55 protein-coding genes and 1 pseudogene (1 of these 56 running past the window's edge) are annotated in these 54,806 nt (G+C 69.7%); 27 read left to right on the forward strand and 29 right to left on the reverse strand.

Annotated features, from left to right (window positions below; genetic code table 11):
* Positions 1 to 115: pseudogene (locus tag ACX12L_RS06910) on the forward strand (IS5/IS1182 family transposase); the annotation flags it as partial.
* An 8-nt stretch (positions 116 to 123) separates the two neighbouring features.
* On the opposite strand, the gene ACX12L_RS06915 reads toward ACX12L_RS06910, so the two are convergent.
* The 4 genes from ACX12L_RS06915 to orn form a co-directional block, all read right to left on the reverse strand.
* Entirely contained in the window at positions 124 to 1,587 is a 1,464-nt protein-coding gene (locus ACX12L_RS06915; RefSeq protein WP_459261941.1) for a sensor domain-containing diguanylate cyclase, read from the reverse strand.
* 119 nt (positions 1,588 to 1,706) lie between these two features.
* Complete coding sequence (locus ACX12L_RS06920; RefSeq protein WP_459261942.1) at positions 1,707 to 3,539, reverse strand: DEAD/DEAH box helicase; 1,833 nt, start codon at positions 3,537 to 3,539, stop codon at positions 1,707 to 1,709.
* 266 nt (positions 3,540 to 3,805) lie between these two features.
* On the reverse strand, positions 3,806 to 4,939 hold the full coding sequence (locus ACX12L_RS06925) for a branched-chain amino acid ABC transporter substrate-binding protein (RefSeq protein ID WP_459261943.1): 1,134 nt from the start codon (positions 4,937 to 4,939) through the stop codon (positions 3,806 to 3,808).
* Positions 4,940 to 5,062: 123 nt separating this feature from the next.
* On the reverse strand, positions 5,063 to 5,641 hold the full coding sequence (gene orn, locus ACX12L_RS06930; protein ID WP_459262125.1) for an oligoribonuclease: 579 nt from the start codon (positions 5,639 to 5,641) through the stop codon (positions 5,063 to 5,065).
* 31 nt (positions 5,642 to 5,672) lie between these two features.
* Between orn and ACX12L_RS06935 the strand changes: the two genes are divergently transcribed.
* Genes ACX12L_RS06935 through ACX12L_RS06950 form a run of 4 tightly spaced genes read left to right on the forward strand, consistent with a single transcriptional unit; the run spans position 5,673 to position 9,940 of the window.
* Positions 5,673 to 6,986, forward strand: a complete 1,314-nt coding sequence (locus ACX12L_RS06935; RefSeq protein ID WP_459261944.1) for a M48 family metallopeptidase — start codon at positions 5,673 to 5,675, stop codon at positions 6,984 to 6,986.
* The gene (locus ACX12L_RS06940; protein WP_459261945.1) at positions 6,983 to 7,321 is read left to right on the forward strand and encodes a 4a-hydroxytetrahydrobiopterin dehydratase; all 339 of its coding nucleotides are present in this window, start codon (positions 6,983 to 6,985) and stop codon (positions 7,319 to 7,321) included. The genes ACX12L_RS06935 and ACX12L_RS06940 overlap by 4 nt, the downstream gene beginning before the upstream one ends.
* Positions 7,318 to 8,259, forward strand: coding sequence for a ribosome small subunit-dependent GTPase A (gene rsgA / locus ACX12L_RS06945; RefSeq protein WP_459261946.1), 942 nt, complete (start codon positions 7,318 to 7,320; stop codon positions 8,257 to 8,259). Before ACX12L_RS06940 ends, rsgA begins: the two co-directional genes overlap by 4 nt.
* 16 nt (positions 8,260 to 8,275) lie before the next feature.
* Positions 8,276 to 9,940 (forward strand): SulP family inorganic anion transporter, encoded by a 1,665-nt coding sequence (locus tag ACX12L_RS06950; protein ID WP_459261947.1) that lies wholly within the window; start codon positions 8,276 to 8,278, stop codon positions 9,938 to 9,940.
* A gap of 48 nt (positions 9,941 to 9,988) precedes the next feature.
* On the opposite strand, the gene ACX12L_RS06955 is transcribed toward ACX12L_RS06950, so the two are convergent.
* From ACX12L_RS06955 to rpsP, 6 genes are all read right to left on the reverse strand, one after another.
* Positions 9,989 to 10,978 carry a CobD/CbiB family protein gene (locus ACX12L_RS06955; RefSeq protein ID WP_459261948.1) on the reverse strand — a complete coding sequence of 330 codons (990 nt, stop codon included), beginning with the start codon at positions 10,976 to 10,978 and terminating at the stop codon, positions 9,989 to 9,991.
* A 46-nt stretch (positions 10,979 to 11,024) separates the two neighbouring features.
* On the reverse strand, positions 11,025 to 11,708 hold the full coding sequence (locus ACX12L_RS06960) for a CoA pyrophosphatase (protein WP_459262126.1): 684 nt from the start codon (positions 11,706 to 11,708) through the stop codon (positions 11,025 to 11,027).
* 106 nt (positions 11,709 to 11,814) lie between these two features.
* On the reverse strand, positions 11,815 to 12,204 hold the full coding sequence (gene rplS, locus ACX12L_RS06965; protein WP_459261949.1) for a 50S ribosomal protein L19: 390 nt from the start codon (positions 12,202 to 12,204) through the stop codon (positions 11,815 to 11,817).
* Positions 12,205 to 12,323: 119 nt separating this feature from the next.
* A complete protein-coding gene (trmD, locus tag ACX12L_RS06970; protein WP_459261950.1) occupies positions 12,324 to 13,085 on the reverse strand; it encodes a tRNA (guanosine(37)-N1)-methyltransferase TrmD in 762 nt (253 codons plus the stop codon).
* Between the two features lie 7 nt (positions 13,086 to 13,092).
* Positions 13,093 to 13,665: a ribosome maturation factor RimM gene (rimM, locus tag ACX12L_RS06975; RefSeq protein ID WP_459261951.1), complete on the reverse strand. Its 573-nt coding sequence runs from the start codon at positions 13,663 to 13,665 to the stop codon at positions 13,093 to 13,095.
* A gap of 93 nt (positions 13,666 to 13,758) precedes the next feature.
* Positions 13,759 to 14,013, reverse strand: a complete 255-nt coding sequence (gene rpsP / locus ACX12L_RS06980) for a 30S ribosomal protein S16 (RefSeq protein ID WP_459261952.1) — start codon at positions 14,011 to 14,013, stop codon at positions 13,759 to 13,761.
* 123 nt (positions 14,014 to 14,136) lie between these two features.
* Here rpsP and ACX12L_RS06985 point away from each other — a divergent pair, with 123 nt between their 5' ends.
* Together ACX12L_RS06985 and ACX12L_RS06990 are read left to right on the forward strand one after the other, a co-directional pair.
* Positions 14,137 to 14,658: a GNAT family N-acetyltransferase gene (locus tag ACX12L_RS06985; protein ID WP_459262127.1), complete on the forward strand. Its 522-nt coding sequence runs from the start codon at positions 14,137 to 14,139 to the stop codon at positions 14,656 to 14,658.
* Between the two features lie 11 nt (positions 14,659 to 14,669).
* On the forward strand, positions 14,670 to 15,116 hold the full coding sequence (locus ACX12L_RS06990) for a hypothetical protein (protein WP_459261953.1): 447 nt from the start codon (positions 14,670 to 14,672) through the stop codon (positions 15,114 to 15,116).
* A gap of 55 nt (positions 15,117 to 15,171) precedes the next feature.
* On the opposite strand, the gene ACX12L_RS06995 is transcribed toward ACX12L_RS06990, so the two are convergent.
* Together ACX12L_RS06995 and ACX12L_RS07000 are read right to left on the reverse strand one after the other, a co-directional pair.
* A complete protein-coding gene (locus ACX12L_RS06995) occupies positions 15,172 to 16,182 on the reverse strand; it encodes an inorganic phosphate transporter (RefSeq protein ID WP_459261954.1) in 1,011 nt (336 codons plus the stop codon).
* 20 nt (positions 16,183 to 16,202) lie between these two features.
* Entirely contained in the window at positions 16,203 to 16,850 is a 648-nt protein-coding gene (locus ACX12L_RS07000) for a DUF47 domain-containing protein (RefSeq protein ID WP_459261955.1), read from the reverse strand.
* Positions 16,851 to 17,100: 250 nt separating this feature from the next.
* Here ACX12L_RS07000 and ACX12L_RS07005 point away from each other — a divergent pair, with 250 nt between their 5' ends.
* Complete coding sequence (locus ACX12L_RS07005; RefSeq protein ID WP_459261956.1) at positions 17,101 to 17,697, forward strand: outer membrane beta-barrel protein; 597 nt, start codon at positions 17,101 to 17,103, stop codon at positions 17,695 to 17,697.
* Between the two features lie 30 nt (positions 17,698 to 17,727).
* On the opposite strand, the gene ACX12L_RS07010 is transcribed toward ACX12L_RS07005, so the two are convergent.
* The 6 genes from ACX12L_RS07010 to ACX12L_RS07035 form a co-directional block, all read right to left on the reverse strand.
* Complete coding sequence (locus ACX12L_RS07010; protein WP_459261957.1) at positions 17,728 to 18,093, reverse strand: DMT family protein; 366 nt, start codon at positions 18,091 to 18,093, stop codon at positions 17,728 to 17,730.
* Between the two features lie 92 nt (positions 18,094 to 18,185).
* Positions 18,186 to 18,914, reverse strand: a complete 729-nt coding sequence (locus ACX12L_RS07015) for an ABC transporter ATP-binding protein (RefSeq protein ID WP_459261958.1) — start codon at positions 18,912 to 18,914, stop codon at positions 18,186 to 18,188.
* Between the two features lie 3 nt (positions 18,915 to 18,917).
* Positions 18,918 to 19,700 (reverse strand): ABC transporter ATP-binding protein, encoded by a 783-nt coding sequence (locus ACX12L_RS07020; RefSeq protein WP_459261959.1) that lies wholly within the window; start codon positions 19,698 to 19,700, stop codon positions 18,918 to 18,920.
* Between the two features lie 21 nt (positions 19,701 to 19,721).
* Positions 19,722 to 20,798, reverse strand: a complete 1,077-nt coding sequence (locus tag ACX12L_RS07025) for an ABC transporter permease subunit (RefSeq protein ID WP_459261960.1) — start codon at positions 20,796 to 20,798, stop codon at positions 19,722 to 19,724.
* Between the two features lie 16 nt (positions 20,799 to 20,814).
* Complete coding sequence (locus ACX12L_RS07030; RefSeq protein WP_459261961.1) at positions 20,815 to 21,744, reverse strand: branched-chain amino acid ABC transporter permease; 930 nt, start codon at positions 21,742 to 21,744, stop codon at positions 20,815 to 20,817.
* Positions 21,745 to 21,940: 196 nt separating this feature from the next.
* Positions 21,941 to 23,254: a replication-associated recombination protein A gene (locus tag ACX12L_RS07035; protein ID WP_459261962.1), complete on the reverse strand. Its 1,314-nt coding sequence runs from the start codon at positions 23,252 to 23,254 to the stop codon at positions 21,941 to 21,943.
* Positions 23,255 to 23,294: 40 nt separating this feature from the next.
* Between ACX12L_RS07035 and ACX12L_RS07040 the strand changes: the two genes are divergently transcribed.
* Together ACX12L_RS07040 and ACX12L_RS07045 are read left to right on the forward strand one after the other, a co-directional pair.
* Entirely contained in the window at positions 23,295 to 23,891 is a 597-nt protein-coding gene (locus ACX12L_RS07040) for a uracil-DNA glycosylase family protein (RefSeq protein ID WP_459261963.1), read from the forward strand.
* A gap of 32 nt (positions 23,892 to 23,923) precedes the next feature.
* A complete protein-coding gene (locus ACX12L_RS07045; RefSeq protein WP_459261964.1) occupies positions 23,924 to 24,859 on the forward strand; it encodes a prenyltransferase in 936 nt (311 codons plus the stop codon).
* A 7-nt stretch (positions 24,860 to 24,866) separates the two neighbouring features.
* On the opposite strand, the gene lolA is transcribed toward ACX12L_RS07045, so the two are convergent.
* Together lolA and ACX12L_RS07055 are read right to left on the reverse strand one after the other, a co-directional pair.
* Complete coding sequence (lolA, locus tag ACX12L_RS07050; RefSeq protein WP_459261965.1) at positions 24,867 to 25,499, reverse strand: outer membrane lipoprotein chaperone LolA; 633 nt, start codon at positions 25,497 to 25,499, stop codon at positions 24,867 to 24,869.
* 11 nt (positions 25,500 to 25,510) lie between these two features.
* Positions 25,511 to 27,847: a DNA translocase FtsK gene (locus ACX12L_RS07055; RefSeq protein WP_459261966.1), complete on the reverse strand. Its 2,337-nt coding sequence runs from the start codon at positions 27,845 to 27,847 to the stop codon at positions 25,511 to 25,513.
* 412 nt (positions 27,848 to 28,259) lie between these two features.
* Between ACX12L_RS07055 and trxB the strand changes: the two genes are divergently transcribed.
* From trxB to rpmG, 3 genes are all read left to right on the forward strand, one after another.
* Positions 28,260 to 29,210: a thioredoxin-disulfide reductase gene (gene trxB / locus ACX12L_RS07060; RefSeq protein ID WP_459261967.1), complete on the forward strand. Its 951-nt coding sequence runs from the start codon at positions 28,260 to 28,262 to the stop codon at positions 29,208 to 29,210.
* A gap of 151 nt (positions 29,211 to 29,361) precedes the next feature.
* Positions 29,362 to 29,595, forward strand: a complete 234-nt coding sequence (gene rpmB / locus ACX12L_RS07065) for a 50S ribosomal protein L28 (RefSeq protein ID WP_003058229.1) — start codon at positions 29,362 to 29,364, stop codon at positions 29,593 to 29,595.
* A 20-nt stretch (positions 29,596 to 29,615) separates the two neighbouring features.
* A complete protein-coding gene (gene rpmG / locus ACX12L_RS07070) occupies positions 29,616 to 29,786 on the forward strand; it encodes a 50S ribosomal protein L33 (RefSeq protein WP_013518066.1) in 171 nt (56 codons plus the stop codon).
* A gap of 111 nt (positions 29,787 to 29,897) precedes the next feature.
* Here rpmG and ACX12L_RS07075 read toward each other — a convergent pair whose 3' ends face one another.
* The 4 genes from ACX12L_RS07075 to ACX12L_RS07090 form a co-directional block, all read right to left on the reverse strand.
* Positions 29,898 to 31,217: an RsmB/NOP family class I SAM-dependent RNA methyltransferase gene (locus tag ACX12L_RS07075; protein WP_459261968.1), complete on the reverse strand. Its 1,320-nt coding sequence runs from the start codon at positions 31,215 to 31,217 to the stop codon at positions 29,898 to 29,900.
* 39 nt (positions 31,218 to 31,256) lie between these two features.
* Positions 31,257 to 33,107 carry a M48 family metalloprotease gene (locus ACX12L_RS07080; RefSeq protein ID WP_459261969.1) on the reverse strand — a complete coding sequence of 617 codons (1,851 nt, stop codon included), beginning with the start codon at positions 33,105 to 33,107 and terminating at the stop codon, positions 31,257 to 31,259.
* A gap of 234 nt (positions 33,108 to 33,341) precedes the next feature.
* A complete protein-coding gene (locus tag ACX12L_RS07085) occupies positions 33,342 to 34,412 on the reverse strand; it encodes an ATP-binding protein (protein ID WP_459261970.1) in 1,071 nt (356 codons plus the stop codon).
* Entirely contained in the window at positions 34,409 to 35,125 is a 717-nt protein-coding gene (locus tag ACX12L_RS07090) for a response regulator (protein WP_459261971.1), read from the reverse strand. The genes ACX12L_RS07085 and ACX12L_RS07090 overlap by 4 nt, the downstream gene beginning before the upstream one ends.
* Positions 35,126 to 35,343: 218 nt before the next feature.
* Between ACX12L_RS07090 and xopAW the strand changes: the two genes are divergently transcribed.
* On the forward strand, positions 35,344 to 36,273 hold the full coding sequence (xopAW, locus tag ACX12L_RS07095; RefSeq protein ID WP_459261972.1) for a XopAW family type III secretion system calcium-binding effector: 930 nt from the start codon (positions 35,344 to 35,346) through the stop codon (positions 36,271 to 36,273).
* A 46-nt stretch (positions 36,274 to 36,319) separates the two neighbouring features.
* On the opposite strand, the gene purN is transcribed toward xopAW, so the two are convergent.
* Complete coding sequence (gene purN, locus ACX12L_RS07100) at positions 36,320 to 36,901, reverse strand: phosphoribosylglycinamide formyltransferase (protein WP_459261973.1); 582 nt, start codon at positions 36,899 to 36,901, stop codon at positions 36,320 to 36,322.
* 21 nt (positions 36,902 to 36,922) lie between these two features.
* Here purN and ACX12L_RS07105 point away from each other — a divergent pair, with 21 nt between their 5' ends.
* Genes ACX12L_RS07105 through ACX12L_RS07115 form a run of 3 tightly spaced genes read left to right on the forward strand, consistent with a single transcriptional unit; the run spans position 36,923 to position 39,969 of the window.
* Positions 36,923 to 37,612 (forward strand): YceH family protein, encoded by a 690-nt coding sequence (locus ACX12L_RS07105; protein ID WP_459261974.1) that lies wholly within the window; start codon positions 36,923 to 36,925, stop codon positions 37,610 to 37,612.
* A 45-nt stretch (positions 37,613 to 37,657) separates the two neighbouring features.
* Positions 37,658 to 38,839, forward strand: a complete 1,182-nt coding sequence (locus tag ACX12L_RS07110) for an acyl-CoA dehydrogenase family protein (RefSeq protein WP_459261975.1) — start codon at positions 37,658 to 37,660, stop codon at positions 38,837 to 38,839.
* 14 nt (positions 38,840 to 38,853) lie between these two features.
* Entirely contained in the window at positions 38,854 to 39,969 is a 1,116-nt protein-coding gene (locus tag ACX12L_RS07115) for an acyl-CoA dehydrogenase family protein (protein ID WP_459261976.1), read from the forward strand.
* Positions 39,970 to 40,024: 55 nt separating this feature from the next.
* Here ACX12L_RS07115 and ACX12L_RS07120 read toward each other — a convergent pair whose 3' ends face one another.
* Positions 40,025 to 40,582 (reverse strand): HNH endonuclease, encoded by a 558-nt coding sequence (locus ACX12L_RS07120; protein WP_459261977.1) that lies wholly within the window; start codon positions 40,580 to 40,582, stop codon positions 40,025 to 40,027.
* Positions 40,583 to 40,744: 162 nt separating this feature from the next.
* On the opposite strand from ACX12L_RS07120, the gene ACX12L_RS07125 reads away from it, so the two are divergent.
* From ACX12L_RS07125 to ACX12L_RS07170, 10 genes are all read left to right on the forward strand, one after another.
* The gene (locus tag ACX12L_RS07125; RefSeq protein ID WP_459261978.1) at positions 40,745 to 41,791 is read left to right on the forward strand and encodes a bifunctional riboflavin kinase/FAD synthetase; all 1,047 of its coding nucleotides are present in this window, start codon (positions 40,745 to 40,747) and stop codon (positions 41,789 to 41,791) included.
* Positions 41,792 to 41,881: 90 nt separating this feature from the next.
* Positions 41,882 to 44,737, forward strand: a complete 2,856-nt coding sequence (gene ileS / locus ACX12L_RS07130; protein WP_459261979.1) for an isoleucine--tRNA ligase — start codon at positions 41,882 to 41,884, stop codon at positions 44,735 to 44,737.
* Positions 44,737 to 45,234, forward strand: coding sequence for a signal peptidase II (gene lspA, locus ACX12L_RS07135; protein ID WP_013518057.1), 498 nt, complete (start codon positions 44,737 to 44,739; stop codon positions 45,232 to 45,234). Before ileS ends, lspA begins: the two co-directional genes overlap by 1 nt.
* Positions 45,235 to 45,341: 107 nt before the next feature.
* The gene (locus ACX12L_RS07140; protein WP_459262128.1) at positions 45,342 to 46,349 is read left to right on the forward strand and encodes a LacI family DNA-binding transcriptional regulator; all 1,008 of its coding nucleotides are present in this window, start codon (positions 45,342 to 45,344) and stop codon (positions 46,347 to 46,349) included.
* 39 nt (positions 46,350 to 46,388) lie between these two features.
* The gene (locus ACX12L_RS07145) at positions 46,389 to 47,402 is read left to right on the forward strand and encodes an ABC transporter substrate-binding protein (RefSeq protein WP_201397650.1); all 1,014 of its coding nucleotides are present in this window, start codon (positions 46,389 to 46,391) and stop codon (positions 47,400 to 47,402) included.
* Positions 47,399 to 48,208: an ABC transporter permease gene (locus ACX12L_RS07150; protein ID WP_459261980.1), complete on the forward strand. Its 810-nt coding sequence runs from the start codon at positions 47,399 to 47,401 to the stop codon at positions 48,206 to 48,208. The genes ACX12L_RS07145 and ACX12L_RS07150 overlap by 4 nt, the downstream gene beginning before the upstream one ends.
* Positions 48,209 to 48,233: 25 nt before the next feature.
* Positions 48,234 to 49,034, forward strand: a complete 801-nt coding sequence (locus ACX12L_RS07155; RefSeq protein ID WP_013518053.1) for an ABC transporter permease — start codon at positions 48,234 to 48,236, stop codon at positions 49,032 to 49,034.
* Positions 49,024 to 50,085 (forward strand): ABC transporter ATP-binding protein, encoded by a 1,062-nt coding sequence (locus ACX12L_RS07160; RefSeq protein ID WP_459261981.1) that lies wholly within the window; start codon positions 49,024 to 49,026, stop codon positions 50,083 to 50,085. Before ACX12L_RS07155 ends, ACX12L_RS07160 begins: the two co-directional genes overlap by 11 nt.
* On the forward strand, positions 50,082 to 50,921 hold the full coding sequence (locus ACX12L_RS07165) for a phosphodiesterase (RefSeq protein ID WP_459261982.1): 840 nt from the start codon (positions 50,082 to 50,084) through the stop codon (positions 50,919 to 50,921). The genes ACX12L_RS07160 and ACX12L_RS07165 overlap by 4 nt, the downstream gene beginning before the upstream one ends.
* Positions 50,922 to 50,949: 28 nt before the next feature.
* Positions 50,950 to 52,620, forward strand: coding sequence for a Na/Pi cotransporter family protein (locus ACX12L_RS07170; protein ID WP_459261983.1), 1,671 nt, complete (start codon positions 50,950 to 50,952; stop codon positions 52,618 to 52,620).
* 10 nt (positions 52,621 to 52,630) lie between these two features.
* On the opposite strand, the gene ACX12L_RS07175 is transcribed toward ACX12L_RS07170, so the two are convergent.
* The 3 genes from ACX12L_RS07175 to ACX12L_RS07185 form a co-directional block, all read right to left on the reverse strand.
* Positions 52,631 to 53,596 carry a bile acid:sodium symporter family protein gene (locus tag ACX12L_RS07175; protein ID WP_459261984.1) on the reverse strand — a complete coding sequence of 322 codons (966 nt, stop codon included), beginning with the start codon at positions 53,594 to 53,596 and terminating at the stop codon, positions 52,631 to 52,633.
* 71 nt (positions 53,597 to 53,667) lie between these two features.
* Positions 53,668 to 54,480 (reverse strand): NUDIX hydrolase, encoded by an 813-nt coding sequence (locus ACX12L_RS07180; protein WP_459261985.1) that lies wholly within the window; start codon positions 54,478 to 54,480, stop codon positions 53,668 to 53,670.
* Positions 54,477 to 54,806, reverse strand: the end of a protein-coding gene (locus ACX12L_RS07185; RefSeq protein WP_459261986.1) for a quinone oxidoreductase family protein. Its footprint extends 657 nt past the window's final position; the window shows 330 of its 987 coding nt (coding positions 658–987); its start codon lies off the right edge, out of view — the gene reads right to left on this strand; it ends in the stop codon at positions 54,477 to 54,479. Before ACX12L_RS07185 ends, ACX12L_RS07180 begins: the two co-directional genes overlap by 4 nt.

Here is a 54,806-nt window from a genome sequence, read left to right on the forward strand (position 1 = left end):
TTTCGCGTGGCTGGAGAAGAACAGGCGGTTGTGGAAGAACTGCGAGAGACGGCTCAACACCAGCCTGCAGTTCATCCACTTGGCGTTCTTGGCTCTACTGCTCAAAAGACTTTGAACAGGCTCTTAGTCCCTGCGGCGGTCGACCCCCATGGCCGCGTAGTAGCGCGCCTTCTCGGCATACATGGCCTGGTCCGCGCGGTGCACGGCGGCCTCGATCTGCTCGCCCGACTGCGCGATCGCCACGCCCATGGACAGGCTCAGGGCCTGGCCCGGGTAGAACTGGTTGTTGAGCTCCAGCAGGCTGCCGATGCGGTCCACCATGGCCTGGGCGCCGCGCGCGTCGGTCATGGGCATGAGCACGCAGAACTCGTCGCCGCCGATGCGCGCGGCGCAGATCGGGGCATCCACGGCCTTGGCCAGCACCTCGCCCACGCGGCGCAGCATGGCGTCGCCCGCGGTGTGGCCCTGCTCGTCGTTGATGGCCTTCAGGCCGTTGAGGTCGATGGCGACCACGGCCACCGGCCAGGGCCCCTTGCGCGCGAGGCGGCTCATCTCCTCCACGTAGTAGGCGCGGTTGCGCAGGCCGGTGAGCACGTCGTGCTTGCCCAGGTACTCCAGATAGGCCTCGGCCTTCTTGCGCGCCGTGATGTCCACCAGCGACAGCAGCACCATGCCCCAGTCGTGGCGGCGCTCCTCGAGCACCGCGAACTGCATGTGGATGTAGACCGGCTCGCCGGCGAGGCTGTAGTTGACCACCTCGCGCTGCTGGAACAGCTTGCCGTCCCACAGGTCGATCAGCTGCTCGGCGAACGAGTCGTGCATCTCGCCGCGGAACACGCGGTCGATGCCGGCCAGCAGGGCCTGCTTGCTGTCGGCGCCGAACATGGCCAGGGTGAGATGGTTGACGTCGAGCACGCGGATCTCGCGCATGCAGCGCTGCACGAAATCGGGGTGCACCTTCAGGAAGGTCCTGAAGTCGCGTATGCCCTGTGCACGCACCTCGTCGAGCAGGCGCTTGACGGCACTGAAGTCCTCGACCCACAGCGACACGGGCGAATGCTCGAACAGCCCGCGCGCATATTCCTCGCTGCGCTGCAGGCGGAGGCGCGACTGCACCTGCTCGGTCACATCCTCCAGCGACACCAGCACCCGGCTCCAGCACTGCTCGTAGCCGGGCAGTATGCGGCCACGGATGCGCACGTCCAGGCGCCGCCCGTCGAGCGCGTAGTTGACGGTCTGGTTGGAAAACTCGGGCGCGCCGCTCCACAGCTGCTGCACCTCGGCGATGGCGCTTTCGTACATGTCGTCGCGGAACACCCGGTCCAGCGACGCCTCCAGCGTGGCCTGGTCGGGCGCGGCGAACAGCTCCAGCGTGCGCCGGTTCACGCGCAGCAGCCGGATGCTGGCGCCGTAGGCCTGCATGCACTCCCGGTTGTCGCGCAGATGGGCCGCCACGTCGACGACACCCTGGTCGCGCCATTGCATGAGCAGCCGGCGCACGCCGCTGTAGTCCTCCAGCCAGAGCGAGACGGGGGCAATCTCGAACATGTGTTCGAAGTCGGCATTCGAAGAAACGGGTGACGGCATGCACTTCTCCAGGTGCGGGGAATTATCGACACATGCAGGGCCGCCTCGACACAAAAAAAAGCCAGCCTCGGCGACGGGGCTGGCTCTGGGCGCTCGCGTGCGGTACGGCGCGGGTGCAATCAGCGGTCGCCGCGCGGCGCCGGGCGCTTGCGCGCATCGTGCGGCGTGAAGGGCTTGCCGGCCCCCTGGGGCTTGGCGAAGCCGCCCCGGGCGAACTCCGCCTTGCGGCCAAAGTCGCCGCGCGGGGCCGCGCCCTCGCCGCGGCCAAAGCGGGACGCTTCACCAAAACGGGACGTTTCGCCAAAACGGGGCGTTTCGCCGAAGCCGCTCTTGCGGCCATAGCCGTCGCCATCGCGGCGGCCGCCGTAGCCGGCGCGCTCGCCACGCCCGCCACGGTCGGCAAAGCCTGCGCGGTCGCCGAAACCACCCCGGTCGCCGAAACCACCCCGGTCGCCGAAGCCTGCGCGATCACCGAAGCCACCGCGATCGCCATGGCCACGGCCGCCACCGCCAAAGCGCTGGTCCCGCCCACGACCGCCCTCGCGGCCCCTGCCGCCAAAGTCGGGGCGGCCCTGCGGGAAGCGCTGGGTGGGCTCCAGGCCCGCCACCACCTCGGCCTTGAACGCCTGGTGGCTGTAGCCCTCGATGTCGAAGATCTTGCGGCGGTCGCGGAACTCGGCGAAGGTCACGGCCAGGCCGTCGCGGCCGGCGCGGCCCGTGCGGCCGATGCGGTGGGTGTAGTCCTCGGCCTTCATGGGCAGGCCGAAGTTGAACACATGGGTGATGCTGGGCACGTCGATGCCGCGCGCGGCCACGTCGGTGGCCACCAGGATCTGTACCTGGCCGTTGCGCAGCGCCATCAGGCGGCGGTTGCGCAGGCCCTGGCTCAGGGCGCCGTGCAGGGCAACGGCGCTGAAGCCGTCCTGCTGCAGGTCCTGCGCCAGGCCGTCGCATTCCACCTGGGTGCTGGCGAACACGATGGCCTGGCCGATCGAGGCGTCGCGCAGCCAGTGGTCCAGCAGCTTGCGCTTGTGCTGGGCGTTGTCGGCCCAGTACAGCATCTGCTTGATGTTGGCGTGCTTTTCCTGCGGCGTGTCGATCTGGATCTTCTTCACGCTGGCACCGCCCTCGTGCATCACGCGCATGGCCAGCTGCTGGATGCGGGGCGCGAAGGTGGCGCTGAACATCATGGTCTGCTTGCGCTGGGCCGTCAGTTCGTTGATCTCGGCCAGGTCGTCGGAGAAACCCAGGTCCAGCATGCGGTCGGCCTCGTCGACCACCAGGAACTGCACCTGGTCGAGCTTGATCTGCATGGAGCGCTGCAGGTCCAGCAGGCGCCCCGGCGTGGCGACGACCAGGTTGGCGTTCTGCAGCTTGGCGATCTGCAGCTGGTAGGGCATGCCGCCCACCACGTTGGCAATGCGCAGGCCCTTGCAATGCTTGACCAGCTCGATGGCGTCGTGCGCCACCTGCTGCGCCAGCTCGCGCGTGGGGCACAGCACCAGGGCGCCGGGTGTGGCGGCCTTGAAGTTGCGCGCCTGCATGGGGTTCTTGCGCTTGGGACGCTTCGGGGGAGCCTCGCCACGCGCGGCGGCTTCAAGAGCAGCACGTTCGAATTCGGCGCGCGCGGCGGCCTCGGCCTCGGCCTGCTGCCGGATCAGCGTGTGCAGCACGGGCAGCAGGAAGGCCGCGGTCTTGCCGCTGCCGGTCTGGCTGGAGACCATCAGGTCGATGAAGCGGCCCGCCTCGTCGGCCGCGCCCATGGCCAGGGGAATGGCCTTTTCCTGCACGGCCGTGGGCTGGGTGTAGCCCAGGTCGGCCACGGCCTGCACCAGTTCGGGCGCCAGGCCCAGGCGCACGAAGCCTTCGGGCAGCGCGGCCGCCGGGTTGGAAGAAGACAAGGAGGAATCGGCAGGCGCGCAATCGCCCTGCACCAGCATATGTTCAGTCATGGTTTGCTCACACGAAGACGGCCGCAGGCGCTACCTGGGCAGGCTTCGCTCGATGGTTACAAAACATCAACCATCAAACGAAACCGGAGGCCGCAGCGGACGGCCTGGGTGGGCAATGGATGCAAGGCGCCGCGTATTTCAGACTACGCTGGCGTGCTGTGCCCGGTGTGTGAAGGGAGATGCACAAAAAAATTGCACCGCCTCGTGACGGTGCAAGCTGCGCATTATGGCACGGCTGGGGTTTTCCCGCAAGCCGTGCACATCGCTCAGTAGCTCGCCAAGGGCTTGGCCTTGCCGCCCTCGAAGGTCATGACGACCACGGGCGCCTTCACGCGGTTGCCCTTGTCGTCGTACGCGTACTCGCCCATCACGCCCTTGTAGGCGTGCTGGTGCATGTAGGCGCCGACCTTGTTGACGTCGGTCGAGCCGCTTTTCTGCATGGCTTCGCCGATGTTCATGACCTGGTCGTAATAGAACGGGCCATACACGTCGGGCGCCTGGTTGAAGCGCTTCTTGAACTTGTCCTGGAAGGCGCGGGCAGCGGTGTCGCTGTCCATCAGCATGCCGGCATAGGCGCAGTAGACCACGCCGTTGACCGCGTCGGCACCCAGCTTGGGCATCTCGGGGCTGCACAGCGTGTCGCCGCCCAGCAGCTTGGCGTTGATGCCCAGCTGCTTGATCTGGCGCGCCATGGGCGCGGCCTGCGGGGCGTAGCCGCCGTAGAAGATAGCCTCGGGCTGCTTGGCCTTGATGTTGGTGAGGATGGCCATGAAGTCGGTGGCCTTGTCGGTGGTGAACTCGCGGCCCGCCACGGTCATGCCGAGCTTCTGCGCCTCCTTGGCGAACTCGTCGGCCAGGCCCTGGCCGAAGGCCGTGCGGTCGTCGATCACGGCGACCTTCTTGGCCTTGAGCACGTTGGCGGCGTAGGTGGCCATGCTGGCGCCGGCCTGCACGTCGCTGGCGACGATGCGGAACAGGTTCTTGTAGCCCGCCTGCGTGATCTTGGGGTTGGTGCCCACGGTGGACACCAGCACGCCGCCCTTGTCGTACTCGCGCGAGGCGGGGATCGTCACGCCCGAGCAGTACGGCCCCATCACGTAGCGCACGCCGGAATCGACGAACTTCTGCGCCACGGCCACGCCGGTCTTGGCGTCGCACTGGTCGTCCTCGGACACCAGCTCGAACTTCAGCGTCTTGCCGCCCACGCTGATCTTGCGCGCGTTCAGCTCCTCGATGGCCAGGCGCACGCCGTTGTCGTTGTCGCGGCCCGCGAAGGTGTTGGGGCCCGACAGGGGGCCGCTGTGGCCGATCTTGACGACCTGCTCCTGGGCCAGGGCGCCGGCGGCGCACGCCAGGGCCGCGGCGGCCACGAGGGTGGATTTCAGGGTGGGGTATTGCATGGCGGATGTTCCGGTTGAGACTGCGCAAGGAATGCCCCGGGATGCCGGGTCGGTCGCCCTGGCCCCGAGGGCGGGAAGTCTGGGTACAGACAGCGGCGGATTATCTCCCCGCGGAACAGGCTCTTACAACGCCAGCAGGTGCTGGCGGTAATGCACCAGTTCGTCGATGGATTCGTGCACGTCGGCCAGGGCCGTGTGGCGCTGCGCCTTCTTGAAGGAGTCGTAGGCCTCGGGCTTCCAGCGCTTGGCCAGTTCCTTGAGCGTGCTCACGTCCACGTTGCGGTAGTGGAAGAACGCCTCCAGCCTGGGCATGTACTTGACGAGGAAGCGCCGGTCCTGGCCGATGCTGTTGCCGCACATGGGCACCTTGCCCTTGGGCACGTAGCGCGACAGGAAGTCGATGATCTGCCGCTCGGCATCGGCCTCGGTGAGTGTGGAGGCGCGCACCTTGTCGATGAGGCCGCTCCTGCCGTGCGTGCCCTTGTTCCAGGCATCCATGGCGTCGAGCACGGCGTCGCTCTGGTGGATGACGAGCACCGGGCCTTCGACGCGCGGCTCCAGGCCCGGGCCGGTGACGACCACGGCGATCTCCAGCAGGCGTTCGGTTTCGGGGTTGAGTCCGCTCATTTCGCAGTCGAGCCAGACGAGGTTCTGGTCGGATTTGGCAAGTACGGGAGCATTGGGGTTGGCAGTTTCGGACATGCCGGAATTGTCGCCGTAAACTTCCGCGTTCATGCCGTCCTCCCCCGCTCCCCTGCTCACGCCATCGACCCTGACGACGCTGGTCTTCGCCACCCTGCTGCTGGCGGGCCTGGCACTGCGCCTGTGGCTGGCCTCGCGCCAGATCCGCCATGTGGCGCGCCGCCGCGGCGCCGTGCCGGCGGCCTTCGCCGGCCGCATCACCCTGGCCGCGCACCAGAAGGCCGCCGACTACACCATCGCCAAGGCGCGCTTCGGCCTGCTGGAGATGGCCCTGGCCACCGCCGTGGTGCTGGGCTGGACGTTGCTGGGCGGGCTGGACGCGCTGAACCAGGCCCTGCTGGCCTGGCTGGGCGGCGGCATGGTGCAGCAGCTGGCGCTGCTGGCCGCCTTCGCGCTCGTCAGCGGCGCCATCGACCTGCCGGCCCAGCTATACCAGACCTTCCGCCTGGAGCAGCGCTTCGGCTTCAACCAGATGACGCCGCGCCTGTGGCTGGCCGACCTGCTCAAGTCCACGCTGCTGGGCGCCGTGATCGGCCTGCCGATCGCCGCGCTCATGCTCTGGCTCATGGGCGCGGCGGGCCGGCTGTGGTGGCTCTGGGCCTGGGGCGCGTGGATGGGCTTCAATCTGCTGCTGATGGTGGTCTTCCCGGTCTTCATCGCGCCGCTGTTCAACAAGTTCCAGCCGCTGGAGGACGAATCCCTCAAGGCGCGCGTGACGGCCCTCATGCAGCGCTGCGGCTTCGCGGCCAAGGGCCTGTTCGTGATGGACGGCAGCCGCAGGAGCGCGCACGCCAACGCCTATTTCACGGGTTTCGGCGCGGCCAAGCGCGTGGTGTTCTACGACACGCTGCTCAAGCAGCTGGCCCCGGGCGAGGTCGAGGCCGTGCTCGCGCACGAGCTGGGCCATTTCAGGCACAAGCACATCGCGCGCCGCCTGGCCGGCATGTTCGCCATCAGCCTGGCGGGCTTCGCGCTGCTGGGCTGGCTGTCGGCGCGCGGCTGGTTCTACACGGGGCTGGGCGTGCAGCCCAACCTGATGCTGCCGGGCGTGCCGGGCTCGGCGCCCAACGACGGCCTGGCGCTGCTGCTGTTCCTGCTGGCCGCGCCCGTGTTCACGCTGTTCCTCACGCCGCTGCTGGCGCGGCTCTCGCGCCGCTACGAATTCCAGGCCGATGCCTACGCCGTGGCCCAGGCCAGCGGGGCGGACCTGGCCTCGGCGCTGCTCAAGCTCTACCAGGACAACGCCTCCACGCTCACGCCCGACCCGGTGTACGCGCGCTTCTACTACTCCCACCCACCTGCCGCGGAGCGCCTGGCGCGCCTGCCCGCGGCCATGCAGCCATGACCTCGATGTTTCCTAGAAAAGACTGGTCCAAGCAGGCCAGGCGCGCGCTGACGGCTACCGAAGTGGTGGCGAAACTGGCCGAACTGCAGGGCTGGACGCTCTGCGGCGATGGCGCCGACGTGGCGATCGAGAAGACCTACCGCTTCGCCGACTACCACGAGACCATGGCCTTCGTGAACGCCGTGGCCTTCATCGCCCACGCCCAGGACCACCACCCCGACCTGTCGGTGCACTACGGCCGCTGCGTGGTGCGCCTGAACACGCACGACGTGGGCGGCATCTCGGCCACCGATATCGACTGCGCCCGGCGCATCGACGCACTGCTCGCGCCATGACCCGGCAGGAAGGCTTGGTCGTCGCCAGCCACGGCCGCCACTGCGTGGTGGAAACGCCCGACGGCGCGCGCCGCATCTGCCACCCGCGCGGCAAGAAAAGCCAGGCCGTGGTGGGTGACCGCGTGCTGTGGCAAGCCACGCAGGGCGACGAGGGCACCATCGAGAAGGTGCAAGAGCGCCGCAACCTGTTCTACCGCCAGGACGAGATCCGCACCAAGTCCTTCGCCGCCAACATCGACCAGGTGCTGGTGCTGATCGCGGCCGAGCCCGTGTTCTCCGAAAGCCAGCTCGCGCGCGCACTGATCGCCGCCGAGGCCGCCGGCATCGCGCCGCTGATCGCGCTCAACAAGAGCGACCTGGTCGCCCCCTTCGCGCGCGCATGGCAGCGCCTGCTGCCCTACCGCCACATGGCGGGCAGTGCGGGGCCGGACAGCCGCCACTACGGCGTGCTGCCGCTGTCGCTCGCCCAGTCGGGCGAGGTGGACCGCGCCGCGCTGCTGCGGCACCTGCAGGGCAAGGCCACGCTGGTGCTGGGCCCCTCGGGCGCGGGCAAGAGCACGCTGATCAACCTGCTGGTGCCCGGCGCCGCGGCGCAGACGGGCGAGATCTCGCAGGCGCTCAACTCAGGCAAGCACACCACCACAAGCACCGCGTGGTACTGGGTGGACGCGGCGCGCACCACCGCGCTCATCGATTCGCCGGGCTTCCAGGAATTCGGCCTGCGCCACCTCGCGCCCACAGACCTTGCGCGCTGCATGCCCGACATCGGCGCGCACGCGGACAAATGCAGGTTCTACAACTGCACCCACCTGCACGAGCCTGGGTGCATGGTGCGGGAACAGGTCGAGACAGCGGAAAACCCAGGCACGATAAGTGCCAGCCGCTACAAGATATATAGTGAACTATTCGCGGAGTTGAGCCAAGCGCCGCGCTACTGATGGCAGAGGTACTGTGATGGCGCGATCCGCCCCGATATTGTCCTTCCGTCCACGCCTGCTGGACTCGCTGCGCGGCTACGACCGCGCCCGCTTCGTGCAGGACTTCGGCGCGGGCCTCACGGTCGCCGTCGTCGCGCTGCCGCTGGCGATGGCCTTCGCCATCGCATCGGGTCTGCCGCCCGAGGCCGGGCTGTTCACCGCGATCATCGCGGGCTTCCTGGTCTCGGCGCTGGGCGGCAGCCAGGTGCAGATCGGCGGGCCTGCGGGGGCGTTCATCGTCATCGTCTACGGCATCGTGCAGCAGTACGGCGTCGCCAATCTCATCATCGCCACCGCGCTGTCGGGCGTGCTGCTGTTCCTGATGGGCGTGCTGCAGCTCGGAACGCTGGTGCGCTTCATCCCGGTCGCGGTCGTCATCGGCTTCACCAACGGCATCGCGGTGCTGATCGCGCTGTCGCAGGTCAAGGACTTCCTGGGCCTGCAGATCGACAAGATGCCGGGCGACTTCTTCGGCATGCTCGGCGCGCTGCACCAGCACCTGTCGAGCATCAACCCCTGGGCCACCGGCGTGGCCGCGGCGTCTCTGGCGGTGGTCGTGGGCTGGCAGCGCTGGCTGCCCGCATGGCGGCACCCCTGGGCCGGCGCGCTCTCGCGCGTGCCCGGCTCCATCGTCGCGCTGGTGCTGGCGACCGCCGTGGTCGCCCTGTCCGGCATGCCGGTCGAGACCATCGGCAGCCGCTTCGGCGGCATTCCGGCCGGGCTGCCCGCGTTCACGCTGCCCGATTTCAGCTGGGAATCGGCGCGCCATCTGCTGATGCCGACGATCACGCTGGCACTATTGGGTGCGATCGAGTCGCTGCTGTGCGCCCGCGTGGCCGACGGCATGGTGGGCGACCGCCACGACCCGAACCAGGAGCTGATGGCGCAGGGCATCGCCAACTTCGTCACGCCGTTCTTCGGCGGCATGCCCGCCACCGGCACCATCGCGCGCACGGTGACCAACGTGAAAAGCGGTGCCACCAGCCCCGTCGCCGGCATGGCCCATGCGCTGGTGCTGCTGCTGGTGATGCTGGCGGCCGCTCCGCTGGCCGCGTCGATCCCGCTGGCCACGCTGGCGGCGATCCTGATGTTCGTCGCCTGGAACATGGGCGAGTGGCGCGAGTTCGCGCGGCTCAAGACCTACCGCCTGCCCTACCGCGTGACGCTGGTGTCCGTGTTCCTGCTGACGGTGGTCTTCGACCTGACGGTGGCGGTGGAGTTCGGCATCTTCGCCGCCTGCCTGACCTTCATCTACCGCATCTCCAGCCTGTCGCGGGCCGAGCGCATCGGCGCCACCGACCTGCCCGTGCTGGACGGGCACGGCGAGCGCGTGCAGGTCTGGCGCCTGTATGGCGCACTCTTCTTCGGCGCCACCAAGCTGCTCGAGGCCATGGAAGACCATCTGCCCGCCCATGCCCTGGTGCTGGACCTGAAGAACGTGATCTACGTCGATTCGACCGGCGCCGAGGCGCTGGAGAACCTGGCCCACGCCTGCACCGCACATGGCGTGCGCCTGATCGTCTCGGGCCTGATGGGCCAGCCGCTCGACATCACGCGCCGCACCGGGCTGTACGAGCGGCTGCGGGCCGACCTGCAGCCCGACGTGGCCAGCGCGGCGGCGGCCGCGGTGGCGGGAACGTGAGCGCGGCAGCCACGGAACCGCCCGCGGCGCCCGCACCAGCGCATCGTTTCAGCCGAGCAGCCGCGCCATGGAAAGCAGCGCCAGCAGCAGCATCCACACCACCACCGAGCGCCACACCAGCCCCACCACGCTGCGCAGGTGGCCCACCTCGGGCTCGCGGCCGGGGGTGCTGACGCTGTCGCCGATGTCGGCGTCCACCTCCAGCCCCTGGGGCGCGGCCGCATCGCCGCGGCTGCGCAGCGCCTCGCCTCCCAGGCGCACGTTGATGGCGCCGGCGGTGGCGGCCAGCACCACGCCGTCGTTGTCGTTGGGAAAGCGCTGGGCGTGGAAGCGCCAGCCCTCGATGGCTTCCTCGAAGCTGCCGACGACCGCGAAGCTCAGGGCCGTCAGGCGCGCGGGCAGCCAGTCGATCACGGTCCAGGCGCGCTCCGATGCGCGCTGCAGCGACGGGCTGGGCGGATGGGACGTAACCACGCGCGAGCGCGGCCCCCAGTAGCGCGAGACGAACTCGGCCAGCCGGTACAGCACCGCGCCGGTCGGCCCCAGGCCCAGCGCCGCGAGCACCGAATACCACGCCAGCACGCCGAACACGTGGCGGTGCGCCGCGATCACCGAATACTCGAGCACATGGCGCACGATCTCGCTGCGCGGCAGTTCGCTCGCGTCCACCTGCCTCCAGCGCGCCAGGCGCGCGCGCGCCTCGGCCGCGTCGCCATCCTCCAGCGCGTCGCGTATGCCCGTGAAATGGTGGCTGAACTGGCGAAAGCCCAGCGTGATGTAGAGCACGGCCACGCTCCACGCCAGCGCCAGCGGCCAGCCGATGAAGTGCAGCAGCGCCCAGTGCACGGCCAGCACGAAGAGCGGGGGCACCAGCACGGCCAGCGCCCACGCGACCCAGCCATGCTGCGTCTGGCCGGCGTCGAAATTGCGGCTCACCGACAGCGCCCAGGCGCGCAGGCCGGCATGGATGGGGTTGCTGCGGGCCAGCGGGCGCGCCTGCTCGATCAGCAAGGCGAACAGGATGGCGAAGAAACTCATGGCCGCAATGATAGCGGCGCTTGTTACAGGGCCGCCGCCATTGCGCTCACGCTGCCATGAAGCGGTAGAAGTTGCGCAGCATGGCTGCAGTCGCGCCCCAGATGTAGCGCTGCCGGTCGCCGTCCTGGTAAGGCATGGCGAACCACTCGCGCCGCAGTCCCTGCCACTCGAACGCATGGCGCTCGTGGTGCGCGGGGTCGAGCAGGAAGGCCAGCGGCACCTCGAACACGTCGGCCACCTCGTGGGGGTTGGGCTGCAGCGCAAAGCCCGGCTGCACCAGCCCCACCACCGGCGTGACGATGAAGGAGGAGCCCGTCACGTAGATGGGCAGGCTGCCCAGCACCTCGACCCGGCTGGACTCCAGCCCCACTTCCTCGTGCGCCTCGCGCAGGGCGGTGGCGGCGGCATCCAGGTCCTCGGGATCGGTGCGCCCGCCGGGGAAGGCGACCTGGCCCTTGTGCGTGGAGAGATGGTCCGTGCGTTCGGTCAGCAGCACCGTGGGCCGCTCGCGCAGCACGATGGGCAGGAGCACGGCGGCATGCGCGGGCTTGCGCTCGACGAACTTTCTCTCGCGCACGATCTCCGGGTTCCAGGGCGGCGGAGCAGCGAAGCGCCGGCGCAGCGCATCGGGGCTTTGCGCCGCGGGCGGCACGGCCGGCAGATGGCCGTCCACCCCCACCAGGGGCACGGCGCGCGGGTCGAAGTCGGGCAGCGAGGACAGCGACGACATGACGGTCGCCGCATCGATGCCGGAAGGATGGAAGGAGCTCACGGATGGGGCAAATAAAAAACCGCTACAGGCTTGCGCACTGTAGCGGTTTCGCGGCGTGGCGTGATTACGCTGCGTCTGCAGCCGCCACCACCTTGACGCGGGACGGCAGCTTTTCCTTGATGCGCGCCGACTTGCCGCTGCGCTCGCGCAGGTAGTACAGCTTGGCGCGGCGCACGTCGCCACGGCGCTTGACTTCGATCTTGGCGATCAGCGGGCTGTAGGTCTGGAACGTGCGCTCCACGCCTTCGCCGCTGGAGATCTTGCGCACGGTGAAGCCGCTGTTGAGGCCACGGTTGCGCTTGGCGATCACCACGCCTTCGTAGGCCTGCACGCGCTTGCGGGTGCCTTCCACCACGTTCACGCTCACGATGACGGTGTCGCCAGGCGCGAATTCGGGGATGGCCTTGTTCAGGCGGGCGATTTCTTCCTGCTCGAGGACTTGAATCAGATTCATGGTTGGGTTTCCAGCGATCATGTCCGCGCCAGGATTGGCAGGGCGCCCCTATTGGCGCCTCATGGCTACTGTGGTTGCATGCACCCGTAGCGGCCGGCCAGAGGATCGAGAACCGATAATTATAGCAAGCCCTGGCTTCGCGCCAAGAGCTCTTCGTCCGCGCGCGTGATCTGGCCGCGCGCGCGCGCGGCCGCCAGCAGGTCCGGGCGGTGGCGCGCCGTGACGAGGAGGCTCTGGTCGCGGCGCCAGCGCTCGATCTGCGCATGGTGGCCCGACAGCAGGGGCGCGGGCACGCCGCGGCCCTGCCATTGCTCGGGCCGGGTGTAGTGGGGGCAGTCCAGCAGGCCGTCGAGCGCCGGGTTGAAGCTGTCGAGCTGGTGGCTGCCCTCGTCGTGCAGCACGCCCGGCTGCAGGCGCGCCACGGCGTCGAGCAGGGCCATGGCCGCGATCTCGCCGCCCGAGAGCACGAAGTCCCCCAGGCTGATCTGCACGTCGACATGGGCGTCGATGAAGCGCTGGTCCACGCCCTCGTAGCGCCCGCACAGCAGGACGGCGCCCGCGCCGGCGGACCAGCCCTGCACCGCCGCGTGGTCCAGCCTGCGGCCCATGGGCGAGAACAGCACCAGCGGCGCCTGCGCGCCCTCGGCCCGGTCGGCGCGGATCGCCGCCAGGCAGCGCGCCAGGGGCTCAGCCATCATGACCATGCCCGGGCCGCCGCCGAAGGGACGGTCGTCCACGCGGCGGTAGTTGCCCTCGGCATGGTCGCGCGGGTTCCACAGGTGGACTTGAACCTGCCCGGAGGCATAGGCGCGCCGCGTCACGCCGCAGGCGAGGAACGGCGCGAACAGCTCTGGGAACAGGGTGATGACGTCGAAGCGCATGGCGCGTTCAGTAGTCAGGCTGCCAGTCCACGGTGATGCGGCGCCCCGCCAGATCGACCTTGTCCACGTAGGCGGACACGAAGGGGACCATGCGCTCGCGCGGCTTGCCCTCGTGCTCGTAGGACAGAACCAGCGTGGTCTGCGGGCCGGTGGGCAGCAGCTCGCTCACCGTGCCGAGCGCAACGCCCTCGCGGTTGACCACGGCCAGGCCGATGAGGTCCACCCAGTAGTACTCGTCGTCGGACGTGGCGGGAAAGCTCTCGCGCGGCACGAAGATGCGCGCGCCGCGCAGCGCCTCGGCCGCGTCGCGGTCATCCACGCCATGGGCCCAGGCCACGACCGCGTCGGAATGCGTGCGCGCCTGGCGGATGGGCAGCAGCACGGTGCCGGAAAAGAAGCTCTTGCCACCCTTCTGCGCCGGCTGCAGGAACCAGGACCTGGCGGCCAGCATCGCCTCGGGGTCGCTGCTGTAGGGCAGCACCTTGAACCAGCCCTTCACGCCCCAGGCGTCGGCGATGCGGCCCACCTCCACGGCGTCGGAAGGCAGTTCGGCAGGTTCCAGGGCGGGAGGCTGGGGCATGGCAGTGGCGGGGCGATGGGTGTCGGGCACGAAAAAAGGCGGGGTCCGTCAGCTGCACCAACGGAGCCCGCCCTTTTCGGGAGTGTGGACGGATCAGGCGGCCAGCTTGGCGGCGGCTTGCTTGACCAGGCGGTCCACGGTGGGGGAGCTTTGCGCGCCCACGCTCTTCCAGTACGTCAGGCGGTCCTGGGCGATGCGCAGGCTCTCTTCGCCGCCCTTGGCAGAGGGGTTGTAGAAGCCCAGGCGCTCGATGAAGCGGCCGTCGCGGCGCACGCGCTTGTCGGCGACGACGATGTTGAAGAACGGACGGCCCTTGGAGCCGCCGCGGGAGAGTCGAATCACGACCATAATGAATCCTTCGGGTGGTCGCAGCGGATGCTGCATTCGTTTTTGCGGCGTTTGAGACACGCGACTTGGCCACCCGGCCAGCGACACGCAGCAAAGCCGGCGATTATACCCATATCCATGCAAATGCCTACGATACGCGCCAGCCGGGACGACGACCTGGCCGCCATCACCGCCATCTACGCCCACCACGTGCTGCACGGCACGGGCACCTTCGAGATCGATCCGCCCGGCATCCAGGACATGGCCGCGCGCCGCGCCGACGTGCTGGCCCGGGGCCTGCCCTACCTGGTGGCCGAGGAAGGCGGGCGGGTAGCGGGCTTTGCCTACTGCAACTGGTTCAAGCCCCGGCCGGCCTACCGCTACTCGGCCGAGGATTCGATCTACGTGGCCGACCAGGCGCGCGGCCGGGGGCTGGGCCACCTGCTGCTCGATGCGCTGGCGGCGCAGGCGCAGGCCGCGGGGGTGCGCAAGCTCCTGGCCGTGATCGGCGACTCGGCCAACGCCGGCTCCATCGCCGTGCACCGCGCCGCCGGCTTCACCGAAGTGGGCGTGATGCGCTCCGTGGGCTGGAAGTTCGGGGCCTGGCGCGACATCGTGCTCATGGAAAAACCCCTGGGCGCGGGCGATACCACCGCGCCCGAGTGACAATCCCCGCCATGAAGAACAAGACCATCGCCGCTTGGCTCGCCTTCCTGGGCGGCCCTCTGGGACTGCACCGCTTCTATCTGTACGGCTTTGGCGACATGCTCGGCTGGCTGCTGCCCGTGCCGACGGCGCTGGGGCTGTACGGCATCGAGCGCGTGCAGCAATGGGGGCAGGACGACCAGCTCAGCTGGATGCTGATCCCGCTGCTGGGCTTCACCATCGCCGGCTGCGCGCTGTGCGCCATCGTCTACGGGCTGATGCCCCCCGAGAAGTGGAACGCCCGCTTCAACAAGGCCGCAGCCCCCGACGCCCCGCCCGGCCGGACCAACTGGTTCACGGTGTTCGCCGTCACCGTGTCGCTGCTCGTGGGCGCGGCCGTGCTGCTGGCGAGCATCGCGTTCAGCCTCCAGCGCTACTTTGAATACCAGGTCGAGGAGGCGCGCAAGATTTCGCAATGAAATCGGGCTCTGGCGCCCGCCCTGCAAGCGCCACCAGCTATCTTTCCGATAGCACTCAGAAAAGCTGCAGGCTGATCCAGTACGCGACGGCGGCCACAAAGGCGCTGGCCGGTATGGTCAGGATCCAGGCCCAGACGATGTTGCCCGCCACGCCCCAGCGCACGGCGCTGGCGCGCTGGGTGGAACCCACGCCCACGATGGCGCCGGTGATGGTGTGGGTGGTGGAGACCGGCACGCCGAGCATGGTGGCGAAGAACAGCGTCAGCGCCCCGCCCGATTCGGCGCAAAAGCCCCCCACGGGCTTGAGCTTGGTGATCTTCTGGCCCATGGTCTTGACGATGCGCCAGCCGCCGAACATGGTGCCCAGGCCGATGGCCGCGTAGCACGAGACGATGGTCCAGATGGGCGGCGAGGTGTCGCTGGCCGAGGCGTAGCCCGTGGCGATCAGCAGCAGCCAGATGATGCCGATGGTCTTCTGCGCGTCGTTGCCGCCATGGCCCAGGCTGTAGGCGCCCGCGGAGACGAGCTGCAGGCGGCGGAACCACTTGTCCACCTTGCTGGGGCGCGTGCGCCTGAACAGCCAGGCCACGCACACCATCATCAGCGAGCCCAGCACGAAGCCCAGGATGGGCGAGATGAAGATGAAGGCCACCGTCTTGAAGATGCCGCTGGCCACCAGGGCGCCCGAGCCGGACTTGGCCACCACCGAGCCGACGATGCCGCCGATGAGGGCATGCGACGAGCTGCTGGGGATGCCGTAGTACCAGGTGATGACGTTCCAGGTGATCGCCCCCACCAGCGCGCCGAAGACGACGTGGGTGTCCACCACTCCGGGATCGGCGATGCCCTTGCCCACGGTGGCGGCCACGCTCAGGTGGAAGATGAAGATGGCGACGAAATTGAAAAAGGCCGCGAAGACGACGGCCTGCGTGGGCTTGAGCACCCCCGTGGAGACCACAGTGGCGATCGAGTTGGCCGCGTCATGAAACCCGTTCATGAAGTCGAACAGGATGGCCAGGGCCACCAGCACGACCACGACCCACAGGGCGGTTTGTACCGTTTCCATGGTGAGACTTTGAGCGAGGCTCAGGAATTCTCGAGGATCACGCCCTCGATCAGGTTGGCCACGTCCTCGCACTTGTCGGTGATGGTCTCCAGCAGTTCGTAGATGGCCTTGAGCTTGATCAATTCACGCACGTCGGTTTCCTCGCGGAACAGCTTGCTCATGGCGCTGCGCAGCACGCGGTCGGCATCGCCCTCCAGGCGGTCGATCTCCTCGCAGGTCTTGAGCGCGGCCTCGGCCACGGCCGGGTCGGCGATGCGCGAGAGCAGCTTCACGGCGTCGCGCACGCGCTCGCAGCACTTGACGCTCAGGTCCGTCAGGCGCGTGATCTCGTCCGTCATGTGGCGGATGTCGTACAGGGCCATGGCCTCGGCCGAGTCCTGTATCAGGTCGGCCACGTCGTCCATGGTGTTGATCAGCGAGTGGATCTGCTCGCGGTCGATGGGCGTGATGAAGGTCTTGTGCAGCGCGCGGTTGACCTCGTGCGTCACGCGGTCCGCGGCACGCTCGGCGTTGTCCACGTCCTGGTTGTACTGGTCGCGCAGGTGGGTGTCGCCGTAATTGGCCACCAGCTGCGAAAAAGCCCGCGCGGCTTCGACGATACGGTCTGCATGCTGGTTGAACATCTCGAAAAAATTGCCCTCGCGGGGCAACAGCTTTCCAAACAACATGTCGACTCCTGATCGAACCTTCGCGCGCAATACGATGCAGAGTTGATCATCGCGTGACAAATGCGTGACAAATCTGCGAGAGCCGGGAGTTTAACCGCCGCCCGGGGGGCTCCCGGAATCTCGGTGCAAACCCTGATTGCCGTCAGATTTTTCCTACATTCCGCCATCGCCTGAACCCACACGATGCCCGGAACGGCCGCCGTAGATTGAAGCGTGGCCTCCGTCATACAGGCCACACGAGGAGGGCAGCATGCAATCCACACTCCGCTTTCTGCTGTGCGCGGCGGTGCTCGGCGGCGGCGCCACCGCCGGCCTGGCGCAGATGCGCGCGGCCCAGCCCGACCCGTCCCTGCTGCCGGGCGTGCCCCGCGGCTACGTGGGCCTGAGCGGCGGCATCTCGAAGTACGACCTGCGCAACGGCACCGGCGGCTTCATCTTCGACGACAGCGACACGGCCATCAGGCTGTACACGGGCGCCTACTTCCACCCCAACCTGGGGCTGGAGCTGGGCTACCTGGACCTGGGCAAGGCGCGCCGCATCGGCGGCACCACCACCGCCCGCGGCCTGAACCTGAGCCTGGTGGGGCGCCTGCCCCTGGGCACGCAGCTCGATCTGCTGGGCAAGGTGGGCACGATCTACGGGCGCACGAACACGCACGGCTTCGGCGGCTTCGGCGTGCAGCCGGGCAAGGGCGACGGCTTCGGCCTGTCCTACGGCGCGGGGCTGCGCTGGGCGTTCACGCCGCAATGGTCGGCCGTGCTGGAGTGGGAGCGCTACCGCCTGCACTTCGCCGACGGCAAGTCCGACGTGGACACGACCACGCTGGGCGTGCAGTACAGCTATTGAGCGGCCGCCTCGCCCCGTGGAGCGCGCGGCTCAGGCCCCGCGGAAGATGAAGTACACCGCGCCCACCAGGCACAGCCCCGCCCAGAGGTAGTCCCACTTGAGCGGCTCGTTCATGTAGAACGCCGCGAACGGCACGAACACGGTGAGCGTGACCACCTCCTGCATGATCTTGAGCTGCCCCACGCTGAACTGCGCATGGCCTATGCGGTTGGCCGGCACCTGCAGCAGGTATTCGAACAGCGCGATGCCCCAGCTCGCCAGCGCCGCCATGTACCACGGCGCCGTGGCCAGGTTGCGCAAATGGCCGTACCAGGCGAAGGTCATAAAGACGTTGCTGGCCGCCAGCAGCAGGACGGTCTGCAGCGGGACGGGCAGGGATTGCAGGGTGTGCAGCATGGCCGGGATTATGAGCCAGATCGGGCGCAAACGCCCGCCAGGCAAGCGCTACACGCTACACAAAGAGAAGCACCGCACCAAGCGGCGGCGCCTCATTCGCCCAGATAGGCGGCGCGCACGCGCGGGTCGGACAGCAGTTCCTGCCCCGCGCCCGCCATGGTGACGAGGCCGGACTCCATGACGTAGCCGCGGTCGGCGATCGCCAGCGCGCGGCTGGCGTTCTGCTCCACGAGCACGATGGTCACGCCGAGGGCATACACGTCGCGCACCACCTCGAAGATCTTGTCCACCATGATGGGCGACAGGCCCATGGAGGGCTCGTCGAGCAGCAGCACCTTGGGCTGGCTCATGAGCGCGCGGCCCATGGCCAGCATCTGCTGCTCGCCGCCGGACATGGTGCCCGCGAGCTGGTCGCGGCGCTCGCGCAGGCGCGGGAAGATGGTGAACATCTTCTCGACGTCGGCCGCGATGCCGGCCTTGTCGTTGCGCGTGTAGGCGCCCATGAGCAGGTTCTCGGTGATGGTCATGCGCGCGAACACGCCGCGGCCTTCCGGCACCATCACCAACCCTTCCTTGACCAGGTCCCAGGCGCCCCGGCCCCTGATGCTCTTGCCCAGGTATTCGATGTCCCCGTCGACGAAGCTCAGCGTGCCGGTGATGGCCTTCATGGTGGTGGTCTTGCCCGCGCCGTTGGAGCCGATGAGCGACACCAGCTCGCCCTCGCGCACCTCGAAGTCGATGCCCTTGACGGCCTGGATGCCGCCGTAGGCCACCTTCAGGCCCTTGATCTGCAGCAGGACTTTGTTGGATTTCTCGGCCATGGTTCAGTGTCCTCCGGTGCCCAGGTAGGCCTCGATCACTTTTTCGTTCTTCTGCACCTCGGCGGGCGTGCCTTCGGCGATCTGCTTGCCGTAGTCGAGCACCGTCACGCGGTCGCACAGGCCCATCACCAGCTTCACGTCGTGCTCGATGAGCAGGATGGTGCGGTCGTCGTTGCGGATGCGGTCGATCAGCTCGCGCAGCTGCACCTTCTCGGTGGCGTTCATGCCGGCCGCGGGCTCGTCCAGCGCGATGAGCTGCGGGTCGGTGGCCAGGGCCCGCGCGATCTCCAGGCGGCGCTGGTCGCCGTAGGACAGGGTGCGCGCCTTGTAGTCGGCGAACCTGCCTATGCCCACGTAGTCGAGCAGCTCCTGCGCGCGGCGGCGGATGGCCGCCTCCTCGTCCCTGAACCCCTTGGTGCGGAACACCGCGCCGAACAGCCCCGAATGGGTACGGATGTGGCGGCCCACCATCACGTTCTCCAGAGCCGTCATGTCAGCGAAGAGCCGGATGTTCTGGAACGTGCGCGCGATGCCCGCCTTGGCCACCTTGTGCACCGCCGTGGGCTCGTAAGGCCGGCCCGCGAGCTCGAACGTGCCCGAGTCCGGCGTGTACAGCCCGGTGATGACGTTGAAGAACGTCGTCTTGCCCGCGCCGTTGGGCCCGATCAGGCCGTAGACCTGGCCGCGCCCTATGGTGATGCCCACGTCCGACAGGGCCTGCAGGCCGCCGAAGCGCTTGGAGATGCCCGCGACCTTCAGCACCGCTTCTTTCGATGTATCTGCCATGTTGTTGCTCTGCCGGTGGTGTCAGGACTTCCGGGCCAGGCTCTTGCCATGCTCGGGCGAAGGCCACAGGCCGCGCGGGCGCAGCAGCATCACGATGATCATGGCCAGCGCGATCAGCAGCTGGCGCAGGATGGACGCGTCCAGGCGGCCGTCCGTCATGGCCTGCAGCGGCCCCGCCACGTAGCGCAGCACCTCGGGCAGCGCCGACAGCAGCACGGCGCCCAGGATCACGCCGGGAATGTGGCCCAGGCCGCCCAGCACCACCATGGCCACGATCATCACGGACTCCATGAGGCTGAACGACTCGGGCGAGACGAAGCCCTGGAACGCGCCGAACATGGCCCCCGCCACGCCGCCGAACGAGGCGCCCATGCCGAAGGCCAGCAGCTTCATGTTGCGCGTGTTGATGCCCATGGCCTTGGCGGCGATCTCGTCCTCGCGGATGGCCATCCAGGCGCGGCCTATGCGCGAGTCCTGCAGGCGGTAGCAGATGACGATGGTAAGCAGCACCAGCGCCAGGAACAGGTAGTAGTAGAGCGTGACGGAATTGATGTCGTAGCCGAACAGCTCCAGGCGCCGCCCCAGGTCCAGCCCGAAGACCTTGACCGAGTCGATCTGCCCCAGGCCCTTGGGGCCGTTGGTGAGGTTGACCGGGTGGTCCAGGTTATTCATGAAGATGCGGATGATCTCGCCGAAGCCCAGCGTCACGATGGCCAGGTAGTCGCCGCGCAGCTTGAGCACCGGAATGCCCAGCAGCACTCCGGTCGCCGCCGCCAGCACCAGCGCCAGCGGGATCACCGCCCACAGCGACAGGTGCATGCCATCGGGGAAATGCTGCGCGAACCAGGCGAAGTTCTCCGTGAGGTGGGGCGAGGCCAGCAGGCCGAACATGTAGGCGCCCACGGCGTAGAAGGCCACGTAGCCCAGGTCCAGCAGGCCCGCGTAGCCCACCACGATGTTCAGGCCCAGCGCCAGCATCACGTAGAGCAGCGCCAGGTCGGCGATGCGCACCCAGGCATTGCCGAAGTACTGCAGCACCAGGGGCAGCACGAGCAGCGCGACGGCGCCCGCGATCCATTGGATCTTGTTGTTCTTCATGGCGGTGTCTCCCCTGTCAGGCGCGGTCGGCCACGCGCTCGCCGAGCAGGCCCGAGGGGCGCAGCGTAAGCACGATGATGAGCACGACGAACGCGAAGATGTCGGTGTAGTGGCTGCCCAGCACGCCGCCCGTGAGCACGCCGATGTAGCCCGAGCCGATGGCCTCGATGAGCCCCAGCAAGAGGCCGCCCACCACGGCGCCCGCCAGGTTGCCGATGCCGCCGAACACCGCCGCCGTGAAGGCCTTGAGGCCCGGCAGGAAGCCCATGGTGTGCTGCGCCGTGCCGTAGTTGGATGCGTACATGATGCCGGCGATGGCCGCCAGCACCGCGCCGATGATGAAGGTGGCGGAGATCACCATGTCGGGCTTGACGCCCATGAGCGCCGCCACGCGCGGGTTCTCGGCCGTGGCGCGCATGGCGCGGCCCAGGCGCGTGTAGCTCACCAGGTAGACCATGGAGGCCAGCGCCACCACCGTCACGCCCAGGATCAGGATCTGCGTGGTGGTGATGACCGCGCCGCCGACCTGGAAGGGCGCGGCCGGCAGCAGCGTGGGATAGGGCTTGTAGTTGGGCTTCCACACGATCATGGCCAGCGTCTGCAGCAGGATGGACATGCCGATGGCGGTGATCAGGGGCGCCAGCCGCGGGCTGTTGCGCAGCGGCCGGTAGGCGACCTTCTCGATGGCGAAATTGAGGGTGGCGGCCACCACACAGGCGACCAGCGTGGCCAGCAGCAGCATGAGCCAGCCGGGGGCGCCGGGCATTGCGTCCTGCATCAGGCCGATGCAGCTCCAGCTGGTCAGCGCCCCGATCATGAGCACCTCCCCGTGGGCGAAGTTGATGAGCTGGATGATGCCGTACACCATGGTGTAGCCCAGGGCTATCAAGGCGTACATGCTGCCCAGGACCAGACCGTTGATGATCTGCTGCAGCAAAATGTCCATAAGAGAAGTCCTTTGTATCGACGTGCTCGGTCAGCAGGCACCGCCAATCGGTGCAGCCTTGTGGGCCCGTCTGCCATCTAGCAAAAAACCCGCCAGGCAAGGGTTTGGGCGGGTTTGGTAGGAAATTCTGTCACGGGAAAAGCCCGGCCCATGGCGCGCCGGGGCGGGGTTTTCCCTTGCTTTGAGCGGACCGGCGTCAGTCTGGCGCGGGCGGGGCATCCGCCGCCGCATTGCGCGCGCGCAACTCTTCGAGCTTCTGGCCGATCTTGATTTCGAGCCCGCGCGGCACGGGCGCGTAGAAGCCCGGCGGCTCCATGCCCTCGGGCAGGTAGCTCTCGCCGGCGGCGAAGCCCCCCTCCTCGTCGTGCGCGTAGCGGTAGCCCTTGCCGTAGTCCAGCTCCTTCATGAGTTTGGTGGGCGCGTTGCGCAGGTGCATGGGCACGGGGCGGGTGCCGTCCTGCTTCACGAAGGCGCGCGCCTTGTTGTAGGCCATGTAGCCCGCGTTGCTCTTGGGCGCCACGGCCAGGTACAGCACGGCCTGGGCCAGGGCCAGTTCGCCCTCGGGGCTGCCCAGGCGCTCGTAGGTCTGCGCGGCCTCATTGCAGATCTGCATGGCGCGCGGGTCGGCCAGGCCGATGTCCTCCCACGCCATGCGCACGATGCGCCGCGCCATGTAGCGCGGGTCGGCCCCGCCGTCGAGCATGCGCACCAGCCAGTACAGCGCCGCATCGGGGTCGCTGCCGCGCACCGACTTGTGCAGCGCGCTGATGGTGTCGTAGAACTGCTCGCCGCCCTTGTCGTAGCGACGCATGCGCTCGCCCAGCACCTGCAGCAGCCAGGCGTCGGTGATCGTCTCCACCTTGGCCTGCTCAGCGGTGACGGAGAGCGTCTCCAGCGTGTTGAGCAGGCGCCGCGCGTCGCCGTCGGCGTAGGCGATGAGGCGCTCCAGCGCTTCGTTTTCGATAGCTGGAAGCGCTTGTATATCCTGCGCCCGGACCACGATCTGCTTCAAATCGTCGGCGGTGAGCGGCTGCAGCACGTAGACCGCCGCGCGCGAGAGCAGCGCGGAGTTCACCTCGAACGAGGGGTTCTCGGTGGTGGCGCCCACGAAGGTGAACAGCCCGCTCTCCACGTGCGGCAGGAAGGCGTCCTGCTGGCTCTTGTTGAAGCGGTGCACTTCATCGACGAACACGATGGTGCGCTGCTGCATCAAGCCGCCCGCCGCACTCTCGGCCAGCTGCACCGCGTCGCGGATGTCCTTCACGCCGCCCAGCACCGCGCTGATGCTGATGAACTGCGCGTCGAACGCCTCGGCCATCAGCCGCGCGATGGTGGTCTTGCCCACGCCCGGCGGCCCCCACAGGATGCAGCTGTGCGGCCGGCCCGACTCGAACGCCAGGCGCAGCGGCATACCGGGGCCCAGCACATGCTGCTGGCCGACCACCTCGCCCAGCGTGCGCGGACGCAGGCGCTCGGCCAGGGGTTGGTGGGTGGATGCGGCAGGCTTCATGATGACCACGATGGTAGCGGGTTGGCACAATGGCCCGGCCATGATGACACCCGCCAACGAACCGCTTGCGGCCCTGCTCGGCCGCGTGCGCGCCTGCACCATCTGCGCCGCCCACCTGCCGCTGGGCCCGCGCCCGGTGCTGCAGGCCGGGGCCGGCGCGCGCATCCTGATCGCCGGCCAGGCGCCGGGGCGCAAGGTGCACGCCAGCGGCATTCCCTTCGACGACGCCAGCGGCGCGCGCCTGCGCGCCTGGCTGGGCCTGAGCCCCGAGCAGTTCTACGACCCGGAGCTCGTGGCCATCCTGCCGATGGGCTTTTGCTACCCCGGCCCGGGCCCATCGGGCGACGCGCCGCCGCGCCCCGAATGCCCGCCCGCCTGGCGCGCCCGGCTGCTGGAGCGGCTGCCGCACATCGCCCTGACCGTGGTGCTGGGCCAGTACGCGCTGGCCTGGCATCTGCCCCAGTCCCCGCGCCAGGTGACCCGGGCGGTGCAGGACTGGCAGCGGCACTGGCCCCACACCGTGGTGCTGCCCCACCCCAGCCCGCGCAACAACGGCTGGCTGGCGCGCCACCCCTGGTTCGAGGCCGAACTGCTGCCGCAGGTGCGCGCGCGGGTGGCGGAGGTGCTGGCGGGCTGATCCCATGTGACGCTGCCGATACGATAGCGGCCATGTCCCTGCCGCCCTCGCCCCCTGCCCCGCCCGACTGGCGCATGCTGCTGCGCATGACGCGCCCGGGCTCCCTTCTGCTCACCGTGGCGGCCTGCCTGCTGGGCATGGCGTTCGCGCTGGCCTGCGGCTGCGGCTTCGATCCGCTGCGCGCCGCCGCCACGCTGGCGCTGGCCGTGGCGGCCCATGCCGGGGCGAACGTGCTCAACGACTACCACGATGCGCTGAGCGGCGCCGACGCCGCCAACCAGGAAGGACTGTTCCCGTTCTCCGGCGGCTCGCGCCTGATCCAGCAGGGCCGGGTCAGCGCGGCGGACACCGCCCGCTGGGCCGCCGTGCTGCTGCTCCTGCTGGTGCCCGCCGGGCTGCTGCTGGCGCTGCACAGCGGCGGCGGGCTGGTGCTGATCGGCATGGCGGGCCTGTTCCTGGCCTGGGCCTATTCCGCGCCGCCGCTGGCGCTGATGGCGCGCGGCCTGGGCGAGGTGGCCGTGGCGCTGGCCTGGTGGCTGGTGGTGCTGGGGGCGGACTACGTGCAGCGGCGCCAGTTCTTCGTCATCCCGGCCGCCACCGCCGCCAGTTTCGCGCTGCTGGCGGCCAACATCCTGCTGGCCAACGGCTTTCCCGATGCCGCCGCCGATGCCCGGGTGGGCAAGCGGACCCTGGTGGTGCGCCTGGGCGCGCGCCGCGCCGCCTGGGCCTACCTGCTCATCGCCCTGCTCGCCCATGGCTGGCTGGCACTTGCGGTGTGGCTCTTGATCCCGCCCGCCAGGGCGCTGTGGGGGCTGGCGTCGCTGCCGCTGTCTCTTGCCGCCGGCGCCCTGCTGCTGCGCCACGCCGGCCAGCCGCAGCGGTTGCGCCCGGCCATCGTGCTGACGATCGCCGCCGCGCTGGTGCATGCGCTGGCGATTGCCGCGGCGCTAGCGTCGATGGCCCGGTAGGCAAGCCCTATGGCCGCAGCACGTCGGCCCCGGCGGGCGGCTTGAACTGGAAGGTGCCGGCGGGCAGCGTGGGGTTGATCTGCATGCCCGAGAAGCGGATCTGCGAGCGCTGGCCGAAGCCGTCCACGATGTCCAGCGCCACCAGCCGGTCGCCCTCGAAGCCCACGCGCACGCTCTTGAGCTGGCCTTCGCTGGCCTTCGGGCTGGCCAGCACCCACTGCAGGCCGTCCTGCTCGGGCGCGGACTGCAGCTGGTAGTCGGCGCGCAGCGCTTCCAGGTCGGGCGCTGAGGTGAGCAGCGCCGCGGGCGTGCTGCCCAGCGCCTGGGCCTGCGGGCGCTCCGTCACCTGGTTCAGGTCGGCGTCGTACAGCCACAGCGTCTTTCCGTCGGCCACGATGGTCTGCTCGAAGGGTTTCTTGTAGACGAACTTGAAGCGCCCCGGGCGCTGGAACTCGAAGCTGCCGCTCGACAGCTTGGGCCGCGGCGCCTGCCCGTCCTTCGCGGGCGCGGTCACCGTCTGCGTGAAGTCGGCCCGGCCGCTGTGCGCGGTGGCCATGAATTGTTCAAGGCTTTTCAGGCCGTCAGCGCTTGCCCACTGGGCGCTTGCAGCTATCAATATCGCAGCAATCGGTTTTTTCATGCACGGGCCTCCTACTCGCCCCGGGCGGGCACCAGCACCTCGCGCTGGCCGCTGGCCGTGAGGCCGCTGACCAGGCCTGCCTTTTCCATGTCTTCGAGCAGCCGCGCCGAGCGGTTGTAGCCAATGCGCAGCTTGCGCTGCACGTAGGAGATGCTGGCCTTGCGGTCCTTGAGCACCACCTCCACGGCCTGGTCGTACATGGGGTCCTTCTCGCCGTCGCCCTCGCCGCCCTCCAGGCCGAAGCCGCTGTCCTCGCCGTCCACGGAGCCGCCTTCGAGCACTCCTTCGATGTAGTCGGGCTCGCCTTGTTCCTTGAGGTAGCTGACGACGCGGTGCACCTCGTCGTCCGACACGAACGCGCCATGCACGCGGATGGGCAGGCCCGTGCCGCTGGCCATGTAGAGCATGTCGCCCATGCCGAGCAGCGCCTCCGCGCCCATCTGGTCGAGGATGGTGCGGCTGTCGATCTTGCTCGACACCTGGAACGCGATGCGCGTGGGGATGTTGGCCTTGATCAGGCCCGTGATCACGTCCACGCTGGGCCGCTGGGTGGCCAGGATCAGGTGGATGCCGGCAGCGCGCGCCTTCTGCGCCAGGCGCGCGATGAGCTCCTCGATCTTCTTGCCCACGACCATCATCAGGTCGGCCAGCTCGTCGATGACGACGACGATGTGCGGCAGGCGTTCGAGCGGCTCGGGCGCCTCGGGCGTGAGGCTGAAGGGGTTGGGGATGGATTCCTCGCGCGCCCTGGCCTCGTCGATCTTGGTGTTGTAGCCGGCCAGGTTGCGCACGCCGAGCTTGCTCATGAGCTTGTAGCGCCGTTCCATCTCGGCCACGCACCAGTTCAGGCCGTGGGCGGCCTGCTTCATGTCGGTGACCACGGGCGCGAGCAGGTGCGGGATGCCCTCGTAGACCGACATCTCCAGCATCTTGGGGTCGATCATCAGGAGCCGCACGTCGCGCGCCTCGGCCTTGTAGAGCAGCGACAGGATCATGGCGTTGATGCCCACCGACTTGCCCGAGCCCGTGGTGCCGGCCACCAGCACGTGCGGCATCTTGGCCAGGTCGGCCACCACGGGCGCACCCACGATGTCCTTGCCCAGGCCCATGGTCAGCAGGCTCTTGGCGTCGTGGTAGACCTGCGAGCCCAGGATCTCCGCCAGGCGTATGGTCTGGCGCTTGGCGTTGGGCAGTTCCAGCGCCATGAAGTTCTTGCCCGGGATGGTCTCGATCACGCGGATGGACACCAGCGACAGCGAGCGCGCCAGGTCCTTGGCCAGGTTCACGATCTGCGAGCCCTTGACGCCCGTGGCGGGCTCGATCTCGTAGCGCGTGATCACCGGGCCGGGGCTGGCGGCCACCACTGTCACGTCCACGCCGAAGTCCTTGAGCTTCTTCTCGATCAGACGGCTGGTCATCTCCAGCGTCTCGGGCGAGACGGTTTCCTGGCGCGCCTGCGCCGCGTCCAGCAGGTCCACCTGCGGCAGGCGGCTGTCGGGCATCTCGCTGAACAGGGGCTTCTGGCGCTCCTTGACGACGCGCGTGCTCTGCGGCACGTCGGTGAGCACGGGCTCGATGATGTGCACGGGCTGCGGGTGCTGGACCTCGATCTCGTGGCGCTCTTCCTGCACCACCTCCTCGCGCTCGCGCGCGGCGCGCCGGCCCACGGCGACGTCCTTGGCCTTCTCGCGCTGCGCGCGGCCCGACTGCACCAGCGCATCGATGCGCGCGCCGAGGCGCTCGGCCAGGTGCCCCCAGGAGAAGCGGAACACCAGCGCCGCGCCCAGCACCACCAGCACCACGCCCGCCAGGCCCGAGCCCGTGAAGCCCAGCCATTTGACGGCCGCGGGCCCCGCCACATAGCCCAGCATGCCGCCGGCGTGGCCGGGCAGCAGGGCCTCGAAGCGGTACAGCCGCGACCACTCCAGCGCCGTGCTCGCGCACATCAGCACCGCCAGGCCGCCCCAGAACATGGCGCGCCGCAGCCAGGGCCCCTGGGCCGCCGCGCCGCCCTCGCCGCCGCGCATCCAGCGCGCCAGCGACGACAGCCAGGCGCACACGCCCGCCGCCACGCACCACCACACGGAAAAGCCCAGCACGAAGTAGCTGCCGTCGGCCAGCCAGGCGCCCAGGCGCCCCACCCAGTTGGCGAGCGGCTGCCCGTCGCCCGTGCCCGAGGTGGACCACGCCGCGTCCTGCGCGGAATAGCTCACGAGGGCCAGCAGCCAGAAGACCAGGGCCAGCAGGCCCAGCACGAGGCCGATCTCGTGGCCGAAGCGCGCCGCGGCCGAACGCGGCGCCGATCTGCCCGCCGCCGATGCGTTGAGGGTATTGAGGGAGTAGGTCATGGGATGAAGAGCCTGCAAGCTTACCCCATGGTGTGGGCGCATATGCCCACGCGGCCGCCCGCCATTCGTGCCTTCCAGAGCGTGGTTACGGCCTTTTCATGGTGCCCGTTGCCCCGCAAAGGCGGCAGATGCAAGGCGCAAAGCGCAGCCGGGCTGGTGGCCCGGCGAGCATTTGCAACGCGGCAGATGCCGCCTTTGCGGGGCAACCCTGCGGGCAAGGCAGCAGAAAGCCGCACTCGTCGTTGCGCACCTTGTCCAGGCCGCCAGCATGGCCTGCGGCGCGCGCCTAGATTGCGGCTTTCTGCTGCCTTGCGGACACCATGAAAAGGCCGTAACCACGCTCTTACAATGGCCGCGCTGACAGCCCTCCATGGCCCTTTCGACGGGCCACTACAAACATTTACCTTCTGCCATGTCCACTACGCAACACGCCAAAGTCATGATCCTCGGCTCCGGCCCGGCGGGCTACACCGCCGCCGTGTACGCCGCGCGCGCCAACCTCGACCCGGTGCTCATCACCGGCATGGCCCAGGGCGGCCAGCTCATGACCACGACCGAGGTGGACAACTGGCCCGCCGACGTGAACGGCGTGCAGGGCCCCGAGCTGATGCAGCGCTTCCAGGAGCATGCCGAGCGCTTCAAGACCCGGATCGTGTTCGACCACATCGGCAAGGTGGACCTGTCGCGCCGCCCCTTCACGCTCACGGGCGACAGCGGCGAGTACACCTGCGACGCGCTCATCATCGCCACCGGCGCCTCGGCCAAGTACCTGGGCCTGCCGTCGGAGGAGGCCTTCATGGGCCGCGGCGTGTCGGCCTGCGCGACCTGCGACGGCTTCTTCTACCGCGACCAGGAGGTGTGCGTGATCGGCGGCGGCAACACCGCCGTGGAAGAGGCCCTGTACCTGGCCAACATCGCGCGCAAGGTGACGCTGGTGCACCGCCGCGACAAGTTCCGCGCCGAGCCCATCCTGGTGGACAAGCTCATGGAGCGGGTGGCGGCCGGCAAGATCGAGCTCAAGACCTTCTTCACGCTCGACGAGGTACTGGGCGACGCCTCCGGCGTGACCGGCATCCGCATCAGGCACACCGGGGACGGGCATGCCGAGGACATCGCGCTGCAAGGCTGCTTCGTCGCCATCGGCCATGCGCCCAACACCGAGATCTTCCAGGGCCAGCTCGCCATGGAGAACGGCTACCTCATCACCCAGGGCGGCCTCAAGGGCTTCGCCACGCAAACCAGCGTGCCCGGCGTGTTCGCCGCGGGCGACGTGCAGGACCACGTGTACCGCCAGGCCATCACCAGCGCCGGCACGGGCTGCATGGCGGCGCTCGACGCCCAGCGCTTCCTGGAGCAGCAGTGATCTTCGCGGCCGCGCTATAATGCGCGGCTTTGCTGGATTTGGGCGCCCTTCGCGCCCGGTGACGGCCGGGTTACCGCCACCCGTTTGAACTGGCGAGGTGAGGCTGCAGGCCACAAGGGGCCGGCAGCCGTGCAACTATCGGAGTGTCCTCATGGCACGCGTATGTGAAGTCACGGGCAAGAAGCCCATGGTGGGAAACAACGTTTCCCACGCCAACAACAAGACCAAGCGTCGTTTCCTGCCCAACCTGCAGTACCGCCGTTTCTGGGTGGAGAGCGAGAACCGCTGGGTGCGCCTGCGTGTTTCCAGCGCCGCCCTGCGTCTGATCGACAAGAACGGCATCGACTCCGTGCTCGCAGACATGCGCGCCCGTGGCCAAGCTTAATTTCCTGAAGGAGAAACACCATGGCTGCTAAAGGCGGACGCGAAAAGATCAAGCTGGTGTCGACGGCCGAGACCGGTCACTTCTACACCACCACCAAGAACAAGAAGACGATGCCCGAGAAGATGAGCATCATCAAGTTCGACCCCAAGGCTCGCAAGCACGTCGAGTACAAGGAAGCCAAGCTGAAGTAATTCGGCCCGGCCCCTCGAAGAACCGCCACGGCGCAGGCCCTGGCGGTTTTTTCATGTCCTTTTTTGATAGCTGGCAGCGCTTTTCTCGCAAGCGCTGCCGCCGTTTCTGGCCTATTTTTTCTGCCACACGGCCGCGAAGAAGCCGTCGGTCTGGTGGCGGTGCGGCCACAGGCGCAGGTAGCGCATGCCGTCATCGCCGCCGCTGCACAGGCCGGCCGCCTGCTCCACCTTGAGCTGCGCCAGCAGTTCGCCCGCGGCCAGCGGCGCGAAGTCGGGATGGGCCGCGCCGAAGGCCTCGGCGATCGCCTCGTTCTCCTCGGGCAGCATGCTGCAGGTGGCGTAGACCAGGCGCCCGCCGGACTTCACCAGGCGCGCGGCGCTTTCCAGGATGGCCGTCTGCTTGGCCGTGAGCTCCTGCACCGCCTGGGGGCCCTGGCGCCACTTCAGGTCGGGGTTGCGCCGCAGCGTGCCCAGGCCGGAGCACGGCGCATCGACCAGCACGCGGTCGATCTTGCCGGCCAGGCGCTTGACGCGCTCGTCCCTCTCGTGCGCCAGCGCCGCCGGGTGCACGTTGGACAGGCCCGAGCGCGCCAGGCGCGGCTTGAGCGCGTCGAGCCGATGGCCCGACACGTCGAACGCGTACAGCCGCCCGGTGTTGCGCATCTGCGCGCCGATGGCCAGGGTCTTGCCGCCCGCGCCGGCGCAAAAATCGACCACCATCTCGCCGCGCTTGGCGTCCAGCAGCAGGGCCAGCAGCTGCGAGCCCTCGTCCTGCACCTCCAGCGCGCCGCGCGCGAAGGCGTCCAGCTTGTTGAGCGCGGGCTTGCCCTGCACGCGCAGGCCCCAGGGGGAATACGGCGTGGGGGCGGCCTGGATGCCGGCCTGCGCCAGCTCCTTGCGCATGTCCTCGCGCTTGGCCTGCAGGGCGTTGACGCGCAGGTCCAGCGGCGCCTGCTCCTGCAGGCTGGCCGCCAGGGCCCAGAACGCGTCGCCCAACTGCGCCTTCAGGGGCGCTGCCAGCCACTGCGGCAGGTTGTGGCGCTGGGGTTCGAGCAGCTCGTCCTCGCGCACGCCGTCGCAGGCGTCGAGCCAGTCCTTTTCCTGCGGCGTCAGCGCGCTCTTGAGGAAGTCGCGCGGGCCGCGCTGGGCGCGCGGGTCGGCGCGGCGGGCCTGCTCGTCGAGCTGGCTGGCGAAGCCGAGGATGGCCAGGCGCCGCTCCTTGGGGCCGGAGCCCGAGCGCGCGAGCTGCTCGAACAGCGGCTTCCTGCGCAGCACGGCGTAGGCGGTCTCGGCCAGGGTGGCGCGCTCGCGGGGGCCGAGCGCGCGGTGGTCACGGAAATAGCGCGACACCACGGCATCGGCCGGGTGCTCGAAGGTCAGGGTCAGACGCACCAGCTCGGCGCAGGCGTCCAGAAGGGCTTTGGGATGCATGGGGGCGATTGTCCCATTGCGCGCCGCTGCCCCGGCGGTTCAGCGCGTGAACACCGGCGCGTGCGCATGGGCGCGGATTTCCTGCAGCGTGGGCGACTCGCCCGCCCACAGCACGAGCGCCGGCCCCGGCAGGCTCAGGCCGCGCTCCAGCGCGCGGCAGAGCGGGTAGCGCTCGCCGTCCGGCAGGCCGGGCAGGTCCACGAAGACGATGTAGGCGCGCCGCCCCGGAAACTCGCGCAGGCGCTTGCACACGATCCACGCCGCCGCCACGGGCTTGCAGCGCGCCAGCTCGGCCTGCACCTCGCACAGCTCGAAAGCGCCCAGGTCGTGCGGCGCGGTCTGGCTGAAGCACGGGGTCTGCGTCAGTTCCTCCCACGCGCGCTCCTCGCCCTCCTGCGCCTGCCGGTGCCGCTCGCGCCACAGCTTGAGGGCGGCCGCATCGTGCTCCAGGCCGGGGGGCGGCGTTTCCAGCGCGTCCACGGCCGCGCGCGCCGCCCACCAGCGCTGGTCACCACCCGCGTCCCACAGGCGCTGCAGCCCTTGCAGGCGCGCGGCGCGGTCGTCCCCGGGCAGCGTCTGCACCAGCCCGCGCAAGGCGCCCAGGTGCCCGTCGCGGCGGCGCAGGGCGAGTTCGTACAGCGGGCGCACCGGGGCCTGCGGGTCGAGCTGGCGGCGCAGCGTGGCTTCTTCGACCAGTTCGTCGGCGCTGCCCTGCGCGCGCGCGGCGGCCAGGGCCTGCACCCGCGCCCGCACGCGGCCGAGCCAGGCGTGGTGCTGCTTCCAGTCGCTGGCGTTGTCCTTGCACCAGGCGCGGTCGAAGTGCGCGATCCAGCGCCCGGCCTCGCCGAGCAGCCCCAGCGCGCCGCGGCGCGACCAATCGGGCAGCGCGGGCGCGCCGCCCAGGGCCTCGACGCGGTCGCGCAGGCCGGGGTGGGTGTCGTCCACGCCGCTCAGGCGCGCCAGCGCCTGGCGCAGCGCCTCGCGCGCGAAGGCAGGCTCGGGCGCGAGCGCGAGCTGGTCGCGCATCGCCTGGTACGGCCCCACGGGCAGCGCGTGCGGCGCCGCCGCGCGCCAGTGGCCGGCCCAGAAGTGCGCCTGCAGCCAGGCGCCCTTGACCTCGATCTCGACGAGCGCCGCCACGGCCGCCTCGCGCCCCAGCAGGCGGCCCGCGATGCGGTCGGCCTCGTACTCGTCCTGGCGCGCCAGGGCGAAGGTCTTGGCCGCGAAGCGCGGAAAGTACCAGTCCAGGAACGCCTGGGTGGCCGCGGCCACGGGCCCTGCGTCGCCGCGCATGCTGTCGTGCAGGCGCAGCCACGACAGGCGCGTGCGGTAGATCCAGGCGGCGAAGCGCCCGTGGCCGCCGCGCAGGTGCCCGTACTCGTGCGCCAGCACGGCCAGCAGGCGCGCCTTGTCGAGCGCCATGAGCAGCGGCAGGCCGATGGTGAGGGTGTTCACGGCGCCGCCGAACAGGCCCCAGCGCGGCGTCTGGCAGATGCTGGCGTTGAAGTCGCCGTCCAGATAGACGGCGTGCAGCGGCGGGCCCTTGACCTTGCGGCGGATGCGCTCCAGCGCATCGAACAGCGCGGGCGCGTCGCGCGCGGTGATCTGCGCACCCTCGGGCGCGTCGAAGCGCACCCACAGCGCGCGCAGGCTGGTCCACAGCAGGCCCAGCGCCGCGATCAGCACCCACACCAGCGCGAAGCGAAAGCGCCCGGCCAGCACCTGCGGCAGCGCCCAGGCCACCAGCGCGCCCGCCAGCAGCAGACAGCCCAGCACCCAGGCATAGCCCAGCGCGGCGAACGCCGCGACGCCGCGGCGGTAGGCGCGGCTGTTTTCGGCGCTGGCGTGTTCGCTCAGGCGCACCAGGTGCACGAAATCGGCCTGGTCCATGGAAACTCCCCCCCGGGGTGGCATAGGATGCGGCGCGGCCCCCCTTTGCCGCGGCCGCACATGCTACCCAAACCGCCCATGGCTTCCGACGCCGACCTCCCTCCCCTGCCCCGCGTGCCCGCCGGCCTGTACACCGAAAGCCTGGTGGCCGGTGGCGTGCGGTAGCCGCGCTTCGCGGCCCTGGGGGATTTGAATGAAAACAGCCTACACCCCTTGTCTATCAAGCGGTACAAGCTATTTATTCAATAGCAAATTCGCGCGCGGCAGCACCAGCGTGGCGCACAGGCCGCCGCCCTCGGCGTTGTGCAGCTGCAGGCGGCCGCCGTGGCGCTCGGCGATGTCGCGGGCGATGGACAGCCCCAGGCCCACGCCGCCGCTCTGGCGGTTGCGCGAGCCCTCGGCGCGGTAGAACGGCTCGAACACGCGCTCCAGCTGGGCCTCGGGCAGGCCCGGGCCGTGGTCGCGCACGGCGATGCGCACGCGCGCGCCGTCGTCGGCCAGCGTGACCTCGGCGCCACCGCCGTAGCGCACGGCGTTGCCGATCAGGTTGGCGATGCAGCGGCGCAGCGCGCCGGCCTGCGCGGGCAGCGGGCCGGCACGGCCCGCCACCCGCACGGCGTGGCCGCAGTCGGCCTCGTCGTCGGCCAGGCTCTGCACCAGGGCCTGCAGGTCCAGCGGCGCCATCGGCTCGCCGGCGGCCACGCCGCGCAGGTGGTCCAGCGTGGCGCCGATCATGGCGTCCATCTCGGTGATGTCGCGCGTGAAGCGCGCGCGCTCGGCGTCGCCGGGCAGGGCCTCGGCGCGCAGGCGCAGGCGGGTCAGCGGCGTGCGCAGGTCGTGCGAGACGGCGGCGACGAAGCGGTCGCGGTCCTGCAGCTGGCGGCGGATGCGCGCCTGCATCTGGTTGAAGACGCGGCTGGCCTCGCGGCATTCGCGCGTGCCGTCCTCGGGCAGCGGCGCCCGGGCGATGTCGCCGCCCAGCTCGCGCGCGGCGGCGGCCAGGCGGTCGATGGGCCGGGCCAGCCAGCGCGCCGCCACCCAGGCCGCCAGCAGCAGCACGCCCAGGCGCACGCCGATGTCCAGCAGCAGGCCCGCATGCAGCGCGGGCGGGCCGGGGGGTGGCGCGGCCATGGCGTGCGCCCCGGGCGGCGGCGGCACGGGGCGCGCCGGGCGCAGCTCGAACATCAGCGTGAGCGCGAGCACATGGCTCACCAGCACGGCCGCGGCCAGCAGCAGCGCCAGGCGGCCGAACAGCGTGTCCGGCAGGCAGCGCGCCAGCACGCCGCGCAGGCGCGCTGCGCTCACGCCGGGCCTCCGGCGTAGCCCTGCACGCTGCGGGCGTTGAAGACGTAGCCCGCGCCGCGCACGGTCTTGATGAGCGCGGGCTCGCGCGGGTCGTCGCCGAGCTTGTGGCGCAGGCGCGAGACCAGCAGGTCGATGCTGCGCTCGAACGCGTCCATGGCCCGGCCGCGCGCCTGCTCCATGAGCTGGTCGCGGCTGCACACGCGCCGGGGCGTGCCCAGGAAGGTCCAGAGCAGGCGGAATTCGGCGTTGGACAGCGGCACCACCACGCCGCGCGGCGAGACAAGGTGGCGCTCCAGCCGGTGCAGCGCCCAGCCGTCGAAGCGCACCACGCCGGGCGGCGGCGCGGCGCGCGTGCCCAGGCGGCGCAGCACGCTCTGGATGCGCGCCACCAGCTCGCGCGGCTCGAACGGCTTGGCCATGTAGTCGTCGGCCCCCATCTCCAGGCCCAGCACGCAGTCGTAGGGGTTGGCGCGCGCCGTCAGCATGATGATGGGCACCTGGGTGTGCTGGCGCAGCTCGCGCGCGAGCGTGAGGCCGTCGGTGCCCGGCAGCATGATGTCGAGCACGATGAGGTCGATGGGGTGGGCCGCCATCTGCGCGCGCAGCGACGGACCATCGCCCGCCGCATGGGCGGTGAAACCGAAGCGGGCGAGGTACTGCGTCAGCAGCGTGGTGATGTCTTCGTCGTCGTCGACGACCAAGATGTGGGACATGCGCGGGGAGGCGGGCCGTGAAGGCGCCAGTGTAGGAAGCGCGGGCGCCGGGCCATGGAGCGATCTGCACGGCTTTTGCCGGCCTGTTCGGCGCCTCGGGCGGGCTTTTGTACCCGCTTCGGTACAAACAGGACAACACCGGTTTACGCGCGCCGCGAAGAATGGTTCTCCAGGCCCGGGCCCCCTGCCCCGCGCCAGGAAACGAAAGGAACACCACCATGACGAGCATCGGTAGCGTCGGCAGCGCCTGGTCCAGCGCCAGCCTGCAGCGCAGCGCGGGCCACCGCACGCCGGAAAAGCTGCTGTCCCAGCTGGACACCGACCAGAGCGGCGGCGTGGACGGCACGGAGCTGCAGTCCCTGATCGACGACGTGGCGCAGAAGACCGGCACGACCCTGGACACAAGTGCCAAGGACATGCTGGCGCAGTACGACGCCGACGGCGACGGCAGCCTGAACGGCGATGAGCTGGGCGACGCGATGAAGAGCCTGCTGCCGCCCCCGCCGACCACGATGGAGTTCGCGCAGTCGCGCGGCATGGCGGGCGACGACCTGTTCGGCAAGGTGGACGGCGACGGCGATGGCAGCGTGAGCCAGGACGAACTGCAGGGCCTGCTCGAAAAGATGTCCGGCGGCACGGCGAGCAAGACCGGCACGAGCAGCGACGAGTTGTTCACCCAGCTCGACGCCGATGGCGACGGCAAGCTCTCGCAGGCCGAGTTCGACGCGGGGCGCCCGTCGGAACAGGATTCCGGCATGGCCGGCATGCCCCCGCCGCCGCCCGGCGGCCCCGGAGGGCCGGGCGGCGCGGGCGGTGCGCAGTCCGGCAGCGCCACCTACGATCCGCTCGACACCAACGAGGACGGCACCGTCTCGCTGTCCGAGCGCCTGGCCAGCAGCAGCGCCCAGGAAGCCGCGCAGGCGCTGTTCTCGGCCATCGACACCGATGGCGACCAGCAACTGAGCAGCACCGAGGCGCAGACCTTCATCGACCAGCTGACCGAAGCCGCCACGGGCACGCAGCAGGAGCAGGGCACGGCGCTGAGCCTGGCGCAGCTGGCCGAGCAGGCCAGGCGCGCGTACGAGGCGGTCGCCGCCTCCGGCAGCGCAGCCAGCACCGCCGCGAGCAGCGTGAGCACGCAGGTCTGATATCAGTAAAAATAGCTTCCAGCGCTTGCCGGGCAAGCGCTGGAAGCTATTGCTTTTGAAGCAACCCGGCCACGGCGCGGGGGTAGATCACGTGCTCCTGCGTGAGCACGCGCGCGGCCAGGGTGTCGGCCGTGTCGCCTTCGAGCACGGGTACCACGGCCTGCTCCAGGATGGGACCCACGTCCAGCTCGGCCGTCACCAGGTGCACGGTGCAGCCGGCGAACTTGCAGCCCGCGTCGATGGCGCGCTGGTGCGTGTGCAGCCCCGTGAAGGCCGGCAGCAGCGAGGGATGGATGTTGACCAGCCGCCCCGCGTAGCGCGCGACGAAGCCCGGCGTGAGGATGCGCATGAACCCGGCCAGCACCACGACGGCGGGGTCGTAGCGGTCGATCACCTCGGCCAGCGCGGCATCGAAGGCCTCGCGGCTGTCGAAGGCCTTGTGGTCCAGCACCTCGGTGGCGATGCCCTGCCCGCGCGCGAACGCGAGGCCCTTGGCGTCGGCCTTGTTGCTCACCACGGCCGCCACACGGGCGCCCAGGGTGCGCGCCCAGTCCTGCTGCTGCGCCGTGCGCACGATGGCGGCCATGTTGGAGCCGCCGCCGGAGATCAGAATCACGATGTTCTTCATTTGCTTCGGATTATCCCAGCCATGCCCTTCGATCCCCGCCAACAGCCCCTCACCCCCGTGCAGGCCCGCGTGCTCGCCACCCTGCTCGAAAAGGCGCGCACCGTGCCCGACAGCTATCCGCTCACACTCAACGCGCTGGTGACCGGCTGCAACCAGAAAACCAGCCGCGACCCGGTGATGCAGATCGCCGACGCCGAGGCGCAGGAGGCGCTGGAGGGGCTGCGCCGCATGTCGCTGGCCGTGGAGATCAACAGCCAGCGCGCCACGCGCTGGGAGCACAACTTCCCGCGCGGCGTGGGCGTGCCCGAGCAGTCCGCCGTGCTGCTGGGCCTGCTGATGCTGCGCGGCCCGCAGACGGCGGGCGAGCTGCGCATCAACGCCGAGCGCTGGCACCGCTTCGCCGACATCTCCTCGGTCGAGGCCTTCCTCGAGGAGCTGCAGGAGCGCGGCGACGAGAAAGGCGGCCCGCTCGTGGTGCTGCTGCCGCGCGCGCCCGGCGCGCGCGAGCCGCGCTGGGCGCACCTGCTGTGCGGCCCGGTGGACGTGCAGGCACTGCAGGCCGCAGCCGGCGCCGGCGCGCCCGTCGGCCCCGCGCTGCAGGCGCGCGTAGAGGCGCTGGAGGCCGAGGTGGCCACGCTGCAGGCCACCGTGCGCCGCCTGTGCGCCGAACTGGGCATCGACGCGCCCATGTCGCCACCCGGACAGGACTGAAGCGAACGACCGTGCTACAAACGTCTCTTCACAGGAGACACACGCATGGATCTCGCATTCACCCCCGAAGAGCAGGCATTCCGCGAAGAGGTGCGCGCCTGGGTGCACGCCAACCTGCCCGCGCACATTTCCCACAAGGTCCACAACGCCCTGCGCCTGACACGCGAGGACATGCAGGGCTGGGCCAAGACACTCGGCAAGAAAGGCTGGCTGGCCTTCGGCTGGCCCAGGCAGTTCGGCGGCCCCGGCTGGACGGCCGTGCAGAAGCACCTGTTCGAGGAAGAGTGCGCGCGGGCCGGCGCGCCGCGCATCGTGCCCTTCGGCCCGGTGATGGTCGCGCCCGTCATCATGGCCTACGGCACGCCCGAGCAGCAGCAGCGCTTCCTGCCCGGCATCGCCAGCGGCGAGGTGTGGTGGAGCCAGGGCTACAGCGAGCCCGGCTCGGGCTCGGACCTGGCCAGCGTCAAGACCCGCGCCGAGCGCGTGGGCGACAAGTACATCGTCAACGGCCAGAAGACCTGGACCACCCTGGGCCAATACGGCGACTGGATGTTCAACCTGGTGCGCACGAGCAACGAGGGCAAGCCGCAGACCGGCATCTCCTTCCTGCTGCTGGACATGAAGAGCCCCGGCGTGACGGTGCGCCCCATCAAGCTGCTGGACGGCGAATGCGAGGTCAACGAGGTGTTCTTCGACAACGTCGAGGTGCCCTTTGATCAGCTCATCGGCCAGGAGAACAAGGGCTGGACCTACGCCAAGCACCTGCTGTCCCACGAGCGCACCAACATCGCCGACGTGAACCGCAGCAAGCGCGAGCTGGAGCGCCTCAAGCGCATCGCAAAGGCCGAGGGCCTGTGGGACGACCAGCGCTTTCGCGACCAGATCGCGCTGCTGGAGGTGGACATCGTGGCGCTGGAGATGCTGGTGCTGCGCGTGCTGTCGATGGAAAAGAGCGGCAAGAACCCGCTGGACATCGCCGGCCTGCTGAAGATCAAGGGCAGCGAGATCCAGCAGCGCTACGCCGAGCTGATGATGCTGGCCGCCGGCCCCTTCGCCCTGCCCCTGATCCAGGAAGCCATGGACGCCGGCTGGCAGGGCGTGTTCCCCGGCGCGACGCTGGCCAACGCGCCGCTGGCATCCACCTACTTCAACATGCGCAAGACCACCATCTACGGCGGCAGCAACGAAGTGCAGCGCAACATCGTCGCGCAAACCATCTTGGGCTGACAGGAGGCAAGAACATGGATTTCGATTTTTCCGACGACCAGCAGTCCCTGCGCGACGCCGTGCGCAAGTGGGTGGACAAGGGCTACCCCCTGGAGCGCCGCCGCGCCATCGTCGCGGCCGGCGGCTTCGACCGCGCCGCCTACGGCGAACTGGCCGGTCTGGGCCTGACGGCGCTGACCGTGCCCGAAGCCCACGGCGGCCTGGGCCTGGGCGCCATCGACGCCATGGTGGCCATGGAAGAGCTGGGCCGCGGCATCGTGCTCGAACCGCTGGCGCACACCTATGCCGCCACCAGCGTGCTGGCGCACTACGCGCCGCAGGACGTGCAGGCCGCCTGGCTGCCGCGCATCGCCAGCGGTGCGGCCCTGGTGGTGCTGGCGCACCAGGAACGCAAGTCCCGCTACCGCCTCGGCGCATGCGAGGCAAAAGCCCTTGAAACACCCGCCGGCCATGTGCTGAAAGCCAGCAAAAGCATCGTCGCCGCCGGCGACCATGCCGACGCCTGGCTGGTGCCCGCGCAGCTGGACGGCCGCATCGCCCTGTTCCTGGTGGAGCGCGGCGCAACCGGCACCAACACCCAGGGCTACGGCACGCAGGACGGCAGCCGCGCCGCCGAGGTGGCGCTGGACAGCACCCCCGGCATACTGGTCGCCGCCGACGGCCTGGCCGCGCTGGAGCTGGCCGTGGACACCGGCATCGCCGCCGCCTGCGCCTACGCCGTGGGCGTGATGGACCAGACCTGCGCCCTGACCTTCGACTACCTGAACCAGCGCAAGCAGTTCGGCGTGCCCATCGCCAGCTTCCAGGCCCTGCGCCACCGCGCCGCCGACATGAAGATGCAGCTGGAGCTGGCGCGCTCCATGAGCTACTACGCCAGCCTGAAGCTCGGCGCGCCGCCGGACGAGCGCCGCCGGGCCCTGGCCCGCGCCAAGCTGCAGTTGGGCCAGTCCATGCGCTTCGTGGGCCAGCAATCCGTGCAACTGCACGGCGGCATAGGCGTGACGGATGAGTACATCGGCAGCCACTACTTCAAGACACTGACCCAGCTGGAGATGAGCTGGGGCGACACGCTGCACCACCTGGGAGAGGTGTCGGCGCGCATGCAGGACACGGCGGGCGTGTTCGCCTGAAGTTCCCCCCGGCCCCATGCAGAAAACCGCGCCAGGCGCGGTTTTCTGCTTTCCATCAACTGAGCAGCCGCGACGACCTGGGCACGTGCGCCATCAGGAACTCCATCTGGTCCGCCAGGATGCGCCGGTTGCGCAGGATGAAATCTTCCCACAGGCTGGGCACGTAGGGCGTGTACAGCAGGGGCATGCGGGCCTGCTCGGGCGTGCGCGGCCCCTTGCGGTGGTTGCAGGAGCGGCAGGCGGTGACCACGTTCATCCAGTGGTCCGCGCCCTGGCTGGCATAGGGCACGATGTGCTCGCGCGTGAGCTCGTGCTCCGGGAAATGCCCGCCGCAGTAGGCGCAGACATTGCGGTCGCGCGCGAACAGCTTGGCGTTGGTGAGGCTGGGGCGCAGGTCGAAGGGGTTGATGTGGGGCACGCCGCGCGTGCCTATGATGCTGCTCACCGCGATCTGCGACTGCGCGCCCGTGATGGCGTTGTGCCCCCCGCGAAACAGCGCGATCTGCACGCCAATCTCCCAGCGCACCTCGCCCGCGGCGTAATGCGTGACCGCCTGCTCCAGCGATATCCACGATTGCGGCAGCCCTTGGGCCGACAGCTTCAAGACCTTCACCACACGCCTCCTTCCTCGATGCACAAGAATCGGAACGTCCATGCCTCTCCGGCCGCGCCGCGTCTTGCGCCGCCGGTGGCGCACAATATACCCTTTTCGAAAAAATTTGCGTCAAGCGCTTGATGGACTTGCGCCAATCGCTATCAAAAGAAAAGCACCCCGATGAAGATATTCCGCGGCTTCCATCATCCCCAGGTGGCGCCGGCCTGCGCCCTCACCATAGGCAACTTCGACGGCGTGCACCGGGGCCATCAGGCCATGCTGGCGCTGCTGAACAACGAGGCACAGCACCGCGGCGTGCAAAGCTGCGTGCTGACCTTCGAGCCGCATCCGCGCGACTACTTCGCGGGCCTGCACAGGCGGCCCGAGCTCGCCCCCGCGCGCATAGGCACGCTGCGCGACAAGCTCTCCGAGCTCGCGCGCTGCGGCGTGCAGCAGACCGTCGTGCTGCCATTCAACGAGCGGCTGGCGCGCCAGTCGCCCCAGGCCTTCATCGAGGACGTGGTGGTGCGGGGCCTGGGCGCACGCTACCTGCTGGTGGGGGACGACTTCCGCTTCGGCAGCCAGCGCGCGGGCGACTACGCCATGCTGGACGCCGCCGGCCCCGCGCACGGCTTCGAGGTGGCGCGCATGAACAGCTACGAGGTGCACGGCCTGCGCGTGTCCAGCACCGCCGTGCGCGAGGCCCTGGCCGCCGGCGGCATGCAGGAGGCCGCACGCCTGCTGGGCCGGCCCTACGCCATCTCCGGCCACGTGGTGCACGGCCGCAAGCTCGGGCGCCAGCTCGGCCGCTCGGCCGCCAGCGGTGCGCACCAGGACGGTTTTCGCACGCTCAACCTGCGCTTCGCGCACTGGAAGCCGGCCGCCAGCGGCATCTTCGCCGTGCTGGTGCACGGCCTGCACGACCAGCCCCTGCCCGGCGTGGCCAACCTGGGCGTGCGCCCCTCGCTGGACCCGCGCGACGTGAACGGCGGGCGCGTGCTGCTGGAGACGCACTGCCTGGATTGGCCCGCCCACCTGGGCGCGGAGGGGGCCTACGGTAAAATCATCCGCGTGGAACTCCTGCACAAACTGCACGACGAGCTGAAGTACGACAGCCTCGCCGCCCTCACGGCCGGCATCGCCAAGGACTGCGAGGATGCCCGCGCGTACTTCGCTTCCACGCAGCACGCCGAGACCCGTCGCCAGACCACCCGCGACCGAATTTGACGGGGCCGCCTTCGCCCCTGTCCCGCCGTTGCACTTTGCTCCCATTCCAGGCTGCGCGCCTGGAATGCCCCTGACCTGAAGGTTTCCCCCATGTCCGAATCCGCACCCAAGAACGCCCCGGCCAGCGCTTACCGCGCCACGCTGAACATGCCCGACACGCCGTTTCCCATGCGCGGCGACCTGCCCAAGCGCGAGCCGCTCTGGGCCAAGGAATGGGACGAGCAAGGCACGTACAAGAAGCTGCGCGCCGCGCGCCGCGGCGCGCCCAAGTTCATCCTGCACGACGGCCCGCCGTACGCCAACGGCCAGATCCACATCGGCCACGCGGTGAACAAGATCCTCAAGGACATGATCGTCAAGGCGCGCCAGCTCGAGGGCTTCGACGCGCTCTACACCCCGGGCTGGGACTGCCACGGCCTGCCGATCGAGAACGCCATCGAGAAGCTGCACGGGCGCAACCTGCCGCGCGACGAGATGCAGGCGCGCGGCCGCGCCTTCGCCACCGAGCAGATCGCGCAGCAGATGGCGGACTTCAAGCGCCTGGGCGTGCTCGGCGAGTGGGACAACCCCTACAAGACCATGAACTACGCCAGCGAGGCCGGCGAGCTGCGCGCCCTCAAGAAGGTCATGGAGCGCGGCTTCGTGTACCGCGGCCTCAAGCCCGTGTACTGGTGCTTCGACTGCGGCTCGTCGCTGGCCGAGTTCGAGATCGAGTACCAGGACAAGCAGAGCCAGACGCTGGACGTGATGTTCCCGGCCGCCGAGCCCGAGAAGCTCGCCGCCGCCTTCGGCCTGCCCGCCCTGTCCAAGCCCGCGTTCGCCGTCATCTGGACCACCACGGCCTGGACCATCCCCGCCAACCAGGCGCTCAACGTCAACCCCGAGCTGGAATACAGCCTGGTGGATACCGAACGCGGCCTGCTCGTCATGGCCAGCGCCCTGGTGGACAAATGCCTGGAGCGCTGGGGCATCGCGGGCCGGGCCGTCGCCACGGCCAAGGGAGAGAAGCTGGACCACATCAACTTCAGGCACCCCCTGGCGCACGTGGACAAGGGCTACGACCGCCTCTCGCCCGTCTACCTGGCCGACTACGCCACCGCCGAGGACGGCACGGGCATCGTGCACAGCTCGCCCGCCTACGGCGTGGACGACTTCCAGTCCTGCGTGGCCAACGGCCTCAAGTACGAGGACATCCTGAATCCCGTGCAGGGCAACGGCCAGTACGCGCAGGACTTCCCGCTGTTCGGCGGCCAGCCCATCTGGAAGGCCGTGCCCGTGATCATCGACGCGCTCAAGGTGGCCGGGCGCCTCATGGGCACGTCCGGCATCACGCACAGCTATCCGCATTGCTGGCGCCACAAGTCGCCCGTGATCTACCGCGCCGCCGCGCAGTGGTTCGTGCGCATGGACGAGGGCGAGGGCGTGTTCACCGACCCGGCCCAGAAGCCCGCGAAGACCCTGCGCCAGATCGCGCTGGAGGCCATCGAGCACACACACTTCTACCCCGAGAATGGCAAGGCCCGCCTGCGCGACATGATCGCCGGGCGGCCCGACTGGTGCATCTCGCGCCAGCGCAGCTGGGGCGTGCCCATCCCGTTCTTCCTGCACCAGGATTCGGGCGAGCTGCACCCGCGCACCATGGAGATCATCGACCAGGCGGCCGATATCGTGGAGAGGGGCGGCATCGAGGCCTGGAGCCGCGTGACGGCCGAGGAGATCCTGGGCTTTGATGACGCCCAGCACTACACCAAGAGCACCGACATCCTCGAAGTGTGGTTCGACTCCGGCTCCACTTTCTGGCACGTGATGCGCGGCACGCACGCCGGCATGCACCACGACGAAGGCCCCGAGGCCGACCTGTACCTGGAGGGCCACGACCAGCACCGCGGCTGGTTCCACAGCTCGCTGCTGCTGGCCAGCGCCATCTTCGGCCGCGCGCCCTACCGCGGGCTGCTCACGCACGGCTTCACCGTGGACGGCCAGGGCAAGAAGATGAGCAAGTCGCTGGGCAACACCGTCTCGCCGCAGCAGGTCAGCGGCAAGCTCGGCGCCGAGATCATCCGCCTGTGGTGCGCGGCCACCGACTATTCGGGCGACCTGGCGATCGACGACAAGATCCTCGCGCGCGTGGTGGACGCCTACCGCCGCATCCGCAACACGCTGCGCTTCCTGCTGGCCAACGTGAGCGACTTCGACCCGGCCACGGACGCCGTGCCGTTCGGCGAGATGCTGGAGATCGACCGCTACGCCCTCACGCGTGCGGCCGAGCTGCAGCAGGACATCCTGGCGCACTACAAGGTCTATGAATTCCACCCCGTGGTCGCCAGGCTGCAGCTGTACTGCTCGGAAGACCTGGGGGGCTTCTACCTCGACGTGCTCAAGGACCGCCTCTACACCACGGCGGCCAAGAGCCCGGCGCGGCGCAGCGCGCAGACGGCGCTCTACCAGATCACGCACGCCATGCTGCGCTGGATGGCGCCCTTCCTGTCCTTCACGGCGGAGGAGGCCTGGAAGATCTTCGGCCAGTCCGAGTCCATCTACCTGGAAACCTACCAGACCATTCCTGCCGCCGACGAGGCCCTGCTGGCCAAGTGGGAGCGCCTGCGCCAGATCCGCGACGCGGTGAACAAGGAGATCGAGAACGTGCGCGCCGCCGGCACCGTGGGCTCGTCGCTGCAGGCCGCCGTCACGCTCGCCGCCGCGCCCGAGGACCATGCGCTGCTGGCCAGCCTGGGCGACGACCTGAAGTTCGTGTTCATCGTCTCCACTATTACATTGGTAGCTGGCAGCGCGCTCCAGATAAGCGTTGCGGCCAGTTCCGACGAGAAATGCGAACGCTGCTGGCACTACCGCGCGGACGTGGGCGCGGACGCCGCCCACCCCACGCTGTGCGGCCGCTGCACGAGCAACCTCTACGGCACGGGCGAGCCCCGGGCGCACGCCTGATGGCGCGCGGCAACGGCAACGGCCGCGCCAGCCTGTGGCCCTGGCTGGCCTGGGCGGTGCTGCTCGTCATCGCCGACCAGTTCACCAAGACGCTGATCCTGGGCTACTACCGCCTGGGCGACGCGACCTACGTGACCAGCTTCTTCAACATCGTGCGCGCGCACAACACCGGGGCGGCCTTCTCCTTCCTGGCCGATGCGGGCGGCTGGCAGCGCTGGCTGTTCACCGGCATCGCCGTGGCGACGGCCGCGTTCATCCTGTGGCAGCTGCGGGCCCACCCGGGGCAGAAGCTGTTCTGCTTCGCGCTGTCGAGCATCCTGGGCGGCGCCATCGGCAACGTGGTAGACCGCCTGCAGCACGGCTACGTGGTGGACTTCCTGGACTTCCACCTGCGCGGCTGGCACTTCCCGGCCTTCAACGTCGCCGACGCGGCGATCACCGTGGGCGCGGCCTGCCTGATCCTCGACGAGCTGCTGCGCGTGCGGCGCGAGCGCTGACCTCCAATCCCCAGGGTTAACCCGGTCGGGCCGCGTGTCATCGCGGCGTCATACTCGCGTGGTGCAATGAAATCGATTTCATCACCACGCCAATGCCCAAGGAACCCCTGAACATCCACAACGTCGCCACGCGCGCCGGCGTCTCGGCCGCGACCGTGTCCCGGGCGTTCAATTTTCCCGACAAGGTGGCGCCCGCCACGCGCGACCTGGTGGAGCGCGCGGCGCGCGAGCTCGGCTACCAGCCCAACGCCAGCGCCCGCACGCTGCGCACCCAGCGCAGCCGCGTGCTGGGCGTGGTGCTGCCCACCCTGCTCAACCCGGTCTTTGCCGAGTGCCTGCAGGGCATCGCCCAGGCGGCGGCGGCGAGCGGCTACGCCATCGTGCCCGTCATGACGCGCTACGAGGAAACGCAGGAGCAGCAGGCCGTCGCGCAGCTGCTGGCCGCCAACGTGGACGGCATGATCCTGGTCGTCTCCAGCCCGTCGGACTCGCGGGCGCTGGAGCGCCTGCGCGGCGCGGGCCTGCCGTACGTGCTGGCCTACAACGCCCATCCCGGCCATCCCTGCGTCTCGGTGGACGGCGAGGCCGCGTCGGCCGAGGCCGTGGCGCGGCTGGCGGCGCTGGGCCACCGGCGCATCGCCATGGTCAGCGGCACGCTGGCGGCCTCCGACCGGGCACAGCAGCGCTACCGCGGCTACCTGCGCGGCATGGCCGCGGCGGGGCTGCAGGCGCCCCCCCTGGTGGAGGTGCCCTTCGTCGCCACCGCCGTCGAGGCGCTGTCGCGCTACCTTCAAGCGCCCCCGCGGCCCACCGCCCTGTTCTGCTCCAACGACCTGCTGGCCATCCGCAGCATGCGCGCCGCGCGCCTGACGGGGCTGTCCGTTCCGCAGGACCTGGCCGTCATGGGCTTCGACGGCATCGCCATCGGCCAGGACCTCACCCCGGCCCTGAGCACCATCGCCCAGCCCAACCACGACATCGGCCGCCATGGCGTGGAGCTGCTCGTGCAGTCCATCGCCCGCGGCAGCCCGCCCGGTGCCGGCGACAGCCTGTGCCTGCCCTACCGCTTCTGCGGCGGCGAGTCCTGCGCCGCCGCCGCGGGGCCCGCGGCCTGAAATCCCATCCGCCCTCTGTCCAACCCAAGGAGAAACCCCATGACCTCGACCCTGCAACGCTTCGCCCGCATCGGCGTGCTGGCAGCCGCCGGCCTGGCAGCCACCGGCGCCTGGGCACAGACCGCCATTTGCTACAACTGCCCCACGGAGTGGGCGGACTGGGGCACGCAGCTGCGCGCCATCAAGGCCAAGACCGGCATCACGGTGCCGGCCGACAACAAGAACTCGGGCCAGGCGCTGGCGCAGCTGGTGGCCGAGAAAGGCAGCCCGGTGGCCGACGTGACCTACCTGGGCGTCACCTTCGCCATCCAGGCGCAGAAGGACGGCGTGGTCGCCCCCTACCAGCCCGCGGGCTGGAAGGACATTCCCGACGGGATGAAGGACCCGGCCGGCAACTGGTTCAGCATCCACTCGGGCACGCTGGGCTTCATGGTCAACGTGGACGCGCTCAAGGGCAAGCCGGTCCCGAAGTCCTGGGCCGACCTGCTCAAGCCCGACTACAAGGGGCTGATCGGCTACCTCGACCCGGCCTCGGCCTTCGTCGGCTACGTGGGCGCGGTCGCCGTGAACGAGGCGCGCGGCGGCACGCTCGCCAACTTCGCGCCGGCCATCGACTACTTCAAGGCGCTGCAGAAGAACGAGCCCATCGTGCCCAAGCAGACCTCGTATGCGCGCGTGCTGTCGGGCGAGATCGCCATCCTGCTGGACTACGACTTCAACGCCTACCGCGCCAAGTACAAGGACCGCGCCAACGTGCAGTTCGTCATTCCCGCCGAAGGCACGGTGGTCGTGCCCTACGTGATGAGCCTGGTGAACAAGGCGCCCCATCCGGCCGAGGCCAGGAAGGTGCTGGACTTCGTGCTCTCCGACGAGGGCCAGGCCATCTGGGCCAAGGCCTATCTGCGCCCGGTGCGCGCCAGCGCCATGCCCAAGGAGGTGCAGGCCCAGTTCCTGCCGGCCGCTGAATACGCCCGCGCCAAGACCGTGGACTACGCCGGCATGGCCGCCGCGCAGCGCGACTTCTCCGACCGCTACCTGAAGGAAGTGCGTTGAGCCCGCGCCAGCGCCTGCTGCTCGCCGGCTGCGCGGCTCCGGCGGGCGCGTTCTTCCTGGCCTTCTGGCTGCTGCCGGTGCTGCGCCTGCTGGCGCTGCCGGCCGAGAAGGGCTGGAGCACCTATTTCGTGGTGCTGACCGACGGCCGCTACATGCAGAGCATGCTCAACACGCTGCTGCTGTCGGTGGCCGTGACGCTGGCCACCCTCGTGATCGGCGCCACGGTGGGCATCTACCTGGCGCGGCGCAGCTTCTTCGGCAAGCGCATGCTGCTGGCGCTGCTGACGCTGCCGCTGTCGTTTCCCGGCGTGATCATCGGCTTCTTCGTGATCCTGCTGGGCGGGCGCCAGGGGCTGGTGGCGGACCTGTCCAGCCAGCTCTTCGGCGAGCGCATCACCTTCGCCTACGGGCTGCTGGGCCTGTTCCTGGCCTACCTGTACTTCTCGCTGCCGCGCGCCATCGCCACCTATGCGGCCGCGGCCGAGGCCATGGACCTGCAGCTCGAGGAGGCGGCGCGCTCGCTGGGCGCCTCGCGCCTGCGCATCGTGCGCGACGTGTGGCTGCCCGAGCTCGCGCCCACCACCGTGGCCTGCGGCGCCATCCTGTTCGCCACGTCGATGGGCGCGTTCGGCACCGCCTTCACGCTGGCGAGCAAGTTCGAGGTGGTGCCGATCACCATCTACAACGAGTTCACCAACTACGCCAACTTCGCGCTGGCCGCATCGCTGTCCATCGCCCTGGGGCTCGCCACCTGGCTGGCGCTGTTCCTGACGCGCCAGTTCGGCAGCAGCCAGGCCATGCGCTGAAAGCCGCGGGAAAGGACCCCATCGCATGCGACAACCAACGCACAACCGCGCGCCGTTCCTGTTCGCGGTCACCGCGCTCACCAGCCTGTTCATGATCGCGCCCATGCTGCTGTCGGTGCTGGCAGGGCTGGTCAACAACTACAGCGTGGGCATCAAGAGCGGCTTCACGCTGCGCTGGCTGCAGGAGGTGTGGGACGTCTACGGCGGCACCGTCGGCTGGTCGCTGGGCATCGCCGCGGCCAGCGTGGCGGCCACGGCCGCCATCGGCGTGCCCTGCGCCTACGCGCTGGCGCGCAGCCGCTCGCGCCTGGCGCGCGCCTTCGAGGAACTGCTGACCCTGCCCGTGGCCGTGCCGGGCCTGGCCACGGCGCTGGCGCTGATCCTGGCCTACGGCCAGATCGCGGCCTTCCGCCAGAGCTTCGCCTTCATCCTCGTGGGCCACATCGTCTTCACCCTGCCCTTCATGGTGCGCACCGTGGCCTCGGCCTTCCAGCGCAACGACCTGGTCGCGCTGGAAGAGGCCGCGCGCACGCTGGGCGCGAGCTTTCCCCAGCGCTTCCTCGGCGTGCTGGTGCCGGCCGTGTTCCCGGCCATCGTGGCGGGCGGCCTGATGGTGTTCACGCTCTCGGTCGGCGAGTTCAACCTGACCTGGATGCTGCACACCCCGCTCACCCGCACCCTGCCCGTGGGCCTGGCCGACAGCTATGCGTCCATGCGCATCGAGATCGGCTCGGCCTACACGCTGGTGTTCTTCATCGTCATCCTTCCGGTGCTGTGGGCCCTGCAGGCCCTGGCCCAGCTCATGCAAAAACGCTATGGAACTTGAACGCATCCCGGTCGAGATCGACCACTGCTCCAAAACCTACGCCGACGGCACGCGCGGCCTGCAGCCCACCAGCCTGCACGTCGAGCCCGGCGAGGTGCTCGCGCTGCTGGGACCCTCGGGCTGCGGCAAGACCACGCTGCTGCGCCTGATCGCCGGGCTGGAGACGCTGGACCCGGGCGGGCGCATCCTGTTCGGCGAGCAGGACGTGACCCACCGCCCGGTCGAGCAGCGCGGCGTGGGCATGGTGTTCCAGAGCTACGCGCTGTTCCCGCAGATGAGCGTGGCCGCCAACATCGGCTACGGCCTGCGCATCCGCGGCGCATCGGCCGCCGAGGAGCGCCGCGCCGTGGGCGAGCTGGTGGAGCTCACGCGCCTCACGGGCCTCGAAGCCAAGCGCCCGGGCGAGCTCTCGGGCGGCCAGCGCCAGCGCGTGGCCCTGGCGCGCGCCGTGGCCGTGCGCCCGCGCGTGCTGCTGCTCGACGAGCCGCTCGCGGCCCTGGACGCCAAGCTCAAGGAGCAGCTGCGCGAGGAGCTGGCCGAGCTGCTGCGGCGGCTGCACATCACCGCCATCCACGTCACGCACGACCAGCAGGAGGCCATGGCGATCGCCGACCGCCTGGCCGTGATGCGCGCCGGCAGCATCGTGCAGGTGGGCCGCGGCGAGGACCTGTACCGCGCGCCCGCCCATCCCTTCGTGGCCGAATTCCTCGGCCGGGTGAACCGCATCGAGCGCTCGCCCGAGTCGCTCGCGCGCGGCGTGCTGACGATCGGCGGCGCGACGCTGACCTGCCCGCCGGCGCTCGACCAGAGCGCGCTGCTGGTGCGCCCGGAAGACATACAGATAGGCCCGCGCCAGGACGGCTGGGGCGTGGCGCGGGTCGAGCAGCGCAGCTTCCTCGGCGACCGGGTGCAGCTGCGCCTGAGCGCGGCCGGCGTGCCCGGCACGCTGCTGGCCGACGCGGCGCGCGACACGCCCTACCGCAGCGGCGACGAGGTGGGCATCCGCATCGACCCGCAACACCTGATGAGCACCGCAGAGGCCAGCGCATGAACGCCATCCCCTACACCTTCCTGGTCCAGATCACCGACCTGCACATCCGCGAGCCCGGCCGCCTGGCCTATGGCCGCATCGACACCGCGCCCTACCTGCGGCGCACGGTGGACAGCGTGCTGGCCCTGCGCCAGAAGCCCGGCGCGGTCGTCATCACCGGCGACCTGTCGGACTTCGGCCGGCCGGCCGAATACGCACACCTGGCCGAACTGCTGGCGCCACTCGATGGCCTGCCCGTGTACCTGCTGCCCGGCAACCACGACGAGCGCGCGCAGCTGCGCCGCAGCTTCGCGCGGCACGCCTACCTGCAGGACGGCGGCGAATTCGTGCAGTACAGCGTGCGCGTCGGCCCGCTGCGGCTGATCGCGCTCGACACCATGGAGCCGGGCCAGAGCCACGGCGTGCTGTGCGTCCGGCGCCTGGCATGGCTGGAGCGCGAGCTCGCCACCTGCCGGGACGAGCCCGTGGTCATCGCCATGCACCACCCGCCGTTTCGCACGCTCATCGGCCACATGGACAGGATCGGCCTGCTGCAGGGCGCCCAGGAGCTGGAAGCCATCGTGGCGCGCCACGCCAACGTGGAGCGCATCATCTGCGGGCACCTGCACCGCGCCATCGACGTGCGCTTCGGCGGCACCATCGCCTCCACCTGCCCCGCGCCGGGGCACCAGGTGGCGCTGGACCTGCAGCCCGATGCGCCCTCGGCCTGGATGCTGGAGCCGCCGGCCTTTCGCGTGCACGCCTGGGACGGCGAGCGGCTGGTGTCGCACCTGGCGGCGTCGGGGGTTTTCGAAGGGCCCTATCCTTTCCACGAGAATGGCACGCTCATAGACTGATAGCATTCCACCCCCTGCTGCCGCCCACATGAAGCACCTGCTCAACCTGCTCGCCGCCATTGCCCTGCTGGTATGGGGCATCCAGATGGTGCGCACCGGCATCCTGCGCGTGTTCGGCGCCAATCTGCGCCAGCTGATCGCGCGCGGCGTGCGCACGCATCTGCTGGCCGTGCTCTCGGGCATAGGGGTGACGGCCGTGGTGCAGTCCAGCACGGCCACGGCGCTGATCGTTTCGGCCTTCGTGGGCCAGGGCATGATCTCGCTGATGGCGGCGCTGACCGTGATGCAGGGCGCCAACGTGGGCACGGCGCTGATGGCGGTGGTGTTCTCGCTGGACCTGTCCTGGCTGTCGCCGCTGTGCATTTTCGTGGGCGTGGTGCTGTACGTGGCGCGCCAGGACGGCAAGGCGGGCCGCATGGGGCGCGTGCTCATCGGCCTGGGGCTGATGCTGCTGGCGCTGCGCCTGATCACCGAGGCCACCCTGGTGCTGACCCAGTCCGAGGTGGTGCGCACCCTGCTCATGGCGCTGACCAGCGACATCACGCTGGAAGTGCTGACCGGCGCCATCCTGGCCGTGGTCTCCTACTCCAGCCTGGCCGCCGTGCTGCTGGTGGCCACGCTGGCGGGCTCGGGGGGCATTCCCACCGAGGTGGCGCTGGGCGTGGTGGTGGGCGCCAACCTGGGCAGCGGCGTGCTGGCCGTGCTCACCACGCTCAAGTCCAGCGTGCAGGCGCGCCAGGTGCCGCTGGGCAACCTGCTATTCAGGATAGTGGCCTCGCTCTTCATGATTCCGGTCATAGGCCTGTGGCATGCCCATATCCAGGCCCTGGTTCCCGACAAGGTCAGCCAGGTGGTGCTGTTCCACCTGGCCTTCAATGTCATAGGCACCCTGCTGTGCATGCCCATCACGGGCTTCGTCGCCAACGTCGTGGAGAAGGTCCTGCCCCGCGAAGCGGTGCCGGCCTCGCTGTCGCGCCCGCACCACCTCGATGCCTCGGCCCTGGCCACGCCTTCGCTGGCGATCTCCTGCGCCGCGCGCGAGGCCCTGCACCTGGCCGACCTGGTGGAGACCATGCTGGGCGGCCTGAAGACCGTGTGGCAGACCGACGACCAGCGGCTGGCCGCGGAACTGCGCGGCCTGGACGACCAGGTGGACAGCCTGTATTCGTCCATCAAGTACTACATGACCAAGATCTCGCGCTCCGAGCTGGACGAGGGCGAGGGGCGGCGCTGGACGGAAATCATCAGCTTCACCATCAACATGGAGCAGGTCGGCGACCTGGTCGAGCGCGTGCTGCAGGACGTGGAGGACAAGAAGATCAAGAAGGGGCGCCAGTTCTCGCACGCCGGCCTGCAGGAGATCAACGAGATGCACGACCACCTGGTGGCCAACCTGCGCCTGGCCATGAGCGTGTTCCTGACCAGCAACGTGCGCGACGCGCAGAAGCTCCTGGAGGAGAAGACGCGCTTTCGCGAGCTGGAGCTGGCCTACTCCGCCACCCACCTCAACCGGCTGGCGGACAACACCATCCAGAGCATAGAGACGAGCTCGCTGCACATCGACATCATCAGCGACCTCAAGCGCATCAATTCGCTACTGTGCTCCGTGGCCTACCCGGTGCTGGAGGCCAACGCGTCCATCCGCCCCCTGCACCCGCAGGGCGAGGCCGCCGCCGCGCCGCAGGGCGAGCGGCAGTGACGGGCCGCGGTCAGCCGCGCCGCGCGTAGCGCTGGGCCAGCACCGCGCACACCATGAGCTGCATCTGGTGGAACACCATCAGCGGCAGCACGATGGCGCCGGCCGCCTGCGAGGCGAACAGCACCTTGGCCATGGGCACGCCGCTCACCAGGCTCTTCTTGGAGCCGCAGAACACGATGGTGATCTCGTCCTCCTTGGAAAAGCCCAGGCGCCGCGCCAGCCAGGTGGTGGCCGCGAGCGCCGCTCCCAGGATCACCGCGCACACCACCAGCAGGCCCGCCAGCGCCGGCAGCGGCAGCTGGCCCCAAAGCCCCGCCACCACGGCCGCGCTGAACGCCGTGTAGACCACCAGCAGCACCGAGCCCTGGTCCACGAACTTGAGGGCGGCCGCGTGGCGCGCGATGAAGCCGCCGATCCAGGGGCGCAGCAGGTGGCCCGCCACGAACGGCAGCAGCAGCTGCAGCATGATGCGCCCGATGCTGCCCAGGACGTCCTGCTGCGCCGAGCCCGTGTGCGGCAGCACCAGCCCCACCAGCAGCGGCGTGATCACGATGCCCAGCAGCGTGGAGGCCGATGCGCTGCAGATGGCCGCCGCCATGTTGCCGCGCGCCACGGCCGTGAAGGCGATCGCCGACTGCACCGTGGCCGGCAGCACGCACAGGAACAGCACGCCCGTGTACAGCTCGGGCGTCACCAGCGGCTGCAGCACGGGCCTGAGCCCCCAGCCCAGCAGCGGGAACAGCGCGAAGGTGCTGGCCACCACGAGCACGTGCAGCCGCCAGTGGCCCAGGCCCGCGAGCACGGCCTCGCGCGAGAGCTTGGCGCCGTGCATGAAGAACAGCAGCGCCACCACGGCCACCGTGGCTTTCTCGAAGAAGGCCCCCACGGCGCCGGAAGCCGGCAGCACGCTGGCCAGCGCCACGGTGGCCACGAGGGCGAGGGTGAAGTTGTCGGGGAGCAGGCGGGAACGGGCCATGGGGATATTGATGGAACGGCAAACGGTGGGCGCAGGGCCAGGATTGTGGCCCACGCCGGCGGCGGCAAGGCCTACCAGCCGTAAAACGCCGCCAATACCAGCGCGGCCTCGGGCGTGAACGCGCCCTCGGCCAGGCGCGCATGCACCTCGGCGTGGGGCAGGCACTCGAAGCGCTCCACCTCGCCGTCCTGGTTCCTGGGCATGGCGCCGTCGGAGACGGTGGCGTGGTACCAGTCGATGCGCTCGACCATGTAGCCGGCGCCGCCGCCCTCGCCGCTGGGCAGGGCGAAGTCCACGTGGCCGCCATGCGCCAGCCGGTCGAGCTGCGCCGCGCGCAGGCCGGCCTCCTCCCAGGTCTCGCGCGCCATGGCCTGTTCCCGCGTGTCCGCGGCGCTGACCATGCCGCCCATCAGCGTGTCCCACATGCCGGGGTTGCTGGGCTTGGAGAGGGAGCGCTGCTGCACCCACAGGCCGGCGCCACCCGGCGTGCGGCCCACGAGGTGCACGGCCCGGGTGGCGATGCCCAGCACGCGCACCGCCCCGCGCTCCACGGTGGCGATGCGCCGGCCCCGGGCGTCGCACACGGCCAGCTGCTCGCCGCGCCAGGGGCCGCAGCGTCCCGCGCCGCGCAGCGCCTGCGCCAGCGCATCGAGGGCGGCCGTGGCGTCGCCGCCGCGCAGCACCCAGGCAGGCGCGCCCTCGCACTCCTCCATTGATAGCTGGTAGCGCTTGTCCAGCAAGCGCTGGAGGCCAATTTGGCCAAATACCTCCGCATCCACGGAGCCTACCGGCACATCCCCCACCCGCAGCGGCAGGCGCGGCCGCGCCGGGCCGCACGCCGCGCTGGCGCGCGCCGGGGCCACCCAGGCGGGCGCTGCGCTCACGGCAGGGTGAGGATGGTGGAGCCCGTGGTCTTGCGCGCTTCCAGGTCGCGGTGCGCCTGCTGCACGTCGGTGAGGGCGTAACGCTGCGCGATGTGGATCTTGACCTGGCCGCTCTCCACCACGGCGAACAGGTCGTCGGCCATGGCCTGCGTGGCCTCGCGCGTGGCGATGTGCGAGAACAGCGTCTGGCGCGTGACGTAGAGCGAGCCTTTGGCCCCCAGCATGCCGGGCGCGAACGGCGGCACGGGGCCGGAGGCATTGCCGAAGCTCGCCATCAGGCCGAAGGGGCGCAGGCAGTCGAGCGACTTGTCCCAGGTGTCCTTGCC

Source organism: Alicycliphilus sp. T452 (genome assembly GCF_054512775.1).

Bases quoted from the DNA above. Each gene is read 5' to 3' on its own strand.
- ACX12L_RS06915 (WP_459261941.1), bottom strand. From the start codon at position 1,587: ATGCCGTCACCCGTTTCTTCGAATGCCGACTTCGAACACATGTTCGAG.
- ACX12L_RS06920 (WP_459261942.1), bottom strand. From the start codon at position 3,539: ATGACTGAACATATGCTGGTGCAGGGCGATTGCGCGCCTGCCGATTCC.
- ACX12L_RS06925 (WP_459261943.1), bottom strand. From the start codon at position 4,939: ATGCAATACCCCACCCTGAAATCCACCCTCGTGGCCGCCGCGGCCCTG.
- orn (WP_459262125.1), bottom strand. From the start codon at position 5,641: ATGTCCGAAACTGCCAACCCCAATGCTCCCGTACTTGCCAAATCCGAC.
- ACX12L_RS06935 (WP_459261944.1), top strand. From the start codon at position 5,673: ATGCCGTCCTCCCCCGCTCCCCTGCTCACGCCATCGACCCTGACGACG.
- ACX12L_RS06940 (WP_459261945.1), top strand. From the start codon at position 6,983: ATGACCTCGATGTTTCCTAGAAAAGACTGGTCCAAGCAGGCCAGGCGC.
- rsgA (WP_459261946.1), top strand. From the start codon at position 7,318: ATGACCCGGCAGGAAGGCTTGGTCGTCGCCAGCCACGGCCGCCACTGC.
- ACX12L_RS06950 (WP_459261947.1), top strand. From the start codon at position 8,276: ATGGCGCGATCCGCCCCGATATTGTCCTTCCGTCCACGCCTGCTGGAC.
- ACX12L_RS06955 (WP_459261948.1), bottom strand. From the start codon at position 10,978: ATGAGTTTCTTCGCCATCCTGTTCGCCTTGCTGATCGAGCAGGCGCGC.
- ACX12L_RS06960 (WP_459262126.1), bottom strand. From the start codon at position 11,708: ATGTCGTCGCTGTCCTCGCTGCCCGACTTCGACCCGCGCGCCGTGCCC.
- rplS (WP_459261949.1), bottom strand. From the start codon at position 12,204: ATGAATCTGATTCAAGTCCTCGAGCAGGAAGAAATCGCCCGCCTGAAC.
- trmD (WP_459261950.1), bottom strand. From the start codon at position 13,085: ATGCGCTTCGACGTCATCACCCTGTTCCCAGAGCTGTTCGCGCCGTTC.
- rimM (WP_459261951.1), bottom strand. From the start codon at position 13,665: ATGCCCCAGCCTCCCGCCCTGGAACCTGCCGAACTGCCTTCCGACGCC.
- rpsP (WP_459261952.1), bottom strand. From the start codon at position 14,013: ATGGTCGTGATTCGACTCTCCCGCGGCGGCTCCAAGGGCCGTCCGTTC.
- ACX12L_RS06985 (WP_459262127.1), top strand. From the start codon at position 14,137: ATGCCTACGATACGCGCCAGCCGGGACGACGACCTGGCCGCCATCACC.
- ACX12L_RS06990 (WP_459261953.1), top strand. From the start codon at position 14,670: ATGAAGAACAAGACCATCGCCGCTTGGCTCGCCTTCCTGGGCGGCCCT.
- ACX12L_RS06995 (WP_459261954.1), bottom strand. From the start codon at position 16,182: ATGGAAACGGTACAAACCGCCCTGTGGGTCGTGGTCGTGCTGGTGGCC.
- ACX12L_RS07000 (WP_459261955.1), bottom strand. From the start codon at position 16,850: ATGTTGTTTGGAAAGCTGTTGCCCCGCGAGGGCAATTTTTTCGAGATG.
- ACX12L_RS07005 (WP_459261956.1), top strand. From the start codon at position 17,101: ATGCAATCCACACTCCGCTTTCTGCTGTGCGCGGCGGTGCTCGGCGGC.
- ACX12L_RS07010 (WP_459261957.1), bottom strand. From the start codon at position 18,093: ATGCTGCACACCCTGCAATCCCTGCCCGTCCCGCTGCAGACCGTCCTG.
- ACX12L_RS07015 (WP_459261958.1), bottom strand. From the start codon at position 18,914: ATGGCCGAGAAATCCAACAAAGTCCTGCTGCAGATCAAGGGCCTGAAG.
- ACX12L_RS07020 (WP_459261959.1), bottom strand. From the start codon at position 19,700: ATGGCAGATACATCGAAAGAAGCGGTGCTGAAGGTCGCGGGCATCTCC.
- ACX12L_RS07025 (WP_459261960.1), bottom strand. From the start codon at position 20,798: ATGAAGAACAACAAGATCCAATGGATCGCGGGCGCCGTCGCGCTGCTC.
- ACX12L_RS07030 (WP_459261961.1), bottom strand. From the start codon at position 21,744: ATGGACATTTTGCTGCAGCAGATCATCAACGGTCTGGTCCTGGGCAGC.
- ACX12L_RS07035 (WP_459261962.1), bottom strand. From the start codon at position 23,254: ATGAAGCCTGCCGCATCCACCCACCAACCCCTGGCCGAGCGCCTGCGT.
- ACX12L_RS07040 (WP_459261963.1), top strand. From the start codon at position 23,295: ATGATGACACCCGCCAACGAACCGCTTGCGGCCCTGCTCGGCCGCGTG.
- ACX12L_RS07045 (WP_459261964.1), top strand. From the start codon at position 23,924: ATGTCCCTGCCGCCCTCGCCCCCTGCCCCGCCCGACTGGCGCATGCTG.
- lolA (WP_459261965.1), bottom strand. From the start codon at position 25,499: ATGAAAAAACCGATTGCTGCGATATTGATAGCTGCAAGCGCCCAGTGG.
- ACX12L_RS07055 (WP_459261966.1), bottom strand. From the start codon at position 27,847: ATGACCTACTCCCTCAATACCCTCAACGCATCGGCGGCGGGCAGATCG.
- trxB (WP_459261967.1), top strand. From the start codon at position 28,260: ATGTCCACTACGCAACACGCCAAAGTCATGATCCTCGGCTCCGGCCCG.
- rpmB (WP_003058229.1), top strand. From the start codon at position 29,362: ATGGCACGCGTATGTGAAGTCACGGGCAAGAAGCCCATGGTGGGAAAC.
- rpmG (WP_013518066.1), top strand. From the start codon at position 29,616: ATGGCTGCTAAAGGCGGACGCGAAAAGATCAAGCTGGTGTCGACGGCC.
- ACX12L_RS07075 (WP_459261968.1), bottom strand. From the start codon at position 31,217: ATGCATCCCAAAGCCCTTCTGGACGCCTGCGCCGAGCTGGTGCGTCTG.
- ACX12L_RS07080 (WP_459261969.1), bottom strand. From the start codon at position 33,107: ATGGACCAGGCCGATTTCGTGCACCTGGTGCGCCTGAGCGAACACGCC.
- ACX12L_RS07090 (WP_459261971.1), bottom strand. From the start codon at position 35,125: ATGTCCCACATCTTGGTCGTCGACGACGACGAAGACATCACCACGCTG.
- xopAW (WP_459261972.1), top strand. From the start codon at position 35,344: ATGACGAGCATCGGTAGCGTCGGCAGCGCCTGGTCCAGCGCCAGCCTG.
- purN (WP_459261973.1), bottom strand. From the start codon at position 36,901: ATGAAGAACATCGTGATTCTGATCTCCGGCGGCGGCTCCAACATGGCC.
- ACX12L_RS07105 (WP_459261974.1), top strand. From the start codon at position 36,923: ATGCCCTTCGATCCCCGCCAACAGCCCCTCACCCCCGTGCAGGCCCGC.
- ACX12L_RS07110 (WP_459261975.1), top strand. From the start codon at position 37,658: ATGGATCTCGCATTCACCCCCGAAGAGCAGGCATTCCGCGAAGAGGTG.
- ACX12L_RS07115 (WP_459261976.1), top strand. From the start codon at position 38,854: ATGGATTTCGATTTTTCCGACGACCAGCAGTCCCTGCGCGACGCCGTG.
- ACX12L_RS07125 (WP_459261978.1), top strand. From the start codon at position 40,745: ATGAAGATATTCCGCGGCTTCCATCATCCCCAGGTGGCGCCGGCCTGC.
- ileS (WP_459261979.1), top strand. From the start codon at position 41,882: ATGTCCGAATCCGCACCCAAGAACGCCCCGGCCAGCGCTTACCGCGCC.
- lspA (WP_013518057.1), top strand. From the start codon at position 44,737: ATGGCGCGCGGCAACGGCAACGGCCGCGCCAGCCTGTGGCCCTGGCTG.
- ACX12L_RS07145 (WP_201397650.1), top strand. From the start codon at position 46,389: ATGACCTCGACCCTGCAACGCTTCGCCCGCATCGGCGTGCTGGCAGCC.
- ACX12L_RS07155 (WP_013518053.1), top strand. From the start codon at position 48,234: ATGCGACAACCAACGCACAACCGCGCGCCGTTCCTGTTCGCGGTCACC.
- ACX12L_RS07160 (WP_459261981.1), top strand. From the start codon at position 49,024: ATGGAACTTGAACGCATCCCGGTCGAGATCGACCACTGCTCCAAAACC.
- ACX12L_RS07165 (WP_459261982.1), top strand. From the start codon at position 50,082: ATGAACGCCATCCCCTACACCTTCCTGGTCCAGATCACCGACCTGCAC.
- ACX12L_RS07170 (WP_459261983.1), top strand. From the start codon at position 50,950: ATGAAGCACCTGCTCAACCTGCTCGCCGCCATTGCCCTGCTGGTATGG.
- ACX12L_RS07175 (WP_459261984.1), bottom strand. From the start codon at position 53,596: ATGGCCCGTTCCCGCCTGCTCCCCGACAACTTCACCCTCGCCCTCGTG.